Annotated in this window: 37 protein-coding genes, 3 pseudogenes and 3 riboswitches; of the genes and pseudogenes, 27 read left to right on the forward strand and 13 right to left on the reverse strand. The window is 28.9% G+C overall.

The window, feature by feature from the left end:
- The 6 genes from B3603_RS00730 to B3603_RS00755 form a co-directional block, all read right to left on the reverse strand.
- A partial coding sequence (locus B3603_RS00730) for a hypothetical protein (RefSeq protein ID WP_349676768.1) occupies positions 1 to 190 on the reverse strand: 190 nt, incomplete at its 3' end.
- 671 nt (positions 191 to 861) lie between these two features.
- Positions 862 to 1,305, reverse strand: a complete 444-nt coding sequence (locus B3603_RS00735; RefSeq protein WP_291559575.1) for a hypothetical protein — start codon at positions 1,303 to 1,305, stop codon at positions 862 to 864.
- Between the two features lie 99 nt (positions 1,306 to 1,404).
- The gene (locus tag B3603_RS00740) at positions 1,405 to 1,872 is read right to left on the reverse strand and encodes a hypothetical protein (protein WP_291559577.1); all 468 of its coding nucleotides are present in this window, start codon (positions 1,870 to 1,872) and stop codon (positions 1,405 to 1,407) included.
- Between the two features lie 74 nt (positions 1,873 to 1,946).
- On the reverse strand, positions 1,947 to 2,441 hold the full coding sequence (locus B3603_RS00745) for a hypothetical protein (RefSeq protein WP_291559579.1): 495 nt from the start codon (positions 2,439 to 2,441) through the stop codon (positions 1,947 to 1,949).
- A 314-nt stretch (positions 2,442 to 2,755) separates the two neighbouring features.
- Complete coding sequence (locus B3603_RS00750; RefSeq protein WP_291559581.1) at positions 2,756 to 2,890, reverse strand: hypothetical protein; 135 nt, start codon at positions 2,888 to 2,890, stop codon at positions 2,756 to 2,758.
- Positions 2,891 to 2,965: 75 nt separating this feature from the next.
- Positions 2,966 to 3,136: a hypothetical protein gene (locus tag B3603_RS00755; RefSeq protein WP_291559583.1), complete on the reverse strand. Its 171-nt coding sequence runs from the start codon at positions 3,134 to 3,136 to the stop codon at positions 2,966 to 2,968.
- 531 nt (positions 3,137 to 3,667) lie between these two features.
- Positions 3,668 to 3,857, forward strand: a riboswitch (cobalamin riboswitch).
- 296 nt (positions 3,858 to 4,153) lie between these two features.
- Positions 4,154 to 4,329, forward strand: a riboswitch (cobalamin riboswitch).
- Between the two features lie 370 nt (positions 4,330 to 4,699).
- On the opposite strand from B3603_RS00755, the gene B3603_RS00760 reads away from it, so the two are divergent.
- The 16 genes and pseudogenes from B3603_RS00760 to B3603_RS00830 all read left to right on the forward strand — a co-directional run bounded on the left by B3603_RS00760 (position 4,700) and on the right by B3603_RS00830 (position 26,989).
- The gene (locus B3603_RS00760) at positions 4,700 to 6,148 is read left to right on the forward strand and encodes an ABC transporter substrate-binding protein (RefSeq protein WP_291559585.1); all 1,449 of its coding nucleotides are present in this window, start codon (positions 4,700 to 4,702) and stop codon (positions 6,146 to 6,148) included.
- A 35-nt stretch (positions 6,149 to 6,183) separates the two neighbouring features.
- Complete coding sequence (locus B3603_RS00765) at positions 6,184 to 7,212, forward strand: FecCD family ABC transporter permease (RefSeq protein WP_291559587.1); 1,029 nt, start codon at positions 6,184 to 6,186, stop codon at positions 7,210 to 7,212.
- Complete coding sequence (locus B3603_RS00770; protein WP_291559589.1) at positions 7,209 to 8,450, forward strand: ABC transporter ATP-binding protein; 1,242 nt, start codon at positions 7,209 to 7,211, stop codon at positions 8,448 to 8,450. Before B3603_RS00765 ends, B3603_RS00770 begins: the two co-directional genes overlap by 4 nt.
- The gene (locus tag B3603_RS00775; protein WP_291559641.1) at positions 8,450 to 9,598 is read left to right on the forward strand and encodes an adenosylcobinamide amidohydrolase; all 1,149 of its coding nucleotides are present in this window, start codon (positions 8,450 to 8,452) and stop codon (positions 9,596 to 9,598) included. The genes B3603_RS00770 and B3603_RS00775 overlap by 1 nt, the downstream gene beginning before the upstream one ends.
- Positions 9,591 to 13,346 (forward strand): cobaltochelatase subunit CobN, encoded by a 3,756-nt coding sequence (cobN, locus tag B3603_RS00780; RefSeq protein ID WP_291559591.1) that lies wholly within the window; start codon positions 9,591 to 9,593, stop codon positions 13,344 to 13,346. The genes B3603_RS00775 and cobN overlap by 8 nt, the downstream gene beginning before the upstream one ends.
- Before the next feature lie 238 nt (positions 13,347 to 13,584).
- Complete coding sequence (locus B3603_RS00785) at positions 13,585 to 14,640, forward strand: radical SAM/SPASM domain-containing protein (RefSeq protein ID WP_291559593.1); 1,056 nt, start codon at positions 13,585 to 13,587, stop codon at positions 14,638 to 14,640.
- Positions 14,641 to 14,703: 63 nt separating this feature from the next.
- Positions 14,704 to 15,543 carry an ABC transporter ATP-binding protein gene (locus tag B3603_RS00790; protein ID WP_291559595.1) on the forward strand — a complete coding sequence of 280 codons (840 nt, stop codon included), beginning with the start codon at positions 14,704 to 14,706 and terminating at the stop codon, positions 15,541 to 15,543.
- Entirely contained in the window at positions 15,543 to 16,277 is a 735-nt protein-coding gene (locus B3603_RS00795) for an ABC transporter permease (protein WP_291559597.1), read from the forward strand. Before B3603_RS00790 ends, B3603_RS00795 begins: the two co-directional genes overlap by 1 nt.
- Positions 16,278 to 16,508: 231 nt before the next feature.
- Positions 16,509 to 20,058, forward strand: a pseudogene (locus B3603_RS23175) (cobaltochelatase subunit CobN).
- 76 nt (positions 20,059 to 20,134) lie between these two features.
- Positions 20,135 to 20,308: riboswitch (cobalamin riboswitch) on the forward strand.
- Between the two features lie 199 nt (positions 20,309 to 20,507).
- Positions 20,508 to 21,548 (forward strand): ATP-binding protein, encoded by a 1,041-nt coding sequence (locus tag B3603_RS00800; RefSeq protein ID WP_291559599.1) that lies wholly within the window; start codon positions 20,508 to 20,510, stop codon positions 21,546 to 21,548.
- 20 nt (positions 21,549 to 21,568) lie between these two features.
- Positions 21,569 to 23,491 carry a magnesium chelatase subunit D family protein gene (locus B3603_RS00805; protein WP_291559601.1) on the forward strand — a complete coding sequence of 641 codons (1,923 nt, stop codon included), beginning with the start codon at positions 21,569 to 21,571 and terminating at the stop codon, positions 23,489 to 23,491.
- A gap of 276 nt (positions 23,492 to 23,767) precedes the next feature.
- Entirely contained in the window at positions 23,768 to 24,046 is a 279-nt protein-coding gene (locus tag B3603_RS00810) for a cysteine-rich small domain-containing protein (RefSeq protein ID WP_291559603.1), read from the forward strand.
- Positions 24,040 to 24,333: a hypothetical protein gene (locus B3603_RS00815; protein WP_291559605.1), complete on the forward strand. Its 294-nt coding sequence runs from the start codon at positions 24,040 to 24,042 to the stop codon at positions 24,331 to 24,333. Before B3603_RS00810 ends, B3603_RS00815 begins: the two co-directional genes overlap by 7 nt.
- Before the next feature lie 26 nt (positions 24,334 to 24,359).
- Positions 24,360 to 25,004 (forward strand): TIM barrel protein, encoded by a 645-nt coding sequence (locus tag B3603_RS00820; protein WP_291559643.1) that lies wholly within the window; start codon positions 24,360 to 24,362, stop codon positions 25,002 to 25,004.
- Between the two features lie 788 nt (positions 25,005 to 25,792).
- Positions 25,793 to 26,488, forward strand: a complete 696-nt coding sequence (locus tag B3603_RS00825) for a DUF421 domain-containing protein (RefSeq protein WP_291559607.1) — start codon at positions 25,793 to 25,795, stop codon at positions 26,486 to 26,488.
- 279 nt (positions 26,489 to 26,767) lie between these two features.
- Positions 26,768 to 26,989, forward strand: a complete 222-nt coding sequence (locus B3603_RS00830; protein ID WP_039636344.1) for a sulfurtransferase TusA family protein — start codon at positions 26,768 to 26,770, stop codon at positions 26,987 to 26,989.
- 96 nt (positions 26,990 to 27,085) lie between these two features.
- Here B3603_RS00830 and B3603_RS00835 read toward each other — a convergent pair whose 3' ends face one another.
- The gene (locus B3603_RS00835; protein WP_291559612.1) at positions 27,086 to 27,988 is read right to left on the reverse strand and encodes a LysR family transcriptional regulator; all 903 of its coding nucleotides are present in this window, start codon (positions 27,986 to 27,988) and stop codon (positions 27,086 to 27,088) included.
- An 814-nt stretch (positions 27,989 to 28,802) separates the two neighbouring features.
- On the opposite strand from B3603_RS00835, the gene B3603_RS00840 reads away from it, so the two are divergent.
- From B3603_RS00840 to B3603_RS00885, 10 genes and pseudogenes are all read left to right on the forward strand, one after another.
- Positions 28,803 to 29,462, forward strand: coding sequence for a YeeE/YedE thiosulfate transporter family protein (locus B3603_RS00840; protein WP_291559614.1), 660 nt, complete (start codon positions 28,803 to 28,805; stop codon positions 29,460 to 29,462).
- Between the two features lie 54 nt (positions 29,463 to 29,516).
- Positions 29,517 to 29,744, forward strand: coding sequence for a sulfurtransferase TusA family protein (locus B3603_RS00845; RefSeq protein ID WP_039636350.1), 228 nt, complete (start codon positions 29,517 to 29,519; stop codon positions 29,742 to 29,744).
- A gap of 33 nt (positions 29,745 to 29,777) precedes the next feature.
- On the forward strand, positions 29,778 to 30,311 hold the full coding sequence (locus tag B3603_RS00850; RefSeq protein WP_291559617.1) for a YeeE/YedE thiosulfate transporter family protein: 534 nt from the start codon (positions 29,778 to 29,780) through the stop codon (positions 30,309 to 30,311).
- 84 nt (positions 30,312 to 30,395) lie between these two features.
- Positions 30,396 to 31,622, forward strand: a complete 1,227-nt coding sequence (locus B3603_RS00855) for an FAD-dependent oxidoreductase (protein WP_291559619.1) — start codon at positions 30,396 to 30,398, stop codon at positions 31,620 to 31,622.
- A 909-nt stretch (positions 31,623 to 32,531) separates the two neighbouring features.
- A complete protein-coding gene (locus tag B3603_RS00860; protein ID WP_291559621.1) occupies positions 32,532 to 34,268 on the forward strand; it encodes a peptide ABC transporter substrate-binding protein in 1,737 nt (578 codons plus the stop codon).
- A 58-nt stretch (positions 34,269 to 34,326) separates the two neighbouring features.
- Positions 34,327 to 35,283, forward strand: coding sequence for an ABC transporter permease (locus B3603_RS00865; RefSeq protein WP_291559623.1), 957 nt, complete (start codon positions 34,327 to 34,329; stop codon positions 35,281 to 35,283).
- A gap of 13 nt (positions 35,284 to 35,296) precedes the next feature.
- Positions 35,297 to 36,214: pseudogene (locus B3603_RS00870) on the forward strand (ABC transporter permease).
- Positions 36,215 to 36,228: 14 nt separating this feature from the next.
- Positions 36,229 to 37,260, forward strand: coding sequence for an ABC transporter ATP-binding protein (locus tag B3603_RS00875; protein WP_291559625.1), 1,032 nt, complete (start codon positions 36,229 to 36,231; stop codon positions 37,258 to 37,260).
- Positions 37,220 to 38,212, forward strand: a complete 993-nt coding sequence (locus tag B3603_RS00880; protein ID WP_291559627.1) for an ABC transporter ATP-binding protein — start codon at positions 37,220 to 37,222, stop codon at positions 38,210 to 38,212. Before B3603_RS00875 ends, B3603_RS00880 begins: the two co-directional genes overlap by 41 nt.
- A 76-nt stretch (positions 38,213 to 38,288) precedes the next feature.
- Positions 38,289 to 38,639: a hypothetical protein gene (locus tag B3603_RS00885; protein WP_291559629.1), complete on the forward strand. Its 351-nt coding sequence runs from the start codon at positions 38,289 to 38,291 to the stop codon at positions 38,637 to 38,639.
- Between the two features lie 206 nt (positions 38,640 to 38,845).
- On the opposite strand, the gene B3603_RS00890 is transcribed toward B3603_RS00885, so the two are convergent.
- Both B3603_RS00890 and B3603_RS00895 read right to left on the reverse strand, forming a co-directional pair.
- The gene (locus B3603_RS00890) at positions 38,846 to 38,974 is read right to left on the reverse strand and encodes a hypothetical protein (RefSeq protein WP_291559631.1); all 129 of its coding nucleotides are present in this window, start codon (positions 38,972 to 38,974) and stop codon (positions 38,846 to 38,848) included.
- Positions 38,975 to 39,229: 255 nt separating this feature from the next.
- Complete coding sequence (locus tag B3603_RS00895; RefSeq protein ID WP_291559633.1) at positions 39,230 to 39,913, reverse strand: Bax inhibitor-1/YccA family protein; 684 nt, start codon at positions 39,911 to 39,913, stop codon at positions 39,230 to 39,232.
- An 863-nt stretch (positions 39,914 to 40,776) separates the two neighbouring features.
- Here B3603_RS00895 and B3603_RS00900 point away from each other — a divergent pair.
- Positions 40,777 to 42,285 carry a Na+/H+ antiporter NhaC family protein gene (locus tag B3603_RS00900; protein ID WP_291559635.1) on the forward strand — a complete coding sequence of 503 codons (1,509 nt, stop codon included), beginning with the start codon at positions 40,777 to 40,779 and terminating at the stop codon, positions 42,283 to 42,285.
- A 147-nt stretch (positions 42,286 to 42,432) separates the two neighbouring features.
- Here the strand turns inward: B3603_RS00900 and B3603_RS00905 are convergent, their stop codons facing one another.
- The 4 genes and pseudogenes from B3603_RS00905 to B3603_RS00920 all read right to left on the reverse strand — a co-directional run bounded on the left by B3603_RS00905 (position 42,433) and on the right by B3603_RS00920 (position 45,504).
- Entirely contained in the window at positions 42,433 to 43,206 is a 774-nt protein-coding gene (locus B3603_RS00905) for an ABC transporter ATP-binding protein (protein WP_291559637.1), read from the reverse strand.
- Positions 43,206 to 44,284, reverse strand: a pseudogene (locus B3603_RS00910) (FecCD family ABC transporter permease). Before B3603_RS00910 ends, B3603_RS00905 begins: the two are co-directional and overlap by 1 nt.
- A gap of 1 nt (position 44,285) precedes the next feature.
- Entirely contained in the window at positions 44,286 to 45,188 is a 903-nt protein-coding gene (locus B3603_RS00915) for an ABC transporter substrate-binding protein (protein WP_349676769.1), read from the reverse strand.
- On the reverse strand, positions 45,184 to 45,504 hold the full coding sequence (locus B3603_RS00920; RefSeq protein WP_039636370.1) for a CGGC domain-containing protein: 321 nt from the start codon (positions 45,502 to 45,504) through the stop codon (positions 45,184 to 45,186). Before B3603_RS00920 ends, B3603_RS00915 begins: the two co-directional genes overlap by 5 nt.
- Between the last annotated feature and the right edge of the window lie 51 nt (positions 45,505 to 45,555).

The following is a 45,555-nucleotide window of genomic DNA, read 5'->3' on the forward strand; positions in this document are numbered from 1 at the left end:
CATTATCGTTGTCGTTATCGTTTCTATTTTCATTGCGATTGTCATTATTATTGCCGGTGTCATTATCATTGGTATTGTCTATATCACTAGCGTTATCTTTATCTAAAGATAAATAGCTATATACGTCGAAATCATTAATAAAATCTATAGCTAAATCGTCTTGTTTTATTTTCATTTCATTATTAGCCATATTAATATTTACCTCCTAATAAATTATTTGCGTAGCTTGAATTTAATACACTTTAAAGTGTGCTACGCTTTATAATTGTCATCTTTATGACGGTTATTCTCTAAAAATGAATAGCTATAAGCGTCAAAGTCATCAATAAGCTCTACTCTAAATCGTCTTGATTACTGTAATGATGGTTATTATGAGAATAGTGAGAGTGATGATTAGACGTTTTATTTCTATATGGGCTTGAATNNTTTTCATTTTCTTCTTTTCCTTCTAGCTTCATTAATTTTTCTTGATTTTTTTTAGCTAGTTTTGATATTTTTTCTTTTATCTTTTCTTCTTTTCTTTCGAGTATTTCAAGCATTTCTTCAGGAGTTATAGGAACTAGCTCTATTTCAGGATTTGTATTATTAGCTATATTCTTAGAACTTGTATTATTAGCTGTATTTTTAGGATTTGTATTATTAACTGTATTCTTAGGACTTGCATTATTAGCTATATTCTTAGAAGTTTTATTTTTATCAATATTTGTTTCATTTATCTTTATCTCATTGTTAGCCATAGTAATATTACCTCCTAATATTTAATACATTTTAAAGCTAGCGGCTACGTTTTATAATAGCCATTTTCATAATGGCTATTATCTAGAATTGAATAGTTATAAACGTTAGAATCATCAATAGGGTCTATGCTAAATCATCTTGATTGCTGTAATGATGATTATTATGAGAATAGTGATAATTAGCTGCCTTATTTCTATATGGGCTTGAATTAGCGATTTGATTTGCAGTGCCATTTCCAGCTTTAATTGCTTTATCTAGGTTCATTTTCATTTCCTTTATTTCTTCTTCTTTTCTTTTTAGCTTCGCTAATTTTTCTTCATTCTTTTTAGCTAGTTTTAACATTTTTTCATTTTCTTCTTTTCCTTGTAGTTTCATTGATTTTTCTTCATTTTTTCTAGCTAGTTTTAACATTTTTTCTTTTAATTTTTCTTCTTTTCTTTCTAATATTCTAAGCATTTCTTCAGGGGTTATAGGAATTTCATTTATTTCAGGATTTGCATTATTAACCATATCCTTAGAATTTTTATTTTCAACAATATTTGTTTCTTTTATTTCATTATTAGCCATTTAATATTACCTCCTAATATTTAATACATTTTAAAGCTAGCTGTCGCGTTTTATATTATTTATAAATATTTTTTCATTTAATAATTTTTCTTATTTTTGTTATTTCATTGATTGTTCTTCAATTTTTTCGTTTGAGAGTTTTTCAGGTTTTTGCTCTTTAATTGGTTGTTCTTTAATTTTTTCGATTAAGAGTTTTTCAGGCTTTTGTTCTTTAATTGGTTGTTCTTTATCCTTTTCATTTAATAATTTTTCGTCTTCCTGTTCTTTTAGTAGCTGTTTTTTATTTTTTTCATTTAACTTAGCTTCTTTTTCATTTTTTTTCATTAGTTTCTTTTTATTTTTTTCATCTAGTTTCAGATTTTTTTCATTTAACTTTTCTTCTTTTCTTTGTTGTTTCATTATTTTATCTTCATTTTTTTTAGCCAATTTTAAATTTTTTTCATTTAGCTTATCTTCTTCTCTCTTTAATTTTCTTAGTTTTTCTTCAGTTTCTATAAGATCTTTTTCTATTTCAAGATTTGTTTTATCAATTATATTTTCAGAATTTTTTATTTGTTTATTAGCCATATTAATATTCCCTCCTAAAATTGTTTCACTAGTTTAAATTTCATATATTTTAAAAGTAATTAATGCATTTTAAATTATTTTTCTACAGCATCCTTATCTGATAAATTTTCCTTTTCTTGTTCTTTCATCAGTTTTTCTTCTGTTTTTTTATTTAATCTATCTTCTTTTTCACTTTTTTTCATTAATTTCTTTTCGTTTTTTTCATCTAATTTTAGTTTTTTCTTATTTAACTTATCTTCTTTTATTTGTTGCTTCATTAGTTTACCTTCATTTTCTTTAGCTAATTTTGAATTTTCTTCATTTAAAGCGTCTTCTTTTCTTTTTAGCTCTGCTAGCTTTTCTTCAGTTTCTGCAAGTTCTTTTTCAAGTGCAAGTTTTTTGTCAGTAAGTTTTTTCACAGAATCTTTTATCTCATTCATAATTATTTCATTTTCTTTATCTAATTTTAATTTTTTTTCAGCTAGCTTAGCTTCTTTTCTTTCTTGATTACTTAATTTTTCCTGGTTTTTTTTGGAAGCTTGTCCTATTTCTAGTTTTGTTTCATCAATTTTCATTTTTTCAGTACTCATAATATAATTTTCACTCCTCGTTATTTAAACAATTTAAAATTTAGCACTTTAAAAGTAACTAACTCTACTGTATTCTATTCAAATTCCTATTAAATGATAGTTAATTATAACCAGTAATTTACTGGAGATTATGTATTAATATATTAGTAAAAGAAAAAATAGCATTAGTGAAAGACTATTAATACTTATATAACTAAAATTATGATTTATGGATCAAACTCCAGAAATTAAAAAAGCCTCTATATTTAAAAAAATATAGAGGCTTGGTAAATCCAAAAGATGTTTTCTAGATTTATATCTAAACATATTTCAATTTACTTACAACAACCAATATTAATATTTACTACATCAGTATAAATTTTTACTTTATCATTTTCTTTACAGAAAAAAGTATATTTTTTACTATTTTTATCCTTATCATTATCATGAGATTTATTTGAGTTACTCATTAAAATCACCACTATTAATTATATTAACAATTAATTTTAGAAGTAAAAATCTAATTATATAATAGTGTTTTTATACTAAGAGTCTCTGCAACAATTAATGTTAATATTTACCACATCAGTATAAACAACTATTTTACCACAATTGTCGCTACACTTTTTTTCAGGACGTTTACTATTGTTACTATTGTTATTATTAGATTTTTTTTCAACATTAACTTCTTGAGTATACTTATTATTTTCAGACATATTTAACACCTCGTATATCAGTTTTTTATTTTAATATAACTTTGAAATAATTATTTCAAATATATAAAGGCAAGAAATTAAGGTTATAAAGTTCAGTTAACAAAAGAAATGAAAGTTTTATATGAAATTCAAATCTATGGCAACTGTAAAGCTTAATTAGTATCTCTAATAATAATATAATAAAAATATTAAAAGATGTGATAGAAAAATTACATATTTGTCAATATATTTAAGGTATATGTAATTAATGCTATTATAAATATGTTTTTTTATTATTAAATATTGATTTATATTTAATAATAAAAAGTTTCTTGTAAAAAGTTAATAAGAAGAAAAAGTTATGTATAGCTAGTTTAATTTTAGCATTTATCAATGAAATTTTCTATGAAAACTATAAGTTAAAAAGTATAAGACAGTATGCTCATAATATCCTTTTATATCAAAATGTGTAAAAAATCAAATAGGTATCACAAGAGATCATTTATGTAACTAATATAATTTTATGGTGAAATTGTTGAAATATACAGAATAAACTGTTATAATGACTGAGATAGTAAATATAAAATTAAATATTTCGTTTNNTAATAGGGAAAGTGGTGAAAATCCACTGCAGCCCCCGCTACTGTAGACGGAGACAAAGCCAAATCCACTGGAGCAATCTGGGAAGGATGGTGGAGAATGACCCGTGAGCCAGGAGACCTACCTAAATCAGTATATGGACTTCGGAGGGAAGTAAAACCATAGAATATAACAGATAAATAGTTGTAAATTTTATATTTTATAATTTTTACATGTTATGTTGTTTTTTATGTGATTACAATAGTATTATTAGCCTCCGTTTTACGGAGGCTTTATTTATTTACTAGGAAACTATACGAATCTTAGCCATCTTCAAAAATAATTAATTACTACTAAAATATGTTTTAAGTAATAAATAAAAATCATAATTTTCTTTTATTTAATAAAAGTAATATGAAATAAAGTTTTAAACATCTATAAATTTGTTTTATTTTAAAATTTAATATTGTAACATTAGGTTTCTTAATAGAATTAATAGGGAAAGTGGTGAAAGTCCACTACAGCCCACGCTACTGTAAATAGGAAAAAGTCTTAATAACCACTGAAAATATTTCGGGAAGGTAAGATGAAATGAATCTATAAGTCAGGAGACCTGCCTAATGGGTGACTTAGTTTTCGATGGGAAAATATTTTGTTCTTCATAGTAAAGCATTTTAAATAAAATGTTTTACATTAAATTGCAAAAAACTCCTCTAGGAGTTTTTATTTATATATAAGATATCTTCAACAAAGTAACTAGTCAGTATGTTGGAATATTTTACGTTATATTGCACCCACTAATTTTGTTAGTAATATAAATAAACAATGAAATTGGTGTCCTTATATGATGGAAAATATTTATAACATCTTTGGCTAGTTATTTTCGTATGTTTTATGAAATTTCGCATTGAGATAATCAATAAATAGGATGGTTATTTATTGAATTTTTAACTAGTTATTTTTTAAAGATATCTTAAAGAATTTTATATTATAGGGGGAAGACTTATGAATTTAAAATCTAAGAAAAAAAATAGTAAGTACATTTTATTAATTATGCTAGTTACAGTTTTACTCGTAGTATTTACTGGATGCTCCAATAATGCAGAGAAAGGTGATAAAGCTGAACTAATAATTGATAATAATGATACTAAAAACACAGTTAGTACTAAAATTGAAAATGAAAAAGTTTACGTATCTTTGAAAGAAGCATTTGAATTTTTAGGTGGTAAATGCGACATAGAAGGAAATAATGCTAATATAACAAAAGATAAGGATACGGTAAAGGTGGATTCAACTAGTAAGGATGCTTATGTTAATTCAACTAAAGTAACAATGAGCGATATGCCTAAAGTTATAAATAAGGATATATATGTTCCAATTGATTTTTTAAATGAATCAATGGACGCCAGAGTTACTTACGATAAAGAGAATAAAACTTTAAACATAAGGACAGAAATGCCACTACTTTATACAAAATCATTTAGTGTACAATACCTTAAAGGTGGATTAAAAAAAGTAGTAGATGGAGATAAAAGAACTTTTATTTTAGTTCCAGATGGAAAAACTGTCCCAGAAGAGTATAAGAACGAAGTAGCAATAAAAACCCCAATAAAAAATGTTCTTACTGCATCCACAACCCAAGCTTGTCTATTAAGACCAATAAATGAATTATTAAGTATATCTGGAGTTACAACTGCTGCAGATCAATGGCAAATAGAAGAAGTGAAAAAAAATATAGAAAGTGGCAAAATAGCTTTTGTTGGTAATAGTAAGGCGCCAGATTATGAAAAGATTTCTTCATTAAAGCCTGAAATAGTGTTTGTATATTCAGGACCAGCTGGACAACAAGCCATGATGGAAAAACTTGATGAGTTAAAAATAAACTATGCTGTGGATAATGAATATCTTGAGGAAAGTCCTTTTGGTAGAGTTGAGTGGATGAAATTTCTTGCCGCATTCTATGATAAAGAAGAAGAAGCAGAGAAATACTTTAATAAGGCTATAGAAACAGTAAAAAAAGAAACAGAGAAAATTGCTAATATGGATAAACCTAAAGTGGCATGGGGATTTATAAGTAAAGGAGAGGTGTATGTTCCAAAATCAGGCTCATATGTTGCAGAAATGATTAAAATGGCCGGTGGTGAATATATATTTGATGATTTAGGTGTAGGAAATGGCAAAATAAGTATTGAGGAATTTTATGCAAAATCAAAAGATGCAGATATATTTATCTATTCTTCAACGTCTCAGTGGAATCCAACTCTTAAATCTATAATTGAGCAAGCTCCAACTCTTGAAAAATTAGACGCAGTAAAAAATAAGAACGTTTGGTGCTTTCACCCAGATTATTGGCAGTCAACAGATAAGGTTGATGAGCTAATAATAGACCTTGTTAATATACTCCATAATCAAAAAGAAAATAAGGAAATAAAACATTATATTAAATATGAATAGATAAATTTTTAATATTAGAAATGTGGGGAGGACTTATGGATTTTTTAAAAAAGATAAGAGCTAGGTATTATATAATTTTTTCCTTACTTATAATTAGTTTAATTTTAATTTTTGGATTTTGTATAGGATTTGGTTCTGTGAAAATAAAATTAGATGAAGTTTTTAATATATTATTTAATCATGCAGCTACTGACAGTACTTTTTATGATATTGTGTGGGATATAAGATTTCCTAGAGCTTTAGCGGCATTGATTAGTGGAGCAGCTCTTGCAGTATCTGGACTTTTACTTCAAATATTTTTTAAAAATCCAATAGTTGAACCATATGTGCTTGGAGTATCCTCAGGGGCTACTTTATGTGTAGGTCTTGTAATGTTAGGTGGAGTAAAATTTGGTTTTGAGAGTATATCTCCATTTTTATTATTTACTGCAGCACTTATAGGATCACTGCTAGTTATGCTAGTAGTGGTTCTATTTGCAGGTAGAGTAAAAAGTATAATAACTCTCCTTGTAATAGGGCTGATGGTTGGATATGTTTGTAGTTCAGTTACAAGTATTTTGACTGCCTTTGCGGATAAAGAACGTCTTCAGGGCTTTACATTATGGAGAATGGGTAGTTTTTCTGGCTTTACTTGGAGAAGTATAAAAGTATTAATGGCCATGGGAATTCCTACAATTCTATCTTCACTTTTTATAGTTAAACCTTTAAATGCTTTTTTATTAGGTGAAGAATATGCAAAAAGTATGGGAGTGAAAATAAAAGCATTTAGAATTACTATTGTTATTATATCAAGTATACTTGCATCAGTAGTAACCGCTTTTGCAGGCCCAGTGGCTTTCATTGGATTAGCAGTCCCACATATAACAAGACTTATTTTTAGAACATCTGATAATAAAGTTTTAATACCTGGAACAATTTTATTAGGCGGTGTTGTTACTTGTATTTGTGATCTTATAGCAAGAACAATATTTGCACCAGTAGAGCTTCCGATAAGTTCTGTAACATCAATTATTGGAGCTCCTATAGTTATATTCCTTATATTAAAAAGGAGGACATCACTATGATCATTTTAAAAACTGAAAATCTTTTTGCTGGTTATGGAAAGAAATCAGTAGTTGAAAATGTTAATATTAGTGGGATAAAAGGACAGGTAGTGTGTTTTTTAGGTCCAAATGGTGCTGGTAAAACAACTATTTTAAGAACTTTATCAGGCTTGCTTGAGCCTGTTAAAGGAGAAGTTTATATAAAGGAAGAAAAACTTTCAAATATAAGTAAAAAAGATTTATCAAAACAGTTAGCTGTTGTTTTAACAAAAAAATTTGAGGGTGGACTAATGACTTGTTATGAGGTTGTATCAATGGGAAGATACCCACATACAGGTTTTTTTGGGCGCTTGTCTCAAGAGGATACTGAAAAAGTTTTTGGGGCTTTAAAAACTGTAAATGCAGAAAAACTAGCTGAAAGATATTTTGATGAATTAAGTGATGGAGAAAAGCAAAAGATACTTGTTGCGAGGGCTTTAGTTCAAGAGCCGGAAGTTATTATTCTTGATGAACCTACCACTCATCTTGATATACGTCATAGATTAGAGCTTATTGATATTCTTAAGAAATTAAGCAAAGAAAAAGGAATTACCGTTATTTTATCATTACATGAAATTGATATTGCAATAAAGAGTTGTGATAAGGTAATTCTTGTAAAAGATAATAAAGTTTTAGCTTATGGTGTACCAGAGGATGTGGTAAATGAACATATAATTAAAAAATTATATGATATAAAAGATGCAAGCTTTAATAATTTACTTGGCTCAATAGAACTTTCGAATAAATTAAAACCACAAGTATTTGTTATTGGAGGAAGTGGATATGGTGCTCCTATATATAGAGCATTAACAAAACATAGTATTGGGGTATCAACAGGAATAATACATGAGAATGATATTGATTATGAAATAGCAAGAACCATAGGAGTTGACATACAAAGCGAAAAACCTTTTAAAGCTATAAATGACATTTCATTTACAAAATCTTTAAGCATCATTGACAAAATAGATATAGTAATAGATTCGGGCTATCCAATAGGAGAGATAAATAAAAGAAATCTAGATTTAATTTATTATGCTTTAAATAAAGGGAAAAAAGTTTTTACACTAAGAGATAAATTTGAAGGTATTGAAATTTATGGAGATAAAAGCAAGAGATTAATACATTGTGACAATATAGCCAAAGTTATAGAGAACTTTTATAGCGTTAAGAAAGATAAATATTGCGAAAATGAAATTCCAAGGAGTGATTTATATTGATGATATACAAATTATCTACAGGTGATAAAGTACATAAATATGATAAAAGTATAGTTATTCAATTTAAAGATGATAGAAAGGTTCTAAGTACATCTCCTATAAATGGAGGATATAGAGAAGATCTAAAGACTGTTTTTAATCATGATGAGAATCCCGGAGCAGGTATAGCTTGCAAATTAAAGGCACCTACTTATAGTGAGCATATGTATTTAATAGCAGAACAATTGGGTTTGAATTCTGAAGAAACTGCAGGAATTTCTACTGCAGCGTCTATGGAAAATCTGTCTATTAAGAGTGAAAGCTTTGATGAGGTTACAGTAACAGCAATGGTTACAGGTGGGGTTGAAGTAAATGGTGGAAGAGTTGGAGATCCTGCTTCATATTATGAGAAAAATTGTAAAGTTGAAATGATAAAACATGGAACAATAAACATTATCTTAGTCATAGATGGAAATCTGCCACCTGAAACAATGACTAGAGCATTAGTAACCTGTACAGAAGCTAAAACTGCAGCACTTCAGGAACTGATGGCAGGAAGCAATTATTCAAGAGGAATTGCTACTGGATCTGGAACAGATGGAACTATTATTGTTTGTAATAGCAAATCAAAGATTAAATTAACAAATGCTGGCAAGCATTCCAAGTTAGGAGAATTAATTGGAGTTGCAGTAAAAAAGGCGGTAAAGGAAGCACTTTTTTTACAGACTGGATTATGTGCTGAAAGCCAACATAGTATGTTGAAAAGAGTGAAGAGATTTGGTATTGATGAAAACAAGATATGGAATAAGTATGAAGAAATATATTGTGGATATTTAAGTGAAGAAAACAAAGAACAGCTTGCAAAACCAGAATTCATACACAATCTTCACATAATAGATAGAAGAGAAGATTTAGTAATATTAACTTCATTATATGTACATATTATGGATCAATTAGATTGGGGACTGTTATCATCAAGTGAAGCTATAAATGGGGCAAATGAAATTTTAAATAGGATATTAGAAAAGTTTAACATAGAAAATAGCTTAATTAAAATATTTAAATTAGACTATAGTAAAGATAAATCTGTTGAAGAAGTAGTTGAGATTATTGTAGATAGATTTATATTAATAATGGCACAAATATCAGGAGGAATTAAAAATGTTTAGGCTTATTTTTATAATGTCAGGGTTTGATTCTACATATAAATTAAAGGAATCCAATATATTTATTAAAAAACATTATAAAGAGAGTATTGGTATATATTTTATAGATAGCTATAAAGTGGATAATAGCATAGAAGAATATAAAATTTGCAGGGAAAAAATTGAAAAATCTGATATGGTTTTTATTTCAATGCATGGAGGAGTAACTCATTTTAAAAGCTTAGAAAAAATAATGAATGAATTTGAAGGAAAAAAGAAATTCTTTATTTATTCTGGTGTTGAGGATGAAAATATTGTTCTATTAAAAAAATCTGGAATTTCACCTAGACAATATGAAGAAATACTTAGCTATTATTCTATTGGTGGTAATGAAAATCTCCAAAATATGATTTTATATTTAGCATCAAATTTTGGAAGTAAAAAGTTTAGCTATGATAGTCCTAAAATTGTTAAGTGGGAAGGAATATATTATCCTAATAAAATTATTGAAGATTATACAGCATATATAAAGGATATAAAAAAATTAGAAAAACCTATTATAGCAATTTTATTTTATAGTAAATATTTTAGAGAAAATAATACAAGACATATAGATGCTTTCATAGAAGCAATTGAAGAATTAGGAGGTACTCCTCTTGCTATATATGCAGCATCTGCACCAGATTTATCTAATGGCTGTAAAGGAATTAAGTGGGTAATTGATAATATATTAATGATTAATGGAGAACCACAGGTAGATACAATTATAAATACAATGGCACATGCACAAAGTATATTAGGTGACCCAGGAGATGGCACAAGAGCTGTGGAAAAAAGTATATTTGAAGATATTGATGTTCCAGTACTTCAAGCCATGCCAACATATCAAAGTCTTGAAAGTTGGGAAAATTCAATAAAAGGAATAGACATGATGTCACTTACAAGTAGTGTTTATGATCCAGAATTTGATGGACAAATCATAACTGTAGCAACAGCTTATAATGAGATGATAGCTGATGAAATAGGAGAAAGATACATATTTAAACCTATAACAGAAAGAGTCAATAAAGTTTGTAGGTTAGCATTAAATTGGGCGAAACTTAGAAAAATTAAGAATAAAGATAAGAAAGTAGCAATAATATTTCATAATATGCCGCCAAGAAACGATATGATAGGCTGTGCTTTTGGGCTTGATACTCCATATAGTGTATATAACATTATTAATGCTCTTAAAGAGGATGGGGTATATACAGAGTATGATTTTAAAAGTGGAGATGAAATAATAAATAAAATTATTCAGGGAGTAAGTAATGATACTAGATGGCTAACAGCGGAAAAAGCTATGGAAAAAAGTGTAGATATAATCAGTGGAGATACCTATAGGAAATGGTTTTCAACTTTGAGTAATTCTGTTAAAAGAAAAATGATTGAGGATTGGGAAACACCACCTGGAGATTTAATGGTGTTTGAGGATAAAATGCCAGTACCAGGTATTATTAATGGGAATATATTTATCGGTATACAACCTCAAAGAGGATATGAGGAAAAAGCAGATGAAGCTTACCACAGTACTGATATCGTACCACCACATCAATATATAGCTTATTACAAATGGATAAAAAACATTTTTAAAGCTGATGTTATTATTCATGTAGGAACTCATGGTACATTAGAATGGCTACCAGGAAAGGAGATTGGCCTATCACAAAATTGTTATCCAGATATTACAATTGATGATATTCCTCATTTGTATCCTTATATTATAAATGTACCTGGTGAAGGGGTACAGGCAAAAAGAAGATCCTATGCTGTTATACTTGACCATTTAATACCTTCACTTATGCAAAGTGGGACCTATGATGAGATGGAAACTTTGGACGAGCTATTAAAGCAATATTATCATGCGAAAAATGGTGATAGTGGAAAATTAATTTATATACAAGAACAAATAATTGAATTAGTTATAAAGAACAATTATCATATAGACTTAAATGTTCCAGAGGAATATATTAATAATAATTTTGAGAACTTTGTTGAAAAATTACATGGATGGATTGAAGAAATTAAATGTTCTTTAATTAAAGATGGGCTTCATATATTTGGAAGTGTCCCAGAGGCAGAAAGATTTGAAAATCTAGTTTTTGCTCTATTGAGGTTATCTAATGGAGAAGCTTCATCCTTAATAGAGTCTATTTGTAAAGCGAATGGATTTGATTATAGAGATTTAAAAGATAATCCATATAAAATTAATAAAAATAATAGTACAAATTTGATGATGCTAGATGAAATAGATGAGATAGGAAGAAATATAATCAGGAAATTCCATAGTTTAAATTATAAAGAAGAGTTTATAGAAGAGATAATAGAAGAATATTTTGAAGTAAAAGATAAGAATAAAACTGATGATATTTATAAAACACTTAAGTTTGTATCAGAGGTTATAAATCCTAAGTTAAACGATACAGTAGATGAAATTAAATATCTTGTAGAAGGAGTAAGAGGAAACTTTATACCTCCAGGAGGTTCAGGATGTCCAACAAGAGGAAGAGTTAGTATTTTACCTACAGGAAGAAATTTTTATACAATAGATCCAACAGCTGTTCCTACTAAAGCAGCTTGGGAAGTAGGGAAACAACTTGGAGATAACTTGATTGATAGATATTTAAAAGATGAAGGAAAATATCCAGAAAATATTGTTATGGTAATTTATTCTGGGGAAACTATGAAAACTTGTGGAGATGATATAGCAGAGGCGCTATATCTTATGGGAATAAAACCTAAATGGTTAGAAAATACAGATAAGGTTATAGGGCTGGAGGTCATTCCATTAGAGGAACTAAAAAGACCAAGAATTGATGTTACATTAAGAATAACAGGATTATTTAGAGATACCTTTCCAAATATTATTGAACTTGTGGAAGAAGCGGTTAATACGGCATCATCACTTGATGAAAATGAAGATGAGAACTATGTAAAAAGAAACATTTTAAATGAAATTAAGAATTTGATAGATAATGGACTTTCTATAGAAGAAGCTGAAGAAGAAGCGGGGATGAGAATATTTGGATGTCCTCCAGGAACCTATGGCGCAGGGGTCGGAATACTAATTAATAGTAAAAATTGGCAAGATGTCAACGATCTTGGAGAGGTATATACTTTATGGGGTGGACATGCATATGGAAAGAAGTTTCATGGTAAAAAAGTTAAAGAAGTTTTTTCAAGAAGATTATCTTCTGCTGAAATTACCGTTAAAAATGAATCTTCAATGGAAATTGATATGCTAGATAGTGATGATTTTTATAATTATCATGGAGGACTTATTGCAGCTGTAAAGTTGAACTCAGGAAAATCGCCAAGAGCTTATTGTGGTAATAGTAGTGATCCATCAAGAACTAAAATAAAAGATGTTAATGAAGAAACAGCAAGAATCATGCGTTCAAGAATTCTAAATCCTAAGTGGTTTGAAGGGCTAAAAAAACATGGATACAAAGGAGCGCAGGAAATTTCTGCAATGGTTGATATTGTATTTGGATGGGATGCCACTGCGGATGTTGTTGAGGATTGGATGTATGAAAAAATAAGTGAAACATATCTTTTTAATGATGAGAGAAGAGAATGGATTAAGGATGTAAATTCATGGGCAATACACAATATGGCAGAACGGTTATTGGAAGCTAGTCAAAGAGGAATGTGGAAAGCTAAAGATGAAACCATAGAAAAATTAAAAGGAATATATCTTTCAATAGAAGGGGACATAGAAGAACATATTTAAAATTAACAATTAGGGCATCTATAGATAAACTACTCTAAAATCTAATGTATATATAAATATAGCGTAATACTTTAATATGTTAGTTCATGCCCTTTAAAAATTGGCAATTGACAATGGAGAATTGACAATTATTGNNTTCATAGATTAAATTTGGAACTAGTATGTTTATATACTAGCTAATTATATTTTTAAGATGCCCAAAGTTTAAATGTTTTTTATGAAGGAGAGATTATGAACATTGTTTGAGGATATTAATTTTTTAGTATTATGGTTAACAAATGACTGCAATTTAAGATGCAAGTATTGTTATGCTAATGGTGGAGAAAAAAAAGAATATATGACTTTTGAAATGGCAAAAAAGGCATTATCTATGCCTAATTCTAATTTTAAGCTTCAACTTGCAGGAGGAGAGCCGCTTTTAAACTTTCAACTTATTAAGGATATATATAATTATTTAAGGGTTAATAATAAATCAGTTAGACTTCAAATGCAAACAAATGGGACTTTAATAGATAGAGAAATTGCTAGAGAAATAAAAAGGATGAATATAGCTATTGGAATAAGCATGGATGGACCTATTGAAATAAATGAAAAGCTACGAGGGAAAACTGCTGATGTTATAAATGGTATAAGAATGCTAGGGCAAGAAGGGGTAATGGTAAATTTAAATGCGGTTATAACTAATGAAAATATTTCATACTTAGACAAGCTTGTAGATTTAGCGTTTTATCTTGGCAATGTAGGCGGAATAGGACTAGATTTATTAAGAGTTACGGGAAGAGCTTGCAATAATAATGTAAGTACTGTGGAACCTGATAACATACAAATATATTTAAAAAAAGCATATGAGAGGACAATTGAATTAGAAAAATTAACAGGGAAAAAAATTATTATAAGAGAAATTGAAGATAGTAAAAAAAGATTAAAATCATGTCAAGGTTACAATGCATATTGCCATGCTGCCTATGGAGGAGCAATGGTAGTTCTTCCTAATGGAAGTATTTATCCTTGTGGGTCATTAGCATATTCACCACAATATTATATGGGTAATATATATGATGAAAAATCTCAAAGAATTGTAAAAGTAAAAACTGAAAGACCAAAGAGATGTATTTTGTGTAAATATGAAAAATTTTGTGCAGGTGCATGTCCTTCTAGAAGTATTATAAATTTGAATTCTAGGGATATTGGAATAGAAGAATGTGCTTTAAGAAAAGTTTCCTTTGAAATTGCAGAAAATCATAATAATCTCTCTAAAAGCCCTTTAGTTTCAAGTAATAGATATCTTTTATGATGAAGTATTTATAAAAAATAATTCAATGATAAAACTTTTATAAAATTAAAAGGAGAGTAAAAAGTGCTAACTATTAATGAACTTACTAAAAAATACGATGATTTAGTTGCAGTAAATAAACTGAATTTAAATATTGAAAGAGGAGAGTTTTTTGGCCTTTTAGGGCCAAATGGAGCTGGAAAGAGTACTACTATAAGAATGATAAGTACTCTTACACCAAAAACTTCAGGGGATATTATAATAAATAGAAAAAGTATGGATAGAAATCTATTAGATGTAAAAAGAAAACTTGGAGTAGTACCTCAAGGAAATAATCTCGAAGTTGAAATGACTGCATGGGAAAATTTAGAACTTCATGGAAGACTTTATAATATGCCAAAGGAACTTAGAAGAAAAAGAATAAAAGAACTTTTAGAATTTACAGAACTCACTGATAGAGCAAATGATATTGCTAAAAACTATTCTGGTGGAATGAAAAGAAAACTTATGATTGCAACGGCACTAATGCATAATCCAGAGCTTTTACTTTTAGATGAACCTACTGTAGGACTAGATGCAACGGCTAGAAGAAAAATGTGGGACTTACTAAAAAGATTAAAGAGTGAAGGATTAACAGTTTTATTAACTACTCATTATATAGAAGAGGCTGAAGTATTATGTGATAGAGTAGGGCTTATAAACGGTGGAGTATTAGTAGAGTTAGACAGCCCTCAGAAGTTAATTGAAAAGGTTGGCAAATTTGCTGTTGAGCATTTCCAAAATGGAGAGACAGAAGCAGAATTTTTCGAAACAAGAGAAGAAGCAGTTGTGTTTGCTTCTAAACTAGAAGGAGCTGCAAATGTAAGATTGTCAAACCTAGAAGATGTGTTTATAAAATTAACTAATAGAAGGGTGGAAGCGTGATGTGGGCTTTTTCTAGTATATTATGGCAAGAATTTGTATTATTTAAACGTAAATTTTGGACAATAACCGTAAGCTCAATGGTTTCACCTATTCTATATTTAATAGCCTTTGGATGGGGATTAGGTGGAGGTATGCAAATAGACGGGAGAGATTACATTCATTTTGTAATTCCAGGAATTATTGCATTAACTACAATGACTTCTAGTTATAATAGTATATCTAGTTCTGTAAATATATCTAGAATATATTATAAGAGCTTTGAGTCTTTTATGATAGCTCCAATTAATATTTCAATTTATGCTTTAGCGAAAATAATAGCAGGCGCATTGAGAGGATTGTATTCTGGTATTTTAATAATATTGTTGTCTTTCATATTTAATGCAGGGTTAAATATAACACCATATTTTATGTTAATGGTAATACTTAATTGTTTGGTATTTTCAGCTGTAGGCTTTATAGCTGGAATAGTAATTAATTCTCATCAAGATATGAATAGATTTTCAAGCTTTATTATTACACCAATGTCATTTTTATGTGGAACATTTTTTTCTTTAAATAAGATGCCAGTGATAATAAAGAATTTTATATTAGCATTGCCACTTACTCATACAAGTATCGCATTAAGAGCCGTAGGAGAGAATTTAACTACTAAAATAGTACATGCTACTGTTTTAATTGTGTATTTTATAATCTTATTCATTATGTCTGTGAAATTTTGCAAAAAGGCAGAATGATGCGTTTTAGAATAAATTTTGATCTTTAACTAAGGAGGTGTTTTAAATTTGAATGAAAAAGTTGTTATAGCAATCGGACTAGATTTGATGAAAAATCAATTAATAGAACTTTCTTCTACTATAGAATATTTAAAGATTGAATTCTTAGATGAATCTGTGATAAAGGAAAATAGAAATACAATTGAATTTTTGAAAGAGAAAGCTATAGCTTTAATTGTTGGAAATAAAACTATGAATAGTGAAGTGGATGCACTTTTAAAAAGAATTAAAGAAGAAATAAAAGAAATCCCCATAATACCTATTGGTGGAGAAGTTCTGCAGGATAATATTTATAATATAGATAAAAAGAAGGCACTGCTTATAAATAGCTATTTTTCTTATGGAGGTGATAGCAATATTATAAGTGCTCTACATTATATAGCATATAATTTTTTAAAGCTTAATGAAGAGGAAAAAAATTATTGTAAAAAATTTATTTTTCAGCCAAAGGAAATGCCTTTTGATGGTATTTTCTATAAAGATGGTAAAAAGGTTTTTAATTCTTTTAAAGAATATAAAAATTGGTACATAGGTGAAAAGAATGTAGAAGAATATAAGTGGGTAGGGCTTTTAATCCATAGAAGTAGTTTTATTAGTGGCAATATAGAGGTAGAAAAAATATTAATAACTGAACTGGAAGTAACAGGAGTTAAAGTAATACCAGTATTTAGTTATGCTTCTTCTGAAAAGGATTCTAATATAAAAAACTTTAGAGAAATTATAAAAGAATATTTTTCTTATGAGGATAAATTTATTATAGATGGGTTTATAAATCTTCAAATGATTGCGGCTATTGGAAATAACAACTGTAATAAAATATTTGAAGAAGCAGTAGAAATTTTTAAAGAAATGAATGTTCCTGTATTTAAGCCAATTGTAAGTTATTATCAAGATATAGATAGCTGGAGTGAAAATATAAGCGGATTATCATCAGAAATACCTACTTCTTTTACTACACCAGAGATGGTTGGAATGATTGAACCAGTAATCATAGGGGCAAGAAATGATAAAGGACAGTCTGAACCTATAAGAGATAGAATAAATAGGTTTGCTGGAAGGATTTTTAAATGGATTACTCTTAGAAATACCAGTAATANNTATCCACAATGCACCTTGTTCTGGCGTAGAGGCTACCATTGGCTTAGGAGCTGGATTGGAAGTTTTTGAAACGGTAGTAAAAATGTTAAAAAAGCTTAAAAGTGAAGGATATGAAGTAGAAAATATACCACAAAATGGAGAAGAGCTTTTTCAGCGAATAATGAGTAAAAAAGCTTATCATGATTTCAGGTGGACTTCTATAGAAGATATAATAATAGCTGGCGGAGTACTTTATAAAATGCCATTAAACAGTGAGGATGGATATATGTCATTTTATAATAGTTTAGATATTGAAGTAAAAGGTGAAATAGAAAAAAGTTGGGGGAAGCCGCCGGGAGGAAGTATGGTTTATCATGAAAGCATAATAATTACAGGACTTAACTTTGGGAATGTATATGTTATGGTTCAACCTAAAAGAGGGTGCTATGGTTCTAAATGTACTGGAGAGGTATGTAAAATATTGCATGATCCTAAATGTCCACCACCACATAATTATATTGCAACCTATAAATATGTGGAAGACATAATAAATGCAAATGCTATAGTACATGTAGGCACAGGTGGTAGTCTTGAAAATTTACCAGGTAAGACTAATGGGCTATCAAAAAAATGTTATCCTGATATTGTACTTGGAAATACACCTAACTTTTATTTATACAATGCAAGTATAGGCACAGAGGGAATTGTAGCTAAAAGGAGAAGCAATGCAGTAATACTAGATTATTTACCATCAGCTATTGATATTAATATGGAGAATTCTAAAATCATAATTTTAATAAATGATTATATTGAAGCAGAAGCTTTAAATAGTAACCAAAAGTTATTGATAAGAGATAAGTTAGAGAAAAATCTAAAAGAATTAGATGGGGCAGAAGAAATTTTATCCAGAGAAGAAACTTTTATTGAAGGCATAAAAAGCTTAAAAAACTATTTAGTTCAATATATAAATAATAGTAGAGTAGAAAAACTTCATGTTTTTGGAGAAAATTTTCAAACTGAAGAAAATATATCTTTAATCAAAGAGTACATTGATAACAATAGTAAGAGTGCAAAGCTTATCAAAAGATTATATAAAGATGATTATAACTACAATTTAATTATTTTAGACTTAATAATTAAATTTGTTAATAATGATAAAAAGGTAGAGAATCAATATGAAAATATAGAAAAAGAAGTTTTAAAGGAACTCCAAAAAGATGTAATAGAAATTTATGATAAACTACTTTTGTTAGATATTGAAATGAAAAATCTTATAAGGGCTTTAGAAGGAAAATATATCGAACCAGGGATGTCAGGTTTACCAAGTGAAAATTTAAGAAATATTATTCCAACAGGTAGAAATTTTTATTTAATGGATTGTGAAAAAATTCCTACTAAAGAGGCATATAAAGTAGGGTGCAATCTTGCGGAAGAACTTATAGAAAAGTATATAAGAGAAGAAGGCTGCTTCCCAGAAAAAGTGGCAATGAATATGATTTCTACAGATATATCTGTAACAAAAGGAGAACAACTATCTCAAATATTATATTTAATGGGAGTAACTCCAGTTTGGAATAATATAGGCAAAGTAGTTGATATTGATGTAATACCACTGGAAAAACTACAGCGTCCAAGAATTGATGTGACTATTAGAATATCTGGTATATTAAGAGATTCTTTTCCAGAGGCTATAAAACTTATCGATAAGGCTATAATTTTGATATCTTCTTTAGATGAACCCTTAAGTAGGAATTTTGTTAAGAAGAATACTTTAAATATGGAAAAATATTTATTAGATATAGGACAAGACAAGGACATACAACGTCATGCAACTATGAGAATTTTTGGAGATAAGCCAGGAGCTTATGGTGCTGGAGTTGATTTAGCATTAAAGGCTAGTGCATGGAAAGATGAAGAAGACATTGCTAAAGTATTTGTACATTATTCTTCCTATGCTTATGGTGAAAATTTAAATGGAAATATGGCCAAATATGAATTTGTAAAAAATATAAGAGACTCTCAGATATCTTATCAGACTAGTAGTTCTAAAAGATATAATATGCTATCCTCTAGCTTTTCTTCTTCTGTACAAGGTGGATTTGGTATAGTAAAAAAATGCTTTGATGGAAGTGATTTAAAAGAATATTATGGTAGAAATGAAGGAGAAGAAAAGGTTAAGATTTCGACAACTGAAGAGGAATTAAAAGAAAATATGGAAGATACCCTTTTTAATCCTCTTTGGAAAGAAGGGATAAAGAAAAAAGAATATGTAGGAGCTGCTGAATTTATGAATGCTATTCAAAATATATTTAATTGGCAGTGTCTTTCTGAGAACATTAGTAGTAAGGATATTGACAAATTGGTAGATATCTATATAAATGATAAAGATATGCTACAGTGGTTTGAAAAAAATAATAAATTTGCATTAGAAGAAATATCAAGGAGATTTTTAGAACTTCATGAAAGAGGAAAGTGGAGTGGAAGAGAAGAAGTTTTAAATTCATTAAAAAGAAATTATATTAATATAGAAGGTGACATGGAAGAGATGTTAGAGAATTCCACTGGAGAAATGCAAGGTGGAGGTATTGAAGTTTTAAATCAAAATGATATAAAAGCTTGGAAAGAAAATTTAAGTGAAATAGAGGAAGTATTTAATAACAAGTAGATAATTATCCGGCAAAAGTGTGAATTATTGAAAAATAAAAAATTAACTGATATAATTGATTTAGTTATAATAATAAAATTTAATAATTATTTTAGGTACCTAAACAAGGTTTAATAGGGAAAATGGTGAAAATCCATTGCAGCCCCCGCTACTGTATACGGAGACAAAGCCAAGTCCACTGGAGCAATCTGGGAAGGATGGTGGAGGAAGACCCGTGAGTCAGGAGACCTACCTAATTTTCTATATGTAACTTCGGAGGGAAGTAAAATCATATAATATAAGCATTTAGAAGAGTTTACTTAATGGTTTAAGTAAGTTTTTGTTGTGTAAACTTTTATATAATTGTATTTATGAATTTAACCTCTGTATGTATTTGCAGAGGTTTTTTAATTTACTTATCTTAAGACACATTAAAAAATAACTTATTGATAATTGAAAGGGGTTCACAAATGAAAGGTATGAAAAATGTATATCCATTTACAGCAATTGTTGGACAAGAAAATATGAAGAAAGCATTAATACTTAATGTCATAAATCCACATCTTGGAGGAGTTTTGATAAGAGGCGAAAAAGGTACAGCTAAATCTACAGCTGTTCGTGCTATTGCAGAACTTTTGCCAGAAAGAGTTCAAGTAGAGGGCTGTATTTTTAGATGTAAACCTAATGATAAAAGTAATATGTGTGAAAATTGCTTAGATAAACTTAATAAACAAGAGGTTTTAAATGAAATAAATGAAAAGATGAAAGTAATTGATCTTCCTGTAAGTGCAACAGAAGATAGAGTAGTAGGAACATTAGATATTGAATATGCAATCAAAAATGGTGAAAAGAGATTTGAACCTGGGATTTTAGCAGATGCAAATAGAAATATACTTTATGTAGATGAAGTAAATCTTTTAGATGATCATGTGGTGGATGTACTGTTAGATTCAGCAGCTATGGGAGTAAACACAATAGAAAGAGAAGGTGTTTCTTTCTCACATCCTGCAAAATTTATTTTAGTTGGAACTATGAATCCAGAAGAAGGAGATTTAAGACCACAATTATTAGATAGATTTGGCATGGTGGTAGATGTTATAGGTGAGAGAGATACTGAAAAAAGAGTTGAAGTTATAAAAAGAAGACTTGAATATGAGAATAATAATGAAGGCTTTGTATTAAGTTTTGAAAAAGAGCAACAAGATTTAAGAGAAAGAATTTCAAAAGCTAAAGAGTTATTAAAAACTGTAAGCTTTGATGATAAAGTACTTGAGATAGCAGCCAAAATAAGCATTGAAATGGATGTAGACGGTCATAGAGCTGATATCAGCATGATTAAAACAGCGATGACTATAGCAGCTTTTAATGGAAGAGATAAAGTTAGTAATGGAGATATGTTAGAAGCAGCAGAACTTGTACTTCCTCATAGAATGAGAAGGAAACCTTTTGAAGAAGGAGTTATAGATTTTTCAAAGGTTGAAGAAATAATTAAAGAAGTAGAACTAGTATAATTGAAAGGAGCGATTTCCAATTGAAAAGAAATTTTGTTTATCCTTTCGCTGCGGTTATAGGGCAAGAAAAAATTAAAAAGGCGCTTATATTAAATATAATTAATCCGTGTATTGGTGGAATTTTAATAAGCGGAGAAAAAGGTACAGCTAAATCTACTCTTGCCCGTGGATTAGCAGAAATAATAAATAACATGAAAGTAATAGACCTTCCTTTAAATATTACAGAAGACAGGCTATTAGGAACTATAGATATTGAAAAAGCAATTAGTGAAGGTGTAAGAAAGCCAGATATGGGAATTTTAAAGGAAGCAGATGGAAATATTTTATATGTAGATGAAGTGAATCTTTTAAGTGAACATATTGTCAAATGTCTCCTTGAGGTTTCTGCCTCAGGCATAAATCATGTTGAGAGGGAAGGGATATCCTTCACTCATCCATCACGTTTTGTTTTAGTTGGAACTATGAATCCAGAAGAAGGACAATTAAGGCCACAGTTTCTAGATAGATTTGGTCTATATGTAGAGGCTAATGGAAGTGATGATTTAGCCCAAAGAAAAGAAATAATTAAAAGAAGACTAGAGTATGAAAAAAATCCAATTGAGTACATAGATAAATTTGAAGATCAATCAAAAGAACTTATGAATAAAATTATAAATGGAATTGAAGTTCTTAATAAAGTTCAAGTTTCAGATAGTATAATGTACCTTTCAGCTGAAATTTCTAAAGAAGCTAATTGTGCTGGAAATAGAGCAGAACTTGTAATAATTGAAGCAGCAAAAGCAATTGCTGCTTTCGACAATAGGAAAAATATAAATGTAAATGATATTAAAGAAGCAGCAGAATTTGCTCTTCCACACAGGATGAGGGAAATGCCACCATCAGTTAGTGATAACGATGATAAAGAAGAGGAAAGTGAAGAAGAGCAAATAGATGATGATAAAGAAGAAAGAGAAGAGGAAAATGAGCCACCACAAGTAGAAGAAAATGATAATTATGAGGATAATAATGAAGAAGATAATAAAAACGAAGAAGATAACTTAGAGTATGAAGAAAATTTGGAAGAAACTAAACAAGAAGAAAAAAATGAAAATGAAGCCGACAATGAAATGGTAGATGATATAGGTAATGTATTTGCAATAAAATCTTTAGATATAAAACCTATAGATAGAAAGAAGCGTAGAGGAAGTGGAAAGAGAAGTAAAACTAAGACAGATTTAATGCAAGGCAGATATGTAAAATATAATCTTCCTAAAGATAAAATAAAAGATATAGCTTTTGATGCAACCTTAAGGGCAGCAGCACCTTATCAGAGTTTAAGAGATAAAAATGGACTTGCTTTTGTAATAAATAAAAGTGATTTTAGAGAAAAAGTAAGAGAAAAAAGAACTGGTACTACTATATTATTTGTTGTGGATGCTAGTGGATCTATGGGTGCTAAAAAGAGAATGAGTGCGGTTAAAGGTGCAGTTGTTTCACTACTTACTGATGCTTATCAAAAAAGAGACAAAGTTGGAATGGTCGCCTTTAGAAAAAATCATGCAGAAGTTTTACTAGGAATAACTAGAAGTGTAGAACTTGCACAAAAAAGTCTTAAAAATCTACCTACTGGTGGGAAAACTCCATTATCAGCTGGGCTTTTTAAGGGATACGAAATCTTAAAAGCTGCTAAAAAGAAAGATCCAGAGATGGTACCAGTTTTAGTATTAGTATCTGATGGAAGAACAAATTCAGCAGTAAACAATGGAGATCCCTATGAAGAAGCAATAGAAATAGCTAATAAAATTGCATCAGAAAATATACAATCTATAGTTATAGATACAGAACAGGATTTTATAAAGCTTGGTCTTGCAAATAATATTGCAAAGGCTATGAATGCTCAGTATTATAAACTAGAGGATTTAGGAGCTACAGAAATTGCTAGTGCTATAAGAGGGTGTGTCTAGAAGAATTTATAACCTATAATTTAATATTAAATAAAGATTTTTAATATTAAATTATTTTAAAAACTAAATATTAGAGCTACAAGTGCTTTATTATTTTGAAGGTAAAAGGGGAAGTGGCGAAAGTCAGGAAACCTACCTATAGCTCTAAAGTAATCTTTCGAGGGGAAGAATAAACTATGTATGTTATAATGATACAGAAGAAAAATTAAAAAAGGCTTATTTAGAAATAGAAGGAAATATTGAAGAAGAAGTTTAAAACTGAAAGGGGATATAAAGATGAGTGAAAATTATAAGTTTTTTCAACATAAAAAATGTGAGTTTTTTCCTTGCCATAAGGTAAAAGATGAGGAGAAGTTTAACTGCTTATTTTGCTATTGCCCACTTTATTTTCTTGAAGAATGTGGTGGAAATAACACTAATTTTAATGGAGTTAAGGACTGCAGCAATTGTATGATACCGCATTCACAAAATGGATACGACTATATATTTAATAAAATAGTAGAGAAAAATAGGGAAAAGACAGAAAAATCAAAGGAGGGTTCAGCTGATTGTTAAAGCTTATGAACTTGTCTACATATCAATATGATATTGAAAGATTCAATTATGATTATAAAAAGTTAGAAGAATTCTTGGAAAAAAATAACATGGATGGAATTGAACTGTTAAAGCCTTTAATGTGGCAGGAAGAAACAATTTCAAAAAATGTTATTAAGGGAATTCACCTATCATATTATCCTAGTTGGATTGATTTTTGGCATGGAAATCAAAAAGAACTTTTAAGACAGTTTGGAGATATAGGCAGTATTAAAAAATATTATGGAGATATAAAAAAGACATTATAGTAGAGAATTATAGAAAAGAAATAGAAATTGCTGATAGGCTTGGAGCAGAATATGTAGTTTTTCATGTTTCTCATGTACAGTTAGAACATTCTTATAATTATAAATTTAATTACTCAGATTCTGAAATCATAGAAGCTACAGCAGAATTAATAAATGAGTTTTTTAAAGGATTAAATACAAATATAAAACTTTTATTTGAAAATTTATGGTGGCCAGGCCTTACTATGTTAGATAAAAACATAGCATTAACTTTATTAGAAAAAGTTAATTATTCAAATAAAGGTTTTATGTTAGATACTGCACATTTAATGAACACCAATCATCATCTAGAAGATGAAGAGCAGGGAATTAAGCATTTATTAAAAGTAGTTAATAATCTTGGAGATTTAAAAAAGTTTATTAAAGGTATACATCTTAACTGTTCATTGTCAGGGAAATATATTATAGAACAAATAGAGAAAAATAATAAAAATAAATTGACTTTAAAAGAAATGAATGAAAATATATATAGGCATATTATGAATATAGATAGACATAAACCTTTTTCAAATAAGATGATAAAATCGCTTGTTGAATTAATAAATCCTGAATATGTTATATATGAATTCATAACATCATCACTTAGTGAGCTTGAAGAGTATATTAAAATTCAGCACAATGCTTTAAGTTAATTATTATCAATATATAAATAAGTTAAGGAGTCGCCTCTAATTATTAAGGTGGCTCCTTAATTTGTATTTTATTGTGAAGTATATATAGGATTCCTTAATGAAAATTTAACTTATATATGATTTTAATTTCTATAATAAAATTTTTACAATGAATTAAAAATTAAGAATGAATAATGAAGAATTATAGTTAAAACTCCACCGCCAAAGCCTTTGGAGTTTTTTAAAATAAACTTTATTTTAGAAATTCACTAATAGTAAATTTCATTCTAAATTTTCGTATTGGATTCCTATAACTACATCTGACGTCTTACTAAAATTTATAATTTTAAGTAAAGAGTTACATATTTAATTTTAGAATAGACATACTACTATTGTAGATAAACTATCTTAAAAGTTAATGTATAGTTAATAATTATGCGATTAACTATTTCAATTTGTAATTTTAATCAATGGAGAATTGAGAATGAACAATTGGCAATTATAGTGGAAATTAATTTTGTAAATTAATTTCTTAAAATAGACTTCTCGATAAAAATGACTCTGTCATTTTAAAAAGAAATAAATTCAAAACTTCTCTTATAAAAGAGAAGTTTAAATATTAACTAGCTTTAACTTTTAAATATTATCTTAAACTATACTGCACCTCAGGGGAAACCTAAAGAGATTTATTACTGCTTTGCAGAGGTGGAAAAACTAATAATTAGATTATTAGTAAAGAACAACTAACTTTTTATGTGGTTTATCTATACATAGAACTTATTAAAATTAAATTTTAGGTGGTGTCTAATATGGGTGTTAGTTTTATGGAAGTCTTAATATTACTTTTAAAAACAACTTTATCTTTTTTGTCTCTACTTATATTAACTAGAATGCTTGGAAAAAAGCAAATGAGCCAATTATCATTTTTTAACTATGTTACAGGGATAACCATTGGTTCTATTGTAGCAAATATTATAACTGTAGATAATGAACCTTTTATTGATGAAATAATAGGATTAGCTTGGTGGTGCATTTTAGCAGAAGCAACTGCATATATTACTGTTAAATCTCATAAACTAGGAAGACTACTTGATGGTGAGCCAAGTATTGTGATTAAAGATGGTAAAATTATTAGAAAAGTAGTGGTTGATTTGAGAATGAATGTTGAAGATTTAACTATGATGCTTAGAGAGCAAAGTATATTTTCTGTCAGTGAAGTTGATTATGCTGTTATAGAGCCAAATGGAAAATTAAGTGTACTTAAAAAGCATGATTATCAAGAAGTTACTAAAGAAGATATGAAAATAAAGCCTACACCTAAAAAGTATCTACCAACGCAGTTAATATCTGATGGTTCTATAGTCGAACACAATTTAAAAGAAGTAGATGTTACTAAAAAGTGGTTAGAAAAACAATTAAAGAATTCTGGAGTAAAATCTATAGATGAAGTTTATTATGCAGAAATTCAAAGTGATGGAACTTTATTTGTAAATAAGAAAGATTAGAGAAATAAATATTAAAGTTAAAAAAGATTTATAATAAACTTTTATAATAAAAAACTCCTATCAATTTNNAAATTGATAGGAGTTTTTTATTTAATATATATGATATAATTATCTGTATTTTAATTAAGGTATAATAATATGTTTTAATCTTGAAGAGGTAATGTTAAAATTAAAATATAGCATATAATTTATTATATTTTCAATATCATAATATTAGTAAGTTAATATTTAGTGGACAAAATACATAGAAAAATTATAAAGAATAATGAGGTGATATAATTGTCAGAATTTTTAGATTGCGTTGGTTATATCTGTCCTGTGCCAGTAGTAAAAGCACAAATTAAATATAAAAAAATAGGTATTGGAGAATGTGTAACTGTAATTTCAGATCATAGTTGTACACCTCAAGGACTTAAAGATGGTTTTAAAAAATACAATTGTGAAATAACCGTTGAAGAAGATGATGGCATATGGGAAATAACTATTAAAAAATTAGGTTAATAAAAGGTTTTGTTATTATATTTTAATAAGTTGGATAGAACATAATAAAACTCATAACTGTACAAATTTACAGCTATGAGTTTTATTATGTTTATATTAACAAAAAGTTTCTCTACCATATTTCATTATATATTGTATAAAGCTTTTTATATGCGGCTGAGAGGCTTTACTTTTTGAAGATATTAAACATATCTTGCACTTAGGTTTAGCATCTATTATAGGTAAAGTCTTTAAAATACCAGCATGGATTTCTTGTTTTACAGAAGTATTAGGAAGAATTGATACACCATGATTTGCTATCACAGAGGCTTTTATAGATTCTATTGTATCAAGCTCCATTTCAATATTTACCTTTTTTTTTGTTCCAGTAATATTTGAAAACATATCTTCAATAGAGTCTCTTATGCCACTTCCTTTTGAGCCTATTATGAGAGGGAGAGAAGCAATTTCATTTAAAGAGATAGAGTCTTTTTCCATATCAATTTTACTTGAATGCACAAATAATAGATTATTATTGCATATGTTAAAGCATTCCACACCATCTATGTTTATTTCACAATCTATAAATCCTATATCAGCACTGCAATCTAAGACATGCTCTATTACTCGCTTTGTATGTTCATTTTTTAAAACAAACCTAGCATCATCATGGCTCTTTTTATATAAATGTAAAGTACAAGGAAGGAGGTATTCTCCAACACTATTGCAGGTAGATATTTTTATCTCTTGAATTAGTGAATTCTTGCACTGATCTAATTCTTTTACCATATTTTCATATAGATTTACTAGAGTCTCAGCATAACTTAACACTATCTCACCTTCATCAGTTAAATCTACGCCTTTATTACTACGTATCAAAAGTTTTGAGTCAAGAGACTTTTCTAATGCTTGAAGCTGTTGACTTAAAGCTGATTGAGTCATATGAAGTTTTTTTGATGCTTTTGATATACTATCTTGTTTTACTGTTTCTATAAATGAGATAAAGTAGTTTATGTTCACTTTAAGTACCCACCTTTCTTTATTTTATATAAAGAAACCACTTTAATGTTTAAAAGAATGGCTTCTTGAAAAGAGATATACAAATTCTAATATTAATGTATAGATGAAATAACTATTATTCTTTAGTACTTTATAAATATCTATTAAATATATATTTAGATAATTATGAATACTTTTCTTTTATGGAAGAAGATTTAAATTGCACCTTAAATTTTGTTGATTCTTCGTTTATTAAAGTTGTGAATTGAAAAGTTTACGGGAACTATATTTAATTACACATTAACCTTTAAGATGGCGTATCTATATACAATCTTATTATAACTTTTATAGTGTCATATATAAAGCATAACCTGTTAATAAATTAACCTATCATTGTAAAAGTGAATTCTCTACATACACAAGAGATAGCGTATATAGATATTTCAAAGTCAATGAATATAATCATATAGTTATCTTACTTTTATTATTTCAATTTATAGAATGCATATTTAGATTATACAAAGTGAATTTAATAGGCTATGAATTCAAAGAGTAAAAAAATAATAATCATTTTAATGAATTTGTTAATTTTTATAACTTCTATATCTATAATTATCATTGTTTAGTGAAATTTATAACTATTTAAATTATAAGTTATAATAATATTTCTACATAAATATAAAAAATATTAATCATGTATTAGAAAAACTAATTACTAAATAGTAGATAATTGTTATAAAATTATAGTGTAAATATTTTAAATATTTTAATTAATTAATTAATTAATTATCGTTAAGTTTGTTAATTAACTAACTTAATTTAAGGGGGTGGAAAAATGGCTGAAATTAAAACGAATATAACTAGAAAACCAAAAAAGAAGAAGGTAAATCAAATTCCTTTCGGAGTAGCACTTTTAATTGCTATTGGAGGAGTAGGATTCTTTATGGCTAACAATTCACCTAAATCTGCTCTTATGTGGGTTTTTGGTGTTACAGCAGGGTTTACACTTCAAAGGTCAAGATTTTGTTTTACAGCTTCATTGAGAGATCCAGTTTTAACGGGAGGAACTTCGTTAACTAAGGCAGTTGTAATTGCAATTGCTACTGCTACAGTTGGATTTGCTGCTATACAATATGCAGCAGTTTCAAAAGGAACACCGATGCCAGGAAATATATCACCCATAGGTGTACATGTAGCCGTTGGTGCTATTATGTTTGGGATAGGAGCAGTAATTGCAGGGGGATGTGCTTCAGGTACTCTAATGAGAGTTGGAGAAGGTTTTACAATGCAAATATTATCTCTGGTATTTTTTATTATCGGATCACTATGGGGAGCAAAGAATTTTGGGTGGTGGTCAGAGACGTTTATGCCTGAAAAAGGTGTATTTTTACCAGATATAATGGGATGGCCATTAGCAATATTTTTACAATTTGCACTATTACTAGGAATTTATATATTTGCAGACTGGTTTGGAAATAAAAAATCAAATGAGTAATTAAAAATTACAATAAATTTTAAGTAAATTAATAATTAAAGGGAGGAATTTATTATGGCAGAATTAAGATTAGATTGTTTAGGTGAGGCTTGTCCAGTACCACTAATTAAGACTCAAAAGAAAATGGACAATATGAAAGTAGGAGAGGTTGTTATAGTTGAAATAGATCATAGCTGTGCTATGAAAAATATACCAGAATGGGCAAGAAAAGAAGGACATAATGTTGATATAGAAGAAGTAGATGACGGTCAATGGGAAGTTTATATTGAAAAGACAAAATAGTTTTCCCTTAAAAATTAATATGGGGTGAATTTTATGGATATTAAAAAGAATGTTTATTATAAGAAGTTTTTAAAAGACCCATGGTCATATACTGCTGGAGCAGTTGTTTTAGCACTTATAAATATTGCAATGTTTGCGTCTACTGGTAAGGCGTGGGGAGTAACAACTCCGCTTTCTTATTGGGGAGCTTGGCTATATCAATTAATAGGTGGTCATCCAGAAAAATGGTTTTACTTTCAGCAAAAAGGTCATGCTGCAGCTTTAAGTGCAGGTTTTTTAAATGATCCTCATTCTATTTCTAACATTGGAATTATAGTTGGTGCATTTTTAGCTACATTGCTTGCATCTCAATTTAAAATAAAGAAAATAAAATCATGGAAACAAGTAATAGCAGCAGTACTAGGTGGACTTTTAATGGGATATGGTGCAAGAATTTCCTTTGGATGTAATATAGGAGCGTTATTTAGTGGAATTGCATCTATGTCTCTTCATGGTTGGATGTATTGGATATTTATATTTATCGGCGCATGGATTGGAAGTAAACTATTAGTTAAATATTTTATGTAACATATTATGGTGGCTTAATGCCACCATATATTTTAACTATCTATATAATAAGTAGAATTTATAGGCAGTGGGGAGGAATTTATAGTGGAGAAAAAACATGAATATTATGATGTGGTAATTATTGGCGGAGGTGCCTCTGGTTTAACTTCAGCAATATATTGTGGAAGAGCTAGACTTAAAACTCTTTTAATAGAAAAATCCTTAGTTGGTGGACTAGCTACTTATACAAATGAAATGGCGAACTATCCAGGTTTTCCAGAAGGAACCACTGGAACAGAACTTATGAATCTTTTTCATAAACAAGCTAAAAATTTTGGAGTTAACTTTAAGCTAACAGATGTTAAAGCTGTTAATCTTCAAGGAAAAGACAAATTAGTAGAAACTTTTAGAATAACTTATCATGCTAAAACTGTTATCATATCTACAGGAGGAAAGCCAAGACTAACCAATGCTGCTAATGAAGAAAAATTCCTATATGACAAAGGTATATCTTTCTGTGCTACTTGTGATGCAGCATATTATACAGATAAGACTGTTATGGTTATTGGAAGTGGAGATGCAGCGATAGAAGAGGGGATGTTTCTTACTAAATTTGCAAAAAAAGTTGTAGTTTCTGTAATTCATGATGAAGGTATTATGGATGCAAATAAAATAGCTCAAGAACAGGCTATGAAAAACCCAAAAATGGAATTTATGTGGAATACTGTAGTAAATTCTTTTGAAGGAGAAGATAGATTAAATAAAGTTGTTTTAAAGAATACTAAAACTGGACATTTATCAGATGTTTCAGTAGATGGATGTTTCTTATTTATAGGTTATGTGCCTAACACTGAGATATTTAAAGAGCAAATTAATTTAACTAAACAAGGTTATGTTACGACAAATGAAAAAATGGAAACAAATATTGAAGGTGTATTTGCAGTAGGAGATGTTAGAGATAAATTCTTAAAGCAAGTTGCTACAGCAGTTGGAGATGGTGCTATAGCAGGAGTTGGAGCAGAAAAATATATCGCAGAATCAGAAGTGTTTGAAAGTGAAATTATGCAGAGTGAAAAAATAGGATTAATATATCTATGGTCTCCAATTGATGAGGAAAGTCGAACATTGCTTACTGAGATAGAAGAAGTAGAAAAAGAAATGTCAGACATAGTTAAAGTAAGCAAAATTGACGTTTATAAAAATGCAAGTCTTGCTTCAAGGCTTGGTACTGTAGAAGCACCTCTTTTAATATATACTAAAAATGGTGAAGTTGTAGCACAGGATAAAAATATAAGTAAAGAAAATATTATTAATATAATAAAAAATATATAGCTTAAAATTAATTATTATAAATTAATGTCAAAACTTAAAAAAAGTTATTCTAAAAACTCTAAAGCCTTTAAGAATGGAGGTTTAAATATAATATTTCATTTTTTATCATTAATTTTTAATTCAAAGTAAAAAATGCTATCGAAATTAAATCATGTATAAGTTAAATCTTCATTATTGAACCATATATTTGTAGACTCATAATTATAAATTTTATAGTTATGAGTTTATTTTATTTCTATAAAGTTTTCAGAAAGAGTTATTAAAAAACTTTCTTATATGTAAGATTATGTTATATAAATTCGAATTAAATTTTAATTAAAAGCAGCTGTAAAGTCAAAAAAATAGATATATTTTCAATATAAATACATATAATAAAAATTTACTCGAATATATATTATTTGAATATAGAGAAAAATATGGTATTATAGTATTAAAGTTCAAAATATTATCAATTTTGTAAAAATAGATAAAAAATAGATTTTAATTTTCATTTATCATAATTATTTCTATTTTAATTTTTTAAAAGAATATCTGAATTAATATTTAGAAATTAAATTCATATTATTAAATTATTTGAGTTGGTAATTAGACATTTATTAACGAAGATAATGATTTTTAGGGATATATACTAATTTAAATACATATAATTGAATAAATTACAAAATGTATGGAAAATATTAATAAAAAATTCATTATGATAAACAATAAAATATAAGTTGAAATTATTGATCTTTAAATAGGTTTTGTAAATTGAAGATATTGAAATGCAATAAATTATTTATTATGTGGATAAAATTGCTAGTTTTATTAACCATCTAAAATTTTAAAGCTTTGTTTTAAACTCTGATAGAAATAGAGGATAAGTCTTCAGGGTTTAAATATATTTTATTTTAAAGAGGGGGTAAAAAAATGAAATCAAAAAAATGGCTTAGTATTTTATTAACAGCTATTGTGATGGCAGGATCTTTACTAGCATTTTCTGGTTGTAGTAAAGACTCTGATAGTGGGGAAAAAACAGAGCCAAAAAATACAACAGAAGTAACTGAAGGTAAAAAAGATGAGGATCAATACTTAAAGACTATACTATTTGACCCTCAAACATTTGACCCTAATGAATGTCAAGACACATCTTCCCATACAATACTTGCGGCAACTCAAGAGGGATTAGTTAGGGCAAAGGTTGTAGATGGAAAGGATGTACTAGAACCAGCAGCGGCAGAAAACTGGTCCGTTTCTGATGATGGGCTTGTTTACACTTTTAAAATAAGAGACATGAAGTGGAGTGATGGAGTAAAGTTTACTGCTCAGCACTTTGTGGATTCTTATAGAAGAATATTAGATAAAAACAATGCATTTCCTTATGCGTATTTCTTATACGATATAAAAGGTGCAGAAGCATATAATAAGGGAGAGGGAAAGGTAGAAGATGTAGGTGCTGAAGCTAAGGATGACAATACATTAGTTATAACACTTGAAAGACCAACTGTTTACTTTGAGAAGAAATTGGTCCATTCATCTTTCTATCCAATTAGGATTGATGTTATTGAAAAAGGCGGAGAAAATTGGAATACAGATTATACAAAACAAGTTTATTCTGGACCTTATAAAATAACAGATTTAATTAAAAACAATTCATTAGTTTTAGAAAAAAATCAAGATTACTGGGATGCAGAAAATGTATTTATAGAAAAAGTTGAAATGAACAAAATCGAGGAATTTTCAACTCAAGCTCAATTGTTTGAAGCTCACGAATTAGATGTCACAGGTTCTACACAAGAGTACATCAAAAAATGGACAGAAATGGCTGAAGAAGGTAAATTTCAAGCAGCAACAGGAGAAGCACCAGGTAATTGGTATTTTGGATTAAATGTTAAAGGCGGTCCAAGTGGAATAATGAGTAATAACAAAATAAGGCAAGCGGTATCATTATCAATAGATAGAGAAGATTATGTAAATACACTTAGTGGCAGATTTACTCCTGCTTATGCTTTTGTTCCAAAAGCTATAGATATAGGGGAAGATAACTATAGAGAAAAGGCTACAGAGTCATTAAAAGAAATGTCAGATGAATATAAAAATAATCCTGAAAAATTACAAGCATTATTTAAAGAAGGCCTTAAAGAATTAGGAAAAGACATTAATGATTTAAGTCAAATAAAACTTAAATATCTTGCTCGTGGAACTTCAACTGCTTCTAAGCAAGAACACGAATGGTATCAACAACAACTTGAAAAAAATTTAGGTGTAAAAGTAAATGTTGAAGTTGCCCCTGACTATGGAATTTGGAAGAAAGCAGTACTTGATTCAGATTATGATATTTCATTCTTTGGATGGAGCGCAGATTTTAATGATCCAATAAATTTCTTAGACCAGTTTGAAACTAATAATGGTAATAATGATATAAAATTCAGCAATGCAGAATACGATAAGATATGCAGAGAACTTTTAACAGAAACAGATCAAAATAAGAGACTAGAAAAACTTCAAAAGCTTGAAGATATATTAATAAAAGATGAAGCTGCAGTATCACCACTATATTATACTGATACAAGGAGATTTACACAAAATTATATTAAGAATTTTATGACTCCTAAATTTGGACCAGATTACGAGTGGAGATGGGCATATACTGAAGGTAGAAATTAATAATATATGCACAGGGTCTAAAAAGTCCTGTGCATTAATTAAATAAGGAGGGTGCTTTATGATTCGTTATACCATTAGAAGGTTTTTAGAAATGTTACTTATATTATTTATAATAGCAACAGCTACATTCTTCTTGCTTGAAGCAATTCCTGGAGATCCACTCATGCAAAAAGTTGAAAGATTACCAGATAATATAAAAGAAGCAATGTATGAAAAATATGGATATAATAAGCCGGTTGGTGAGAGATATATGAAAACTATGAGTGGAATACTTCATGGAGATTTTGGACAATCAATAGTCTATCCAGGGCAGACTGTTAAATCTGTAATAAAAGAAAAACTTCCTGCATCTGCAAGACTTGGTATACAACAAGTTATAGTAGGACTTAGTTTAGGACTTATATTAGGAATTCTTGCTGCAATGAATAGGGGAACATGGATTGATCGTACCATAGTAACAGTAGCAATTTTATTTATATCTGTTCCAAGTTTTATTTTTGCTCTAGGGCTTCAAAAAATATTTGCAGGAAATTTAAAATGGTTTCCGATAATAGGTTGGCCTAGAGGTAAAGATTTATGGTTTGGAGGATGGAAATACACAATTTTACCTACACTTTCTGGATGCTTTGGATATATTGCATCCTATTCAAGACTTTTAAAGACATCTATGTTAGATGTAGTAAATCAAGACTATGTATTAACGGCTAGATCTAAGGGATTATCAAATACAAAAGTAGTAACAAGACATATACTTAGAAATTCTTTTATACCATTAGTTACCTATTTACCTATGACATTAGCTCTATGTATAACAGGTGCTTTCTTTATCGAAAGAGTATTTTCAATACCAGGATTAGGGCTTTACTATATAACTGCGGTACAAGCTCAGGATTTACCAATGGTTATGGGACATACCATAATCATCACAGCAATGTATATTATATGTATATTTATAACAGATATTTTATACACTGTGGTAGACCCAAGAATTAGAATTACTGGTGGAAAGAGATAGGGAGGGAAGCTGTATGGCTGAATTTAAGGCTGACGATTTTAAAGTAATTGGATGTGAAAATGCAGACAGTGATGTGATTAATAGACCTAATATAAGCTATTTTCAAGATGCCTGGAGAAGACTGAAAAAAAATCCTGTGGCAATGACTTCACTAGTGGTGTTAGTACTTTGAATGATTATGGTTATAGTAGGACCATATATCAATGGAAAAGAATTCATACAAATGAATAGTGAATTAGGAGACATGCCTCCTTCTGCAGAACATTGGTTTGGTACAGATAGAACTGGAAGAGATTTATTTTCAAGAGTTTGGTTTGCTGGCAGAATATCCATTGCCATAGGAGTTGTAGCAACTATAATACAGGTAATTTTAGGATCATTATATGGCGGCGTAATGGCATATTTTGGAGGATGGGTTGATGAAGTTATGATGAGAGTCATAGAGGTAATCACAAGTGTTCCAGAGCTATTATTAATAATTCTTATGACGATGGTGTTCGGTAATGGTTATGTACCATTAACTATTGCTTTAACCATTACTTCATGGTGCGGTACAGCTAGGCTAATAAGAGGACAGTTAATGCAGCTAAGGGAAAGTGAATATGTTTTAGCAGCACAGGTTTTAGGAGCATCTCCTAAGAGAATTATAATAAAACACTTTATTCCTAATACCATAGGAGTATTAATATTAAATATAGCATCTAGTATACCATCATATATTTTTGCAGAGGCAGGTCTTAGTTTCCTTGGTATAGGACTTCAAGCTCCAAATACAAGCTGGGGTTCACTTATAGCTTATGGAAGAGATGTTATGGCATTTTATCCAACACAGCTTTTATTCCCATCACTTGCACTATGTATTACAGTACTTGCTTTTAACTTGCTTGGTGACGGCCTTAGAGACGCACTCGATCCAAGACTTCGTCAATAATAGGAGGGGAAATTATGAAAAAACAATTGGAAGTTAGGAACTTAAGAGTATCATACCACACCTATGCTGGGGAAGTTCAATCAGTTAGAGGTATGTCCTTTGATGTAGACAAAGGGGAATGTATTGCAATAGTTGGAGAGTCAGGATGCGGTAAAACAGTTACAGCAAAATCTATAATGGGCTTAATTCAATCTCCTCCAGGAGAAATAAAAGAGGGAAGCGAAATTATTTATAAAGGTGAAAATATATTAAATTTTTCAGAGAAGCAATGGCAGGATTTTAGAGGAGAAGAATGCAGCATGATTTTTCAGGACGCATTGACGGCTCTAAATCCAACCATGAAAGTGGGAAAACAAATTGCTGAAAATTTGATGATTCATAGAAAATTGAGTAAGGCAGAAGCATTAAATGAAGCCCAAAAAATGTTAGAGTTAGTAGGTATACCTAATGCAGATAAGAGAATTAATCAATATCCCCATGAGTTTTCTGGAGGTATGAGACAAAGGGCTATGATTGCAATAGCACTTGCCTGCAGTCCTAGCATACTTATAGCAGATGAACCAACCACTGCATTAGACGTTACTATACAAGCTCAAATAATAGATATTTTAAAAAATCTGCAAGAAAAATTAGGAATGTCTATTATATTAATTACTCATGATCTTGGGGTAGTGGCAAATTTAGTTGATAGGATATTTGTTATGTATGCTGGTAAATTAGTAGAAAAAGGAAGTTATGAGGAGATATTCTATAATCCCAAGCATCCTTATACTTGGGCGTTACTTAAAGCGGTACCAAGGCTTGATAGTGAAGGGAATGAAGAACTAGTATCAATACAAGGTACACCACCAGACTTAATTAAACCTCCTAAGGGATGTGGGTTTGCGTCAAGGTGCAAATATTGCATGAATATATGCTTAAGGGAAGAACCACCATTAACAGAATTTGAGGAAGAACATACTGCTTCATGTTGGATTTATCATCCAATGGCTCCTAAAATAGAGAATGGTTTTAAAGCGGAGGTGTCTATTAGTGGAAGCAAATAATAATCTAATAATGGAGGTTAAAAACCTTAAGAAATATTTTAAAGTAGGTAAGAATGCTGTTTTAAAAGCAGTGGATGATGTAAGTTTTGATATATATGAAGGTGAAACTATAGGACTTGTTGGAGAATCCGGCTGTGGTAAAACAACCTGTGGAAGAACCTGCACAGGAATGTATCACAAAACTGATGGAAGTGTTTTCTATAAAGGAAGGGATGTACACAAGCTATCAGGAAAGGAAAAGAGGCTTTTTGCTAAAGAAGTACAAATAATTTTCCAAGATCCATATGCTTCTTTAAATCCAAGGATGACAGTAGGAGATATAATAGCTGAAGGTATAGATATACATGGATTAGCATCAAATTCCAGTGAAAGAACAGAGAGGGTAAACGAACTATTAAAATTAGTTGGACTTAATAAAGAACATGCTAATAGATTTGTTCATGAGTTTTCAGGAGGACAAAGACAAAGAATAGGTATAGCAAGAGCCTTAGCAGTAGAACCTAAGTTTATAATGTGTGATGAACCAATATCTGCTTTAGATGTATCTATACAGGCACAAGTTGTAAATCTTTTAAAAAGATTACAAAGGGATATGGGACTTACCTATTTGTTTATTGCTCACGATTTAGCTATGGTTAAGCATATATCAAATAGAGTTGCAGTTATGTATCTTGGAGCTGTTGTGGAATTTACAGATAGTAAAGAACTATATAAAAATCCAGTTCATCCGTATACTCAAGCACTTCTATCTGCAATACCAATACCGGATCCTTTAGTTGAAAGAGCAAGAGAGAGAATTATGCTTGAAGGAGATGTACCTAGTCCCATAAATCCTCCACAAGGATGTAAGTTCATGAAAAGATGTAAATATGTGAAGGATATATGCAAAAAAGAAGCGCCAAAACTTAAGGAAGTAGCTCCCAATCATTTAGTTGCATGTCATTTATATTAGCTATAAGGAAATAAATAATTAACTAGTGAATATTTTTTTGTATTTTATATACAAAGGATGGGGATAAGATTTTATTATGAGTAAAGTTATGAGTTATTTTAAAGATATAATTAAATCGATTTTAGTAGGTATGATTGTTTCTTTAGTATTAATAATAATATCCGGCTTAGGCTCTATTTTAGTAAATGGGATTGATATTAAAGGTACCTTAGATATTATGAAAAGTACCTTATTTATTATAGGAGCATTTGGATTATTAATATTTTCAGGACTTATACTAAAACGAGACTCTAGGAGAACGTTAATATATGAGAAACAATGGAAAGAAAAGTTTAAGGTAATTAAATTTCAAAATGTATTAATGTTCATAGCTATAATGATTCTATGTTTTGGAATAATATTAGATAGAATTAGTTACTATTTTTAATCTTATAGTTTAATTCATGTGAAACCCATAACTAGTCAACATGCTGATTAGTTATGGGTTTTACATGAATTATTATAAATAGGACTATTAAATTATTTATAATTTAGCAGTGCAGCGAATTTAAGTGATTACGATCATAAACGTATAATTAAATTATATATCAATTGAAACTATGTAAATTCATTGAGTCTTAAGGCTGAGAAGAATTATTTTCTTAGAATTTTAGGAAGTTCTTCTAATAATTTTTCTCTTGTAAAAGCATCTTCAGAATTCCATTTCATATTATCAACAAGATATACATATCCATTTTTAACAGTAGGTAAATTGTACCACATAGTACTATTCAGCAATTCTTGCTATGATTTTTACAGATTCAACACTATTAAGTATTAATATGAAAATTCAATTTCCTAAAATTGTGAATATAGTTGATTATTCAGATACTAGTTTTAGTAAATATATAATTGTAATTTCTTATCTTAAAAAATGATAGAGCATCCCTTAGTTAAAAAAATAAATAATATTTAATACTATTTTATCTATTCAATAAAAAAATGTCCTAAATTTTTGCATTTAGGACATTTTTTATATTATCTTCGTTTTCCTATTAATCTTAAAAGATAAATAAATAAGTTTATTAAATCAAGATAAAGTTCTAGAGCAGCAATTACAGCAAATTTATTTAAATTTTCTTTATCAAATTCATAAGAATCTTGATGTATAAGTTTAATTTTTTGCATATCATATGCTGTTAAGCCACAGAATAAAAATAATCCTATGTAACTTATTGAATTATAAAGTCCAGTTGAACCTATAAAAAAATTTGCAATACTTGCTACAATAATTCCTACAAGTGCCATAATACAAATTCTGCCTACAGTTGATAAATCTCTTTTTGATGTTAAACCAATCATACTACAACAGAAAAACATTATCGCAGCTATAATAAACACCGTTATAATAGAACTTAAGTCATAAAGAGCAAATATAGTTGCAAAAGTTATTCCACTAACAGCTGAATATAATAAAAACAATGCAAGAGCTGTATTAGTAGAAATATTTTCTAACTGTTTGTTTATTATTACAACTAATCCGATTTCTATAGCACATACTACAAAAAGTGAAGCACCATTAGAATATATTAAATTCATACAAGCTTCACTAGTTGATACTAAATATGCAATAGCAAAAGTTACAACTAACCCCATAGTCATGTAAAGAAATGTTTTACTAATAAATTTGTTTTCACTTTTTTTGTAAGAAACTTCTGTCATAAAAATCTCTCCTTAATATAAATTATATTGAAAAAATAATTAATTGATATGCTTGTTCATTTGTAGAATATTTCCATCATAAGAATTAATTATAGCTAGATCACTATTAAATTCCTTTTTTATTTGACATTAAATATATCTCTTACATTTGAACAGTTATTTTTTATATACTTAAATTAATTTTACCATTTCTTACATAAAATTTCAATGTTATATAAATTTTTAAATTTATAAACCAAATTTTCGCTAAATTTTGACCAAATAATACTATAGTAATTGTATAAACTTTGTCAATATAATAGGGAAAATACAATGATTATAGTAAGAAACTTAAAACAATTTAAAATTTATTGAAAAAATCCTTGATAAATTTTAAACTTTTAATTATAATTATAAACGATAAATGTATAAAAATATTTGAGACATAAAATTATGTGAATTTTTTTTAAACAAAAAATGAACTATGGATAATTTACTTTAAAATTTATTGAAAACATAATTTTTTCACAATTATGAAATTTATTTTTGGCATTTTTATTTATTCATATTAGGTATTACAATACAATAATACAAATATTTTATATTTTAAATTTTATATTCTAAAAATTTTTAATTAAAATTATACTCATATTATTATGAAATTATATTTATAATAATACTTTATACCATTTAATTGAAAGAAATGTTGTTTTTTTCATATTATGTATACAAATTATTAACAAATTATTAGAATTCTTATAAAATATTGAATTATTTTATTTATACTAATATAATGTATTTATACAAAAATTTTAATTGTGAAAAATATGTAAAATATTTTCATTTAAGTTGACGATTTTTGTTGACAAAAGGAGGAATTTGAATTGACTTTTTTAAGCGGGATTATGAAGCTTTCACCAATTGCAGTTTTAATAGGCTTGATGATGGGTGGAATGGAGGTCTTAATAGCGGCTCCACTTGCAACTTGCTGGGCTGTGATTATGGCATATGTGACAGAAAAAATTAAATTTAATGAGGCTGTAGATTGCGCAGTTGAAAACGTTAAAGCTATGCAATTTGTATTCTTTATACTGATGTTTGCGTATGCGATGGCAGCAGCGTTTATGGCAACTGGAGTTGGGGCAGCTATAGTTAATGTAGCTTTAGGACTTGGACTAACAGCAAGAACTGTTGCTCTTACAGGATTTATGGTTACTGGAATATTGTCAATAGCAACAGGAACATCTTGGGGAACTTTTGCAGCATGTGCACCAATTTTTCTATGGCTTTCTCATATAGTTGATGGAAATATTTTGGTGACAGCAGCTGCTATAGCAGGAGGAGCTTGTTTTGGAGATAATATAGGATTAATATCTGACACAACAGTTGTTAGCTCTGAAATTCAAAAAGTAGAAATAATGGATAGAATTAAAAGACAAGTTGTCTGGGCTGGTTTGTGTTTCGTTATTGGAGCTATAGGTTTCTACATATTAAGTGTAGTTCTAAAACTTCCAAATGATTCATCTGTTAATGCAGCTTCTGCAATAGATGCAATTCCAAAAGAGGTTTGGGCTACACTAGGACAAGAAAGACCAGCAGCAGTAGATTTATTAAATCAAGTTAAGGATGGAGTACCTATATATATGGTAATACCATTAATTCTTGTTATAATAGCAGCTGCTAAAGGAATATCTACATTAGCATGTTTATCTATAGGTATAATATCTTCATTTATTCTTGGATTATTTGCAGGAACTACTACATTACCAGGGTTTTTAGAGTTAGTACAAGGCGGATTTTCTGAAGCTGGACAAACTGTAATCGTTATGATGATGTGGGTCGGTGCATTTGGAGGTATAATGGCAAAAATGAAAGCATTTGAGCCAATATCAAAGCTTGTTGTACGCATGTCTAAAAATGTTAGACAACTTATGCATTGGAATGGATGGTTATCAATAATTGGTAATATGTTGCTTGCAGATGAAATGGCACAAATTGTAACTATAGGACCTATAATTAAAGAATTAGTAGATGATAATGTTGAAGGTAGCGAAGAAGCAATATATCAGTTGAAAATAAGAAACTCTATATTCTCGAGTTCATTAGGAGTTTTTGGATCTCAATTGATTCCATGGCATGTATATTTAAGCTTTTACGTAGCTATTTCAAATGCTGTATACCCATTGTATACATTTACACCATTTTCATTCATTAAATATAATATAATGGCAGTGGTTACAGTAGGATCATTACTATTACTTACTCGTACTGGTCTAGATAGATTTATTCCTAACTTTGGATTACCTACAGAGCCAGAAGTTAGACTTAAGAAGAAAACTAATGTTAAAAATAACGATAAATCTTGTGATGAACCTATGAGAGCATCATCATAAAACAAAAGCCCATCTATATTTAAATAGATGGGTTTCTTATATTTTTTAGAATAATTATTAAGAAACGCTTATATAAACTAAAAGATATAATATTAAAAAAGTAAGAAGTCAATTTTATAAAACATAAATACCTATTACTAAAGTTTATTATTTTATATAAGGTGACCTATAGATGATATTTAAAATATCAGTTTCTTTATCCACCATAACCTTAACATCAACCTCATACAAAGATTTTATTAGCTCCTCAGTTAGAACTTCCTTTGGCGTTCCATAGCTAACAATTTTTCCTGATTTCATGGCATAAATTTTATCACAATATAAAGCAGCGATATTTAAATCATGAATAGCAGATATAACTGTGATACCAAGCTCTTTTACTGTTGCCATAAATTGAAGTTGATACTTTATATCCAAATGGTTTGTAGGTTCGTCTAAAATAAGACATTCTGTTTTTTGTGCTAAAGCCCTTGCAAGGATTATTCTTTGCTTTTCTCCTCCCGATAAACTTGAAAAACTTCGATTAACATAACTTGACATACCTACCTTAGCTAAAGACTCTTCCATAATTTTGTAGTCTTCAGTATTATCTTTTTCTATAAATTTTTTATGTGGTGATCGTCCCATTAAAACCATATCTGAAACAGAAAAATCAAAATTATAATTATTATGTTGAGACACCACAGCCATTTTTTTTGCACTTTCCTTCATAGAAAAATCTTTGATATTCTTATTATCTAAAAATATAGCGCCTGTAGAAGGTTTTAAAGTTCGATATATACATTTTAAAAGTGTGCTTTTACCACTACCATTAGGTCCTATAATGCCTACAAATTCCTTTCTGTCTGCATGAATGTTTAATCCCTTTAAGATATGATTTTCTCCTAAATAAGCTTCTAAATCTAAAGTTTTTACTTCCATTAAGCATTACCTCCAAATCCATATGACTTACTTACCATAAGATATATAAATACTGGAGCACCTATTATAGAAATCAATATTCCTATTGGTAGTTCATTGCCAGGTATTATGATTCTAGATAGTACATCTGCCCAAACCATAAATATAGCTCCTATCAATGCTGATAATATAATAATTCTTTTNNAAATACCATTCTTGTAAGGTGTGGGATAATAAGTCCTACAAATCCAATCGTTCCTGATGAGTATACTATAAACCCAATTATTATAGATATGATGATTAGATAGAGTTGGCGATACTTATGTAAATCTGTACCTAAAGTTATAGAAACTTCATCACCAAGTAACATCAAATTAAGTGTTCTATATTGGGTAATAAAAAATAATGTAGCCAATATTACAAGTGGAAAAATTATTATTATATTTTCCCATTTTGCACCGGCAAGACTTCCCATCAACCAATAGGCTATAGTTTGTGCAGCATCTTTATTATTAGAAAAATATACAATAAAACTTGAAAATGCTGAGCACACAGTACTTAATGCCATACCAGCTAAAAGAAGTTTTGTTGAATTAGCTCTTCCATTTACATTTGCAAGGGTTAATACTAGTATTGATATTGCAAATGCACCTATAAAAGCACATATACCTACATAATTACTACCAAAAAAGATACCTACCCCAAGCATAATAGCTAATGTAGCTCCTAGAGATGCACCAGAAGAAATTCCTAATATATAAGGATCTGCTAGAGGATTTTTTACAATTGCTTGCATGGTTACTCCAGATACTGAAAGACCTATGCCTACAGCAACTGCCAAAATAATTCTTGGAAGCCTTATAAACCAAACAATATCATATACAGGGCCACTTGATAAAAGCTCCGGATTTCCAATGCTAAATAGTTTGTACATTATGATCTCATATACATCTTTTACGGAAATATCCACAGAACCCATAGTGACAGTTATTAGAATAGAAAAAATCAATATAATTACAAGTATAATGGAAACACCTATATAAGCAGGTGTTCCATTAAGTAATCCATTTTGTGTATTATCTTTATAATTTTTTTTCATTTTATTTATTTCCGTATAACTCAGGATATAATCCTTTTGAAATTGTTTTTATACCATCTAGTGTTCTTATACCACTAGAATAAACTTCACTTAACATTATAGAATTAACACGTTTTGATTTTATAGCAGAAACGCTTGAAAGTGCAGGATTGTCCATAATAGATTTTAATGCAGAATCTCTATCAATTTCTTCTCCATAATAAACAGTAAAAATTACATCAGGGTTAAGTTTTATTAAATCTTCATTTCCTATTTTACCATTAGATTTTGCTACCAAATCTGCTCCGACTTGTTTTGCTATGTCTCCACCTATACTATCTTCTCCATAAACTCTATATACACCATCTTTTTGTACTTCTAAAATCACTGCTTTAACAGACTCTTTGCCTTTAACAAAATCTTTAGCTTTGTCTATTTCACTTTTCATTGTGTTAACTATTTCATTAGCTTTATCTTCTACATCAAAAATTTTACCCATATTTAAAATATCATCATATTCATTTTGTAGTGTATTTGGGCTAATAACACCACTGTTTTGTGATATATATGTATTTACATTTCTTTCATGCCAGAATCCTACATCACCAAGTTTTTTCTCACCAAATAGAGAATACCAGCTCAATATGAAATCAGGTTGTAATCCGATAACTTCTTCTTTTGTAGGTACTTTTTCATAATATTTTATTTTGCTAAAAGCATCTTTAAATTCCTCTTTAACATCATGATCTAACCCAGCAGTAGCAATAATTTTATCTTGTAATCCTAGTGCTAGTAATGTCTCTATTGAATTTTGATATACTGCAACAACCTTTTCAGGTGATTTTTCAAATGTAACTTTTACAGGTTCTTTAGCATAATTATAAGTTGTAATTGTAACAGGANNACATTTATTAATATTTTTAATGAGTGCCTTCTACTACTTCTATATGGTGTTTTTCAAATATTGCCTTTATTTCTTTAGTTCTTTGACTTTCACATTTAACAACACAAACACCAAAATGAAGTCTTTCTACTCCTGCTTGTTCTAATTTTTCAGCAATATTCATTAAATTTTTATCAGAATTATTCGAACATGCATCGCAGGTAAAGAAGGACATAAGTTCTAAATTTTCATTTTTATATGTACTAAAGTGTTTTTCTCTATTATTTAAAGCTTTAAAACATCCCATGGTTGTACATATTCCATTAATTTTTTCACATACCCCAATAGCTATTTTCATTTTTCCCTCCTATAAAATAAATTGTTTCCTCATAAATAATAGCCCTTTAAC

It is taken from the genome of Clostridium sp. UBA2485 (genome assembly GCF_002341865.1).
Classification (GTDB): Bacteria; Bacillota; Clostridia; order Clostridiales; family Clostridiaceae; genus Clostridium_J.

What these genes read in the sequence shown, in the direction of transcription:
- B3603_RS00735 (WP_291559575.1), bottom strand. Translation starts at nt 1,305, where the DNA reads ATGGCTAATAATGAAATAAAAGAAACAAATATTGTTGAAAATAAAAAT.
- B3603_RS00740 (WP_291559577.1), bottom strand. Translation starts at nt 1,872, where the DNA reads ATGGCTAATAAACAAATAAAAAATTCTGAAAATATAATTGATAAAACA.
- B3603_RS00745 (WP_291559579.1), bottom strand. Translation starts at nt 2,441, where the DNA reads ATGAGTACTGAAAAAATGAAAATTGATGAAACAAAACTAGAAATAGGA.
- B3603_RS00750 (WP_291559581.1), bottom strand. Translation starts at nt 2,890, where the DNA reads ATGAGTAACTCAAATAAATCTCATGATAATGATAAGGATAAAAATAGT.
- B3603_RS00755 (WP_291559583.1), bottom strand. Translation starts at nt 3,136, where the DNA reads ATGTCTGAAAATAATAAGTATACTCAAGAAGTTAATGTTGAAAAAAAA.
- B3603_RS00760 (WP_291559585.1), top strand. Translation starts at nt 4,700, where the DNA reads ATGAATTTAAAATCTAAGAAAAAAAATAGTAAGTACATTTTATTAATT.
- B3603_RS00765 (WP_291559587.1), top strand. Translation starts at nt 6,184, where the DNA reads ATGGATTTTTTAAAAAAGATAAGAGCTAGGTATTATATAATTTTTTCC.
- B3603_RS00770 (WP_291559589.1), top strand. Translation starts at nt 7,209, where the DNA reads ATGATCATTTTAAAAACTGAAAATCTTTTTGCTGGTTATGGAAAGAAA.
- B3603_RS00775 (WP_291559641.1), top strand. Translation starts at nt 8,450, where the DNA reads ATGATATACAAATTATCTACAGGTGATAAAGTACATAAATATGATAAA.
- cobN (WP_291559591.1), top strand. Translation starts at nt 9,591, where the DNA reads ATGTTTAGGCTTATTTTTATAATGTCAGGGTTTGATTCTACATATAAA.
- B3603_RS00795 (WP_291559597.1), top strand. Translation starts at nt 15,543, where the DNA reads ATGTGGGCTTTTTCTAGTATATTATGGCAAGAATTTGTATTATTTAAA.
- B3603_RS00800 (WP_291559599.1), top strand. Translation starts at nt 20,508, where the DNA reads ATGAAAGGTATGAAAAATGTATATCCATTTACAGCAATTGTTGGACAA.
- B3603_RS00810 (WP_291559603.1), top strand. Translation starts at nt 23,768, where the DNA reads ATGAGTGAAAATTATAAGTTTTTTCAACATAAAAAATGTGAGTTTTTT.
- B3603_RS00825 (WP_291559607.1), top strand. Translation starts at nt 25,793, where the DNA reads ATGGGTGTTAGTTTTATGGAAGTCTTAATATTACTTTTAAAAACAACT.
- B3603_RS00840 (WP_291559614.1), top strand. Translation starts at nt 28,803, where the DNA reads ATGGCTGAAATTAAAACGAATATAACTAGAAAACCAAAAAAGAAGAAG.
- B3603_RS00845 (WP_039636350.1), top strand. Translation starts at nt 29,517, where the DNA reads ATGGCAGAATTAAGATTAGATTGTTTAGGTGAGGCTTGTCCAGTACCA.
- B3603_RS00850 (WP_291559617.1), top strand. Translation starts at nt 29,778, where the DNA reads ATGGATATTAAAAAGAATGTTTATTATAAGAAGTTTTTAAAAGACCCA.
- B3603_RS00860 (WP_291559621.1), top strand. Translation starts at nt 32,532, where the DNA reads ATGAAATCAAAAAAATGGCTTAGTATTTTATTAACAGCTATTGTGATG.
- B3603_RS00865 (WP_291559623.1), top strand. Translation starts at nt 34,327, where the DNA reads ATGATTCGTTATACCATTAGAAGGTTTTTAGAAATGTTACTTATATTA.
- B3603_RS00875 (WP_291559625.1), top strand. Translation starts at nt 36,229, where the DNA reads ATGAAAAAACAATTGGAAGTTAGGAACTTAAGAGTATCATACCACACC.
- B3603_RS00880 (WP_291559627.1), top strand. Translation starts at nt 37,220, where the DNA reads ATGGTTTTAAAGCGGAGGTGTCTATTAGTGGAAGCAAATAATAATCTA.
- B3603_RS00885 (WP_291559629.1), top strand. Translation starts at nt 38,289, where the DNA reads ATGAGTAAAGTTATGAGTTATTTTAAAGATATAATTAAATCGATTTTA.
- B3603_RS00890 (WP_291559631.1), bottom strand. Translation starts at nt 38,974, where the DNA reads ATGTGGTACAATTTACCTACTGTTAAAAATGGATATGTATATCTTGTT.
- B3603_RS00895 (WP_291559633.1), bottom strand. Translation starts at nt 39,913, where the DNA reads ATGACAGAAGTTTCTTACAAAAAAAGTGAAAACAAATTTATTAGTAAA.
- B3603_RS00905 (WP_291559637.1), bottom strand. Translation starts at nt 43,206, where the DNA reads ATGGAAGTAAAAACTTTAGATTTAGAAGCTTATTTAGGAGAAAATCAT.
- B3603_RS00920 (WP_039636370.1), bottom strand. Translation starts at nt 45,504, where the DNA reads ATGAAAATAGCTATTGGGGTATGTGAAAAAATTAATGGAATATGTACA.